Source organism: Agathobaculum hominis (assembly GCF_014288055.1).
Taxonomy (GTDB): Bacteria; Bacillota; Clostridia; order Oscillospirales; family Butyricicoccaceae; genus Agathobaculum; species Agathobaculum hominis.
Window position 1 is genome coordinate 113,358 of sequence record NZ_JACOPK010000007.1, and the last position, 49,104, is coordinate 162,461.

The 49,104-nt window shown below is 53.2% G+C and carries 51 protein-coding genes and 1 tRNA gene (1 of these 52 cut by a window edge); 25 read left to right on the plus strand and 27 right to left on the minus strand.

The window, feature by feature from the left end; all coding sequences use genetic code 11:
* The 3 genes from H8S02_RS08815 to gdhA form a co-directional block, all read right to left on the minus strand.
* Positions 1-930, minus strand: the 5' portion of a protein-coding gene (locus H8S02_RS08815; protein WP_186970215.1) for an ABC transporter ATP-binding protein. It extends 801 nt beyond the left edge of the window; only the first 930 of its 1,731 coding nucleotides appear in the window; the start codon lies at positions 928-930; the stop codon falls past the left edge of the window.
* Complete coding sequence (locus tag H8S02_RS08820; protein ID WP_186970216.1) at positions 924-1,436, minus strand: MarR family winged helix-turn-helix transcriptional regulator; 513 nt, start codon at positions 1,434-1,436, stop codon at positions 924-926. Before H8S02_RS08820 ends, H8S02_RS08815 begins: the two co-directional genes overlap by 7 nt.
* Before the next feature lie 276 nt (positions 1,437-1,712).
* A complete protein-coding gene (gdhA, locus tag H8S02_RS08825; protein WP_186970217.1) occupies positions 1,713-3,056 on the minus strand; it encodes an NADP-specific glutamate dehydrogenase in 1,344 nt (447 codons plus the stop codon).
* A 347-nt stretch (positions 3,057-3,403) separates the two neighbouring features.
* Between gdhA and H8S02_RS08830 the strand changes: the two genes are divergently transcribed.
* A complete protein-coding gene (locus H8S02_RS08830) occupies positions 3,404-3,910 on the plus strand; it encodes an HD domain-containing protein (RefSeq protein ID WP_186970218.1) in 507 nt (168 codons plus the stop codon).
* A gap of 53 nt (positions 3,911-3,963) precedes the next feature.
* Here the strand turns inward: H8S02_RS08830 and H8S02_RS08835 are convergent, their stop codons facing one another.
* Positions 3,964-5,304: a butyryl-CoA:acetate CoA-transferase gene (locus H8S02_RS08835; protein ID WP_186970219.1), complete on the minus strand. Its 1,341-nt coding sequence runs from the start codon at positions 5,302-5,304 to the stop codon at positions 3,964-3,966.
* 298 nt (positions 5,305-5,602) lie between these two features.
* On the opposite strand from H8S02_RS08835, the gene H8S02_RS08840 reads away from it, so the two are divergent.
* The 10 genes from H8S02_RS08840 (at position 5,603) to H8S02_RS08885 (ending at position 16,719) form a co-directional block, all read left to right on the plus strand.
* Complete coding sequence (locus H8S02_RS08840; protein ID WP_186970220.1) at positions 5,603-6,466, plus strand: transporter substrate-binding domain-containing protein; 864 nt, start codon at positions 5,603-5,605, stop codon at positions 6,464-6,466.
* Positions 6,467-6,558: 92 nt separating this feature from the next.
* Positions 6,559-7,197: an amino acid ABC transporter permease gene (locus H8S02_RS08845; protein WP_118685146.1), complete on the plus strand. Its 639-nt coding sequence runs from the start codon at positions 6,559-6,561 to the stop codon at positions 7,195-7,197.
* A 12-nt stretch (positions 7,198-7,209) separates the two neighbouring features.
* A complete protein-coding gene (locus tag H8S02_RS08850; protein WP_207722096.1) occupies positions 7,210-7,998 on the plus strand; it encodes an amino acid ABC transporter ATP-binding protein in 789 nt (262 codons plus the stop codon).
* Positions 7,999-8,406: 408 nt separating this feature from the next.
* Entirely contained in the window at positions 8,407-9,588 is a 1,182-nt protein-coding gene (locus H8S02_RS08855; RefSeq protein WP_243023456.1) for a 4-hydroxybutyrate dehydrogenase, read from the plus strand.
* A 167-nt stretch (positions 9,589-9,755) separates the two neighbouring features.
* Positions 9,756-11,201 (plus strand): 4-hydroxyphenylacetate 3-hydroxylase family protein, encoded by a 1,446-nt coding sequence (locus H8S02_RS08860; RefSeq protein WP_186970221.1) that lies wholly within the window; start codon positions 9,756-9,758, stop codon positions 11,199-11,201.
* An 84-nt stretch (positions 11,202-11,285) separates the two neighbouring features.
* Positions 11,286-11,567, plus strand: a complete 282-nt coding sequence (locus tag H8S02_RS08865; RefSeq protein ID WP_186970222.1) for a hypothetical protein — start codon at positions 11,286-11,288, stop codon at positions 11,565-11,567.
* A gap of 81 nt (positions 11,568-11,648) precedes the next feature.
* On the plus strand, positions 11,649-13,217 hold the full coding sequence (locus H8S02_RS08870) for an acyl CoA:acetate/3-ketoacid CoA transferase (protein ID WP_118685154.1): 1,569 nt from the start codon (positions 11,649-11,651) through the stop codon (positions 13,215-13,217).
* Positions 13,218-13,410: 193 nt separating this feature from the next.
* Positions 13,411-14,601: an acetyl-CoA C-acetyltransferase gene (locus H8S02_RS08875; RefSeq protein WP_186970223.1), complete on the plus strand. Its 1,191-nt coding sequence runs from the start codon at positions 13,411-13,413 to the stop codon at positions 14,599-14,601.
* 314 nt (positions 14,602-14,915) lie between these two features.
* Complete coding sequence (locus H8S02_RS08880; RefSeq protein ID WP_118685156.1) at positions 14,916-15,734, plus strand: enoyl-CoA hydratase-related protein; 819 nt, start codon at positions 14,916-14,918, stop codon at positions 15,732-15,734.
* A gap of 112 nt (positions 15,735-15,846) precedes the next feature.
* Positions 15,847-16,719, plus strand: coding sequence for a 3-hydroxyacyl-CoA dehydrogenase family protein (locus H8S02_RS08885; protein ID WP_186970224.1), 873 nt, complete (start codon positions 15,847-15,849; stop codon positions 16,717-16,719).
* A 191-nt stretch (positions 16,720-16,910) separates the two neighbouring features.
* Here the strand turns inward: H8S02_RS08885 and H8S02_RS08890 are convergent, their stop codons facing one another.
* Both H8S02_RS08890 and H8S02_RS08895 read right to left on the minus strand, forming a co-directional pair.
* Positions 16,911-17,324 carry a nucleoside recognition domain-containing protein gene (locus H8S02_RS08890; RefSeq protein WP_243166470.1) on the minus strand — a complete coding sequence of 138 codons (414 nt, stop codon included), beginning with the start codon at positions 17,322-17,324 and terminating at the stop codon, positions 16,911-16,913.
* A 148-nt stretch (positions 17,325-17,472) separates the two neighbouring features.
* A complete protein-coding gene (locus tag H8S02_RS08895) occupies positions 17,473-18,072 on the minus strand; it encodes a nucleoside recognition domain-containing protein (RefSeq protein WP_186970225.1) in 600 nt (199 codons plus the stop codon).
* A gap of 93 nt (positions 18,073-18,165) precedes the next feature.
* Between H8S02_RS08895 and H8S02_RS08900 the strand changes: the two genes are divergently transcribed.
* On the plus strand, positions 18,166-18,408 hold the full coding sequence (locus H8S02_RS08900; RefSeq protein WP_118685162.1) for an AbrB/MazE/SpoVT family DNA-binding domain-containing protein: 243 nt from the start codon (positions 18,166-18,168) through the stop codon (positions 18,406-18,408).
* 56 nt (positions 18,409-18,464) lie between these two features.
* Here the strand turns inward: H8S02_RS08900 and H8S02_RS08905 are convergent, their stop codons facing one another.
* The 5 genes from H8S02_RS08905 to H8S02_RS08925 form a co-directional block, all read right to left on the minus strand.
* A complete protein-coding gene (locus tag H8S02_RS08905) occupies positions 18,465-18,803 on the minus strand; it encodes a sporulation transcriptional regulator SpoIIID (RefSeq protein WP_207722097.1) in 339 nt (112 codons plus the stop codon).
* Positions 18,804-18,916: 113 nt separating this feature from the next.
* Positions 18,917-19,495, minus strand: a complete 579-nt coding sequence (locus tag H8S02_RS08910) for a TetR/AcrR family transcriptional regulator (protein WP_186970226.1) — start codon at positions 19,493-19,495, stop codon at positions 18,917-18,919.
* Between the two features lie 84 nt (positions 19,496-19,579).
* Positions 19,580-19,837 (minus strand): TIGR03905 family TSCPD domain-containing protein, encoded by a 258-nt coding sequence (locus tag H8S02_RS08915; protein ID WP_118685166.1) that lies wholly within the window; start codon positions 19,835-19,837, stop codon positions 19,580-19,582.
* Positions 19,838-19,857: 20 nt separating this feature from the next.
* Complete coding sequence (locus tag H8S02_RS08920; RefSeq protein WP_186970227.1) at positions 19,858-20,565, minus strand: HAD family hydrolase; 708 nt, start codon at positions 20,563-20,565, stop codon at positions 19,858-19,860.
* A gap of 9 nt (positions 20,566-20,574) precedes the next feature.
* Positions 20,575-21,135, minus strand: a complete 561-nt coding sequence (locus H8S02_RS08925; protein WP_186970228.1) for a TIGR01440 family protein — start codon at positions 21,133-21,135, stop codon at positions 20,575-20,577.
* Positions 21,136-21,379: 244 nt separating this feature from the next.
* On the opposite strand from H8S02_RS08925, the gene H8S02_RS08930 reads away from it, so the two are divergent.
* The gene (locus H8S02_RS08930; RefSeq protein ID WP_118685172.1) at positions 21,380-21,877 is read left to right on the plus strand and encodes a GreA/GreB family elongation factor; all 498 of its coding nucleotides are present in this window, start codon (positions 21,380-21,382) and stop codon (positions 21,875-21,877) included.
* 80 nt (positions 21,878-21,957) lie between these two features.
* On the opposite strand, the gene H8S02_RS08935 is transcribed toward H8S02_RS08930, so the two are convergent.
* Positions 21,958-23,802: a hypothetical protein gene (locus H8S02_RS08935; RefSeq protein WP_186970229.1), complete on the minus strand. Its 1,845-nt coding sequence runs from the start codon at positions 23,800-23,802 to the stop codon at positions 21,958-21,960.
* 148 nt (positions 23,803-23,950) lie between these two features.
* Positions 23,951-24,400: a low molecular weight protein-tyrosine-phosphatase gene (locus H8S02_RS08940; protein WP_186970230.1), complete on the minus strand. Its 450-nt coding sequence runs from the start codon at positions 24,398-24,400 to the stop codon at positions 23,951-23,953.
* Between the two features lie 165 nt (positions 24,401-24,565).
* On the opposite strand from H8S02_RS08940, the gene H8S02_RS08945 reads away from it, so the two are divergent.
* The 5 genes from H8S02_RS08945 to H8S02_RS08965 all read left to right on the plus strand — a co-directional run bounded on the left by H8S02_RS08945 (position 24,566) and on the right by H8S02_RS08965 (position 29,039).
* Positions 24,566-24,745, plus strand: coding sequence for a spore coat associated protein CotJA (locus H8S02_RS08945; RefSeq protein WP_186970231.1), 180 nt, complete (start codon positions 24,566-24,568; stop codon positions 24,743-24,745).
* Complete coding sequence (locus H8S02_RS08950; protein WP_118685182.1) at positions 24,742-24,999, plus strand: spore coat protein CotJB; 258 nt, start codon at positions 24,742-24,744, stop codon at positions 24,997-24,999. The genes H8S02_RS08945 and H8S02_RS08950 overlap by 4 nt, the downstream gene beginning before the upstream one ends.
* On the plus strand, positions 24,999-25,676 hold the full coding sequence (locus tag H8S02_RS08955; protein WP_186970232.1) for a manganese catalase family protein: 678 nt from the start codon (positions 24,999-25,001) through the stop codon (positions 25,674-25,676). Before H8S02_RS08950 ends, H8S02_RS08955 begins: the two co-directional genes overlap by 1 nt.
* Before the next feature lie 354 nt (positions 25,677-26,030).
* A complete protein-coding gene (fabF, locus tag H8S02_RS08960) occupies positions 26,031-27,266 on the plus strand; it encodes a beta-ketoacyl-ACP synthase II (RefSeq protein WP_186970233.1) in 1,236 nt (411 codons plus the stop codon).
* Between the two features lie 141 nt (positions 27,267-27,407).
* On the plus strand, positions 27,408-29,039 hold the full coding sequence (locus tag H8S02_RS08965) for a class I adenylate-forming enzyme family protein (RefSeq protein ID WP_243166471.1): 1,632 nt from the start codon (positions 27,408-27,410) through the stop codon (positions 29,037-29,039).
* 100 nt (positions 29,040-29,139) lie between these two features.
* Here the strand turns inward: H8S02_RS08965 and H8S02_RS08970 are convergent, their stop codons facing one another.
* From H8S02_RS08970 to H8S02_RS08985, 4 genes are read right to left on the minus strand one after another with little or no spacing between them, the layout of a single operon-like run.
* Complete coding sequence (locus tag H8S02_RS08970) at positions 29,140-30,291, minus strand: sodium ion-translocating decarboxylase subunit beta (RefSeq protein WP_186970235.1); 1,152 nt, start codon at positions 30,289-30,291, stop codon at positions 29,140-29,142.
* A gap of 15 nt (positions 30,292-30,306) precedes the next feature.
* The gene (locus H8S02_RS08975; RefSeq protein ID WP_186970236.1) at positions 30,307-30,684 is read right to left on the minus strand and encodes a biotin/lipoyl-containing protein; all 378 of its coding nucleotides are present in this window, start codon (positions 30,682-30,684) and stop codon (positions 30,307-30,309) included.
* Positions 30,685-30,698: 14 nt separating this feature from the next.
* Positions 30,699-31,019, minus strand: a complete 321-nt coding sequence (locus H8S02_RS08980) for an OadG family transporter subunit (RefSeq protein ID WP_207722098.1) — start codon at positions 31,017-31,019, stop codon at positions 30,699-30,701.
* 3 nt (positions 31,020-31,022) lie between these two features.
* Positions 31,023-32,399 carry a pyruvate carboxylase subunit B gene (locus H8S02_RS08985; protein ID WP_186970237.1) on the minus strand — a complete coding sequence of 459 codons (1,377 nt, stop codon included), beginning with the start codon at positions 32,397-32,399 and terminating at the stop codon, positions 31,023-31,025.
* Positions 32,400-33,074: 675 nt separating this feature from the next.
* Here H8S02_RS08985 and H8S02_RS08990 point away from each other — a divergent pair.
* Positions 33,075-33,151 (plus strand) — tRNA-Arg (locus tag H8S02_RS08990).
* Positions 33,152-33,338: 187 nt separating this feature from the next.
* Here the strand turns inward: H8S02_RS08990 and H8S02_RS08995 are convergent.
* The 9 genes from H8S02_RS08995 to H8S02_RS09035 form a co-directional block, all read right to left on the minus strand.
* Positions 33,339-34,682, minus strand: a complete 1,344-nt coding sequence (locus tag H8S02_RS08995) for a site-specific integrase (protein WP_407926400.1) — start codon at positions 34,680-34,682, stop codon at positions 33,339-33,341.
* A 71-nt stretch (positions 34,683-34,753) separates the two neighbouring features.
* The gene (locus H8S02_RS09000; RefSeq protein WP_005541444.1) at positions 34,754-34,960 is read right to left on the minus strand and encodes a helix-turn-helix domain-containing protein; all 207 of its coding nucleotides are present in this window, start codon (positions 34,958-34,960) and stop codon (positions 34,754-34,756) included.
* A 527-nt stretch (positions 34,961-35,487) separates the two neighbouring features.
* Positions 35,488-35,724, minus strand: a complete 237-nt coding sequence (locus H8S02_RS09005; protein WP_117659272.1) for a helix-turn-helix domain-containing protein — start codon at positions 35,722-35,724, stop codon at positions 35,488-35,490.
* Between the two features lie 4 nt (positions 35,725-35,728).
* Positions 35,729-36,163, minus strand: coding sequence for a sigma-70 family RNA polymerase sigma factor (locus H8S02_RS09010; RefSeq protein WP_005541445.1), 435 nt, complete (start codon positions 36,161-36,163; stop codon positions 35,729-35,731).
* 495 nt (positions 36,164-36,658) lie between these two features.
* Entirely contained in the window at positions 36,659-38,467 is a 1,809-nt protein-coding gene (locus H8S02_RS09015; protein WP_186970239.1) for an ABC transporter permease, read from the minus strand.
* Positions 38,464-39,147 carry an ABC transporter ATP-binding protein gene (locus tag H8S02_RS09020; protein ID WP_008705963.1) on the minus strand — a complete coding sequence of 228 codons (684 nt, stop codon included), beginning with the start codon at positions 39,145-39,147 and terminating at the stop codon, positions 38,464-38,466. Before H8S02_RS09020 ends, H8S02_RS09015 begins: the two co-directional genes overlap by 4 nt.
* 112 nt (positions 39,148-39,259) lie before the next feature.
* Positions 39,260-40,297 carry a sensor histidine kinase gene (locus H8S02_RS09025; RefSeq protein ID WP_186970240.1) on the minus strand — a complete coding sequence of 346 codons (1,038 nt, stop codon included), beginning with the start codon at positions 40,295-40,297 and terminating at the stop codon, positions 39,260-39,262.
* Positions 40,298-40,305: 8 nt separating this feature from the next.
* Positions 40,306-40,992, minus strand: a complete 687-nt coding sequence (locus H8S02_RS09030) for a response regulator transcription factor (protein ID WP_008705965.1) — start codon at positions 40,990-40,992, stop codon at positions 40,306-40,308.
* Positions 40,985-41,173, minus strand: coding sequence for a helix-turn-helix domain-containing protein (locus H8S02_RS09035; RefSeq protein ID WP_054705810.1), 189 nt, complete (start codon positions 41,171-41,173; stop codon positions 40,985-40,987). Before H8S02_RS09035 ends, H8S02_RS09030 begins: the two co-directional genes overlap by 8 nt.
* A 141-nt stretch (positions 41,174-41,314) precedes the next feature.
* Between H8S02_RS09035 and H8S02_RS09040 the strand changes: the two genes are divergently transcribed.
* The 6 genes from H8S02_RS09040 to H8S02_RS09065 all read left to right on the plus strand — a co-directional run bounded on the left by H8S02_RS09040 (position 41,315) and on the right by H8S02_RS09065 (position 46,786).
* Positions 41,315-41,683 (plus strand): helix-turn-helix transcriptional regulator, encoded by a 369-nt coding sequence (locus H8S02_RS09040; protein WP_021738115.1) that lies wholly within the window; start codon positions 41,315-41,317, stop codon positions 41,681-41,683.
* A gap of 194 nt (positions 41,684-41,877) precedes the next feature.
* Positions 41,878-42,207: a MobC family plasmid mobilization relaxosome protein gene (locus H8S02_RS09045; protein ID WP_016300376.1), complete on the plus strand. Its 330-nt coding sequence runs from the start codon at positions 41,878-41,880 to the stop codon at positions 42,205-42,207.
* Positions 42,168-43,511 carry a relaxase/mobilization nuclease domain-containing protein gene (locus H8S02_RS09050; protein ID WP_186970241.1) on the plus strand — a complete coding sequence of 448 codons (1,344 nt, stop codon included), beginning with the start codon at positions 42,168-42,170 and terminating at the stop codon, positions 43,509-43,511. The genes H8S02_RS09045 and H8S02_RS09050 overlap by 40 nt, the downstream gene beginning before the upstream one ends.
* A 71-nt stretch (positions 43,512-43,582) precedes the next feature.
* Positions 43,583-43,921: a DUF6050 family protein gene (locus tag H8S02_RS09055; RefSeq protein WP_186970242.1), complete on the plus strand. Its 339-nt coding sequence runs from the start codon at positions 43,583-43,585 to the stop codon at positions 43,919-43,921.
* 121 nt (positions 43,922-44,042) lie between these two features.
* A complete protein-coding gene (locus tag H8S02_RS09060) occupies positions 44,043-45,110 on the plus strand; it encodes a dsDNA nuclease domain-containing protein (protein ID WP_186879216.1) in 1,068 nt (355 codons plus the stop codon).
* Positions 45,107-46,786 (plus strand): hypothetical protein, encoded by a 1,680-nt coding sequence (locus tag H8S02_RS09065; protein ID WP_186970243.1) that lies wholly within the window; start codon positions 45,107-45,109, stop codon positions 46,784-46,786. The genes H8S02_RS09060 and H8S02_RS09065 overlap by 4 nt, the downstream gene beginning before the upstream one ends.
* 361 nt (positions 46,787-47,147) lie before the next feature.
* On the opposite strand, the gene H8S02_RS09070 is transcribed toward H8S02_RS09065, so the two are convergent.
* Positions 47,148-48,974 carry an antirestriction protein ArdA gene (locus H8S02_RS09070; RefSeq protein ID WP_186970244.1) on the minus strand — a complete coding sequence of 609 codons (1,827 nt, stop codon included), beginning with the start codon at positions 48,972-48,974 and terminating at the stop codon, positions 47,148-47,150.
* Positions 48,975-49,104 lie beyond the last annotated feature (130 nt).

Consider the following 49,104-nt stretch of genomic DNA (forward strand, 5'->3'; position numbering starts at 1 on the left):
GAGCTCCGCAACTCGTTCTGCGCTCGCCTTCGCCATCGTGATCATGACGAAAACCATCGCGACCATCATCAGACTCATCAGGATCTGCATGATATAGGAGAACATGCTGGTCAGCTCGCCGGTCGTCATCGAACCGCTCACGATCAGACGCGCGCCGAACCACGAGATGAGCAGCATGCACGCATACATACAGAACTGCATGAGCGGCATATTGCACGCGAGGGTCTTCTGCGCCTTGGAAAACGTGCGGTACAGCAGCTCGGAGACGTTCTCAAACTTCTCGGCCTCGTGATCCTCGCGGACATATGCCTTGACCACGCGGATACCGTGCACGTTTTCCTGTACGACCGTGTTCAGACGGTCATAAATCTTGAACACACGCTCGAATACCGGGCCGACCATCTTCATAAGAATGCCCAGACCGATCGCAAGAACCGGCAGCACGGCAACAAAGATGAGCGCCATGTTTCTGTTGATCTTTGCGGCCATGACGAAAGCAAAGATCAGCATGACCGGGCATCGCACTGCGATGCGCGTGCACATCTGAAATGCGTTCTGCACGTTCGTGACATCCGTCGTCAGACGGGTAACGATAGAGCCGGTGGAGAACTTATCGATGTTGGAGAACGAAAAGTCCTGCACCGCATAGTACATATCGTGTCTGAGATTGCGCGCAAAACCGGTCGAAGCGCGCGCAGCATAGGTGCCGGCCGCCGCGCCGAATACGAGCGCGAGCATCGCACACGCCACGAGGATAAAGCCGTATTTCCCGATGGCGCTCATGTTCTGTGCGTCGATGCCCTTGTCGATGAGCTCCGCCATGACAAATGGAATGAGCACCTCCATGACGACCTCGAGCACAACGAAAAACGGCGTGAGAAGCGCATCCTTTTTGAACTCACGCACGCTTTTCAGCAGCTGTTTTACCATTTTTTCTGTCCCTCCCTGCACAAATTTCCTTGGTACTGCTCCAGATTGGAGCGGATTTTCTCGCTGACGGCAAACCAGTTGTTCAGCTCCTCCTCTGTGATGCCCCGGCGCAGTATCTGCTCCATCTGCACCATGCGCTCGGTGATCCGTTCGTCCATCGCGCGCGCACGGTCGGTCAGCACCAGACGCTTGAGCCGTCCGTCATGCGCGACCGGCTCGCGGCGCAGGATACCGTGCTGCTCCATGAGCTGCAAAATTCCCGTGGCGGTCGAGCGGCGCATCTGGAACGCGCTCTCGATATCCTTCTGAAACAGATCGCCTTCCTTCTCGCGCAGGATCAGATGATGCACGATCATCGCCTGCATGCCGGTCACATTGGCCGAATTGGCACTTTTTTCTGTCATGCACGCCATCTGACGCCGAAGCAGGTTGTGCAGCATACCGATTTCCGCCCCGACGCGGTCATTCGAGTGGCCGCAGCATTCGTTATGGTCACAGCGATACATTGTTAGCCTCCTTACTGTTAGTCTGCTAACATATTATACATCACTCATTCTCAATGTCAACCGACTTCACAGAATATTCACAAAATCGGCTGTAATGCAAAAACGGAGCGCAGCGACATTCAATGGAACGACAAAGGCGCGACCAAAAAGTCAGGACATCCGCCTGACTTTTTACAAGCACAGAGACCCCCCGAGAACCGGAAAGTTCTCGGAGGGTCTCTGTGCAATAGCCCTTGATCCGAAGGGCCTTGACCCTTCAAATCGAAGACGAAAGTCTTAGCAAACGCCCTGTGCGAGCATAGCGTCAGCGATCTTCTCGAAGCCGCCGATGTTAGCGCCCATAACCAGGTTGTCCTTGTGGCCGTACTTCTCAGCTGCGGTGATGCAGGTGTGGAAGATGTTGACCATGATGTCGTGCAGACGCTGGTCAACCTCCTCGAAGGTCCAGCTCAGACGCAGGGAGTTCTGGCTCATTTCCAGACCAGAGGTAGCTACGCCGCCTGCGTTAGCAGCCTTTGCCGGGCCGAAGAATACGCCGGCTGCCTGGAATGCTGCAACAGCCTCCGGAGTAGACGGCATGTTGGCGCCCTCAGCTACAAACTTGCAGCCGTTGGCGATCAGAGCCTTCGCGTTCTCCTCGTTCAGCTCGTTCTGGGTTGCACACGGCAGAGCGATGTCGCACTTGGTGCCCCACGGACGCTGGCCCTCGGTGTAAACGCTGCCCGGTACGCGCTCAGCGTACTCCTTGATGCGGCCGCGCTTTACTTCCTTGATGTCCTTGACAACATCGAGGTTGATGCCGTTCGGATCGTAGATGAAGCCGTTGGAGTCGGACATGGTAACGACCTTGGCGCCCAGCTGGGTAGCCTTCTGGCAGGCATAGATCGCAACGTTGCCGGAACCGGAGATTGCAACGGTCTTGCCCTCGAAGGAAGTACCCTTGTATGCGAGCATTTCCTTCATGTAGTAGCACAGGCCGTAGCCGGTAGCCTCGGTACGAGCCAGAGAACCGCCGTAGGACAGGCCCTTGCCGGTCAGAACGCCGGTGTACTCGTTGCGCAGGCGCTTATACTGGCCGAACATAAAGCCGATCTCACGGCCGCCTACACCGATGTCACCAGCCGGAACGTCGGTGAACTGACCGATGTGCTTGCACAGCTCGGTCATGAAGGACTGGCAGAAACGCATGATCTCAGCATCGGACTTGCCCTTCGGGTCGAAGTCGGAGCCGCCCTTGCCGCCGCCCATCGGGAGGGTGGTCAGGCTGTTCTTGAAGCACTGCTCGAAGCCGAGGAACTTGATAACAGAAGCGTTAACAGAGGGATGCAGACGCAGGCCGCCCTTGTAGGGGCCGATCGCGGAGTTGAACTGAACGCGGAAGCCGCGGTTTACGCGAACCTTGCCCTCATCGTCAACCCACGGAACACGGAACATGAACATGCGCTCCGGCTCTACGATGCGCTCCATGATGCCGTTCTTCTCCAGCTCGGGGCGAGCTTCTACGACCGGCTCCAGGCTCTCGAGGACTTCATAAACTGCCTGCTGAAACTCAGGCTCGTTCGGGTTGCGTTTTTCGACAGTCTCGTAAACGCTCTTCAGATAGGAATTGGTAAGTGCCATTTTGGTTTTCCTCCTTGCATTTCTGCCGCAGTGCCTTTTCATATTATAGGAAAAGTGTTGGATAACTTACATACATGCGGTAGTATGTTTATAGTATATAATATTCCTCGGAAAAGTGCAATAATTTAGCAGGTTAAAATTATACATTTTTTTCATGGAAAAACAGGTCCGGAATTGGTGGTTTTCCTCATAAAATGAAGTCTGGCTTTTCTCGACTTGCAAAATGGCGGTATTTCAGTGAATATCTGGCAGCCGCTCCTGTCCGCAGCGCCAATATATAAAGGTATGCTGCTTGCTGTTTTCCCTGCTATGGTGATATAATCTTTTCAAAAAAGGAGGCTCTTTTTATGATAAATATTTCCGCGCTTGCCGCCGCAGCCGCCCACTACGATGCCGGAGACCCGCGCCGTGTACAGCATTTCATCAAGGTCTACGGCTACTGCCGCCTTCTCGGGCTGAGTGAGGGGCTGGATACACACACGCAGAATATGCTCGAGGCCGCGGCGCTGCTGCACGACATCGGTATCCATGAAGCCGAGCGCCGCCACGGCTCGTCCGCCGGTCCGTATCAGGAGCAGGAGGGGCCTGCGGTCGCCTGTCCGCTGCTCTCTGCGGCAGGCGCAGACGAAAGCGAGATCGAACGCATCTGCTGGCTGATCGCCCATCATCACAGCTGTCAGGCCGGCGAGAACACCGATTTCCGCATTCTGCTCGAGGCGGATTTTCTCGTCAACGCGGACGAGGACAGTCTGCCGCGCGAAAGCATTGCCTCCGCGCGCGAGCGTCTGTTCCGGACGGACAGCGGCAAAAAGCTGCTCGATGATATTTTTCTCTCAGAGCCATACATTATATAAAGACAGAAAGAGCGCGGACACAATGTTCGCGCTCTTTGCGTATCTCTCTGGAATTATCGCTTGTTGGAGCGTCTCCACAGACGCATCTTCTCTGCGTCCTTGATCAGCTGTTCGCGGAAATCCGGGTGCGCAACCGAAATCAGCGCTTCCGCACGCTGCCATGCAGTCAGGCCCTTGAGGTTGACCTTGCCGTACTCGGTTACGAACCAGTGTGCGCACGGACGGGCGTCGGTGACAACCGAACCGGTCTCAAGCGTCGGGCGAATGCGGCTTTCGAGCGTGCCGTCCTTCTTCTTGAAGGTGGACGAGCAGCAGATGAAGCTCTTGCCGCCCTTGGACAGGTATGCGCCGAGCACGAAGTCGAGCTGGCCGCCTGCACCGGAGATCTGCTTGATGCCTGCGGACTCCGCATTCATCTGACCGAACAGGTCAACGTCAACGATGTTGTTGATCGAAATGAAGTTGTCGATCTGCGCGATGGTGCGCGCATCGTTGGTGTAGGAAACCGGAGCGGACATGCACTCGGGGTTGTTGTTCACATAATCATACAGCTTCTGGGTGCCTGCGCCGAACGCGAACACCTGCTTGCCGGTGTCGATGGCCTTTTTCGAGCCGTTGATCTTGCCCGCCTTTGCGATGTCAACAAAAGCGTCAACGTACATCTCGGTGTGGACGCCGAGATCCTTGAGGTCGGACTCTGCGATCATCGCGCCGACGGTGTTCGGCATGCCGCCGATACCCAGCTGGAGGCACGCACCGTTCGGGATCTCCTCAACGATCAGCTTTGCGACCGCTTCATCGACTGCGGTCGGTGCAGCGCCGCCGCCCATCTGCGGCATGGGCTCATCATTCTCGACGATCATATCGACCTCGGAAACATGGATCGCTTCCTCATACAGGCCGAGGCAGCGCGGCATATACTTGTTGACCTCGACGATAACAACATCGGAAGCCTCGCAGACTGCCTTGAGGTGGGACGCCTGCGGACCGAAGCTGAACCAGCCCTGCGCATCCATCGGAGCGACCTGGATCATGGTAACGTTGATGCGGCCGACGTTCTCACGGTACCAGCGCGGCAGCTCGGAGTAGCGCAGCGCGGAGTAGAAGCCGAAGCCCTCCATGCAGGCCTTGCGCTCGATGCCCGACATATGCCAGGAGTTCCAGGTCAGCTTGTCTGCAACATCCGGCACATCGAAAATCGCCGGCCGACGCATGAGCACGCCGCCGCGGAAGTTTACGTTCTCCAGCTCGTCCATGCGTGCGGCGAGCGCCTTGTCGAGCGCGTTCGGCGTGCCGGTGCACCAGCCGTAATCGACCCAGTCTCCGCTCTTGACGACCTTGACGGCCTCCTCGGGCGTCGTCAGCTTGCTTTTATAAAGTGCTGCGAAATCCATTGATATGACCTCCTGATGCGGAGCGTGTTTTCGTTTCGCGCTCCTTGTTTATTCTTTAACAATCGCATACATTATACTATATTCCTCTGTTTCGGTCAAGCAATCCCGGACAATATACCCATCATTTCACCAGAACAGTCCTGTTTTGCCACCGTATCGGTTAAAATATGCACATCACTCCTCCCCTGACGTTTTTTCTGCGCCGTAAAAAAATTTTTTCATTTCCCCTCTTGATTTATCACAGTAAAGTGTTATAATAGTAAACAAGCTAACCACTGAATTTTAGGAGGATATCCCTATGAAAACCAAGAGACTGCTCGCGCTGCTCTCCGCAGGCGCACTGAGTGTATCCATGCTCGCCGGCTGCGGCTCCACCGCGAAGACCGACGACACCGCTTCTGGCAGCGCTGCCGCTGATACGTCCGCTTCCGCAGACAGCGATCTGGAATACGTCAAGAGCCAGGGCAAGCTGGTCGTCGGCATCACCGATTTCGCGCCGATGGATTATAAGGAAGACGGCTCGGACGAGTGGATCGGCTTTGACGCCGACATGGCAAAGGCTTTTGCCGAGAGCATCGGCGTTGAGGCTGAGTTTCTTGAGATCAACTGGAACAACAAGGTCATGGAGCTTGACGGCAAGGGCGTTGACGCTGTATGGAACGGCATGACGCTGACCGACGAGGTCAAGACCTCGATGAACTGCTCCAGCCCGTATGCGACCAACGCACAGGTCGTTGTCGTTCCGTCCGATAAGGCGGACGCTGCCAAGGATCTGGACGGCGTTAAGGGGCTGTCCTTCGCAGTTGAGGCTGGTTCCGCAGGCGCTGCTGCCGCTGATGCGCTCGGTCTGACCGCTACCGAGGTACAGTCTCAGGCAGATGCCCTGATGGAAGTTGCTGCCGGCACCTCTGATGCCTGCGTTATCGACCTGCTGATGGCCGGCGCGATGATCGGCGAGGGCACCAGCTACCCGAACCTCGTTTACACGCTCGACCTCAACGAAGCAAACGGCGACGAGCCGGAAAACTACGTTGTCGGCTTCCGCAAGGACTCCGATCTGACCGCTGCATTCAACGATTTCTACAAGTCCGCTTACGAGGACGGCACGGTTGAAAAGCTCGCAGAGAAGTACGGCGTACAGGAAGCTATCGTCGCTCCGTAATCCTGCAACTAAATAAAAAATCAGCGCAAGGCAGAGGGCATCAATTCGTCTTCTGCCTTTGCATTCAGAGAGGATAAAGAGAAGAACCAACCATGTTTGCTAACGTAACCCTAAGCCTGATGGGCGGCTTCGTTACCACGATACAGCTTTTCTGTCTGACGCTCGTGTTCGCGCTGCCGCTCGGACTCATCATCAGCTTCGGCTCGATGAGCCGCTTCACGCCGCTGCGCGCCCTCGTCAAGACCGTCGTCTGGGCGGTACGCGGCACGCCGCTCATGCTCCAGATCATCGTCATCTTTTACGGCCCCGCGCTGCTGTGGGGCATGCAGGCGCCGCGCTTCGGCGCCGCTCTGCTGTCGTTCGTCATCAACTACGCCTGCTATTTCTCCGAGATTTTCCGCGGCGGCATTCAGGCCATCCCGAACGGTCAGTATGAGGCCGGTCAGGTGCTCGGCATGACCAAGACACAGATCTTCTTCAAGATCACACTGCTTCAGGTCATCAAGCGCATCATCCCGCCGATGGGCAACGAGTTTATCAACCTCGTCAAGGATACCGCGCTCGCGCGCACCATCGCGGTCTATGAGGTGCTGTGGATGGGCGAAAAGTTCATCAAGAGCAAGGGCATCATCTGGCCTCTGTTCTACACCGCGGTCTTTTACCTCGTATTCAACGGCCTTCTCACCCTGCTGTTCGGCTGGATTGAGAAGAAAATGGACTATTTTAAGTAAGGAGGCGCCGAAATGCCTATTCTTGAGGTCAAGAACCTGTATAAAAACTTTGGCTCGACCAAGGTTCTGAAGGATATCAGTTTTTCGCTCGAGCGCGGCAAGGCGCTCGCCATCATCGGCTCGTCCGGTTCGGGCAAAACGACACTCCTGCGCTGTCTGAACTTTCTCGAAACGCCGAACGAGGGCCAGATCATCGTAAACGGCGAGCCGCTGTTCGACGCGGCAGATCATGCCGCCAAGAGCGACGCTGAAATCCGCCGCAGCCGTCTGCACTTCGGCATGGTTTTTCAGTCCTTCAACCTGTTCCCGCAGTACACCGCACTCGAAAACGTCATGCTCGCTCCCCTGCTGCTCGCAAAGGAGCAGCCCGACTATAAGAAGAACAAGCGCGAGATTCACGAGCAGATCGAGCACCGTGCGATTGACTTGCTTACCCGGATGAGCCTCGAGGGCCGCATGAGCCATTATCCGCACCAGCTCTCCGGCGGCCAGCAGCAGCGCGTCGCCATCGCGCGTGCGCTCGCCATGACGCCCGACATCCTGTGCTTTGACGAGCCGACCTCGGCGCTCGACCCCGAGCTGACCGGCGAGGTCCTGCGCGTCATCCGCTCGCTCGCCGACCAGCACACCACCATGATCATCGTTACTCATGAAATGGAGTTCGCGCGCGACGTCGCCGATCACGTTATCTTCATGGACGGCGGCACGATCGCGGAGGAAGGCAGCCCTCAGGATGTGTTCGGAAACCCGAAAAACGAACGAACCCGCGCCTTTCTCTCGCGTTATTCCGCCAATTCATAAAAATTTTTACATTTTTTCGCTCCGCTCTTTTCCTGAAAAACATTCCCATGTGAACGCGCACGCACAGTAAAATGCAGCGAATTCACCAAAGAAACGGAAATACTTGCAAAAACTTTTCGGTAATATTCACTATTACCCCATTTACAAATGCGAAAAAATACGATAAAATAGTCCCGTACTAATAATACGGGACTTTGTCTTGCTTTTTTGTACAAGTTGGCGTGGTTAAATTTTGATGATTTTTTTGTGTGTTTGTGTTGAAGTTCTGGCGCAAATTTGCTACAATAATACTGTACAGGAGCAGGGCTCCCGATACGGCGAGGCACAGAGCAGTATATGCCCCGCATTGACTTATGATAAAAAGCCCGCATGGCCTTTTATAAAATTTTTGATTGGAGATGTTCAACTATGGCTATGGATGCTTTCAGCGCGTCCCTGATGAAGGACAAGAGAGAGATCGTCATCGCCCCGACTATTTACAAGTTTGATACTTTCGATGCATTTGCAGAGGAGTTCCAGCTTGGCGAGCGCGACGTCGTTCTGACCAACGAGTTCATTTACAAGCCGTTCATGGAGAAGCTCGGTCTGAAGAGCAACTTCGTATTCCAGGAGAAGTTCGGCGCAGGCGAGCCGTCTGAGGCTATGATCGAGACCATGTACGAAGCAATTCCGTACGACTCCTACGACCGCGTAATCGCAGTAGGCGGCGGCGCAATCATGGACCTTTGCAAGCTGCTCGGCTGCAAGCGCCCGTCCTCCGTACATGAGCTGTACTTCAAGCGCGAGCCTGTTGTACACGAGAAGGAAGTTATCGCTATCCCGACCACCTGCGGCACCGGTTCCGAGGTCACCAACATTTCCGTTGCTATCGTCAAGGACGAGAAGGACGGCAAGCTGACCGGCGGCGACACCAAGCTGGGTCTGGTTTCCGACGACATCATCCCGAACAAGGTCTGCCTGGTTCCGGATCTGCTCAAGACTCTGCCGTACAAGCCGTTCGCAGCATCCGCTATCGATGCTCTGATCCACGCTACCGAGTCCTTCCTCTCTCCGCATCGCAAGACCGTTACCTCTGAGATGTTCTCCGTAAAGGCTATGGAGATGATCCTCGAGGGCTTCCGCCGCATCGCTCTGGAAGGCCCGGACGCTCGCATCGATTACCTCGGCGAGTTCGTTCACGCTTCCCTGTTCGCAGGCATTGCCTTCCTGAAGGCTGGCTGCGCTACCGTACACGGCATGTCCTTCCCGCTCGGCGGCACCTATCACGTTCCGCACGGCGAGTCCAACTACGCTCTGTTCGGCAAGATCCTCGAGATGTACGACGAGTACGAGCCGGCTGGCGAGCTGGGCAAGTTCAAGGAGATCGTTGCTCGCTGCCTGGGCTGCTCCAAGGACGACGCTCTGCGCACCCTGAACGTAACCCTCGAGAAGGTTCTGCCGCTCAAGCCGCTGCATGAGTACGGCTTCAAGGAAGAGGATGTCAAGGCATTCGCTCTGTCCGTTGATGCTAACCAGCAGCGTCTGATCACCAACTCCTACCGTCCGTGGAGCATCGAGCTCAGCGAGCGCGTTTACAAGGAGTGCTTCTAAGCGAAAGCTTAAAGGCGTAATAAGCGAACTAAACGTCTGATAGGGCGGGGAGCCCCGCCTCCCTGCCCTATTTTCGTTTTTTCGGCCTGTTTTCACAGGCTGCGTTCCTGTCCGGTGCGTCCATAGCGGCTGCACCGAAAACCAAAAAAGAAAGGATACCAAACGCTATGATGACCAAAGAGCAGTATATTGAGTCTCTTCGCAAGCTGCATCTGAACCTTTACATGTTCGGCAAGAAGATCGAGAACCCGGTTGATGACCCGGTTATCCGTCCGTCGCTGAACTCCTTCGCCGCTACCTATGAGCTGGCTGAGGATCCGCAGTATGAAGATCTGATGACCGCTACCTCCCACATCTCCGGCAAGAAGATCAACCGCTTCACCCACATGCATCAGTCTACCGATGACCTGATCAAGAAGGTCAAGATGCAGCGTCTGCTCGGCCAGAAGACCGCAGCATGCTTCCAGCGCTGCGTAGGCATGGACGCTATGAACGCTGTTTTCTCCTCCACCTACGAGATCGACGAGGCATGCGGCACCAAGTACCACGAGAACTTCCTCAAGTTCCTCACCCGCGTACAGGACGAGGACCTTGCTGTTGACGGCGCTATGACCGACGTCAAGGGCGACCGCTCTCTGGCTCCGTCCAAGCAGGCTGATCCGGATCTGTTCCTGCACGTTGTTGAGCGCACTCCGGACGGCGTTTACGTCACCGGCGCTAAGGCTCATCAGACCGGCTTTGTAAACTCTCACGAGGTTCTGGTCATGCCGACCATCTCCATGCGCGAGGGCGACGAGGACTACGCGATCTCCTTCGCAGTACCGACCGATTCTGAGGGCATCACCCTGATCTACGGCCGTCAGTCCTGCGACACCCGCAAGCTCGAGGAGTACAACGACATCGACGTCGGCAACAAAGTATACGGCGGCCACGAGGTCCTCGTAATCTTCGACCGCGTATTCGTTCCGAACGACCGCATCTTCCTCAACGGCGAAGTCAAGTTTGCCGGCATGATCGTAGAGCGCTTCGCAGGCTATCACCGTCAGTCTTACGGCGGCTGCAAGGTCGGCGTAGGCGACGTTCTGATCGGCGCTACCGCACTGGCTGGCGAAATGGCAGGCTCTGCAAAGGCTTCCCACGTCAAGGACAAGCTCATCGAGATGACTCACCTCAACGAGACCCTGTACTGCTGCGGCATTGCATGTTCTTCTCAGGGCACCAAGACCAAGGCAGGCAACTACCTGATCGATCTGCTGCTCGCAAACGTCTGCAAGCAGAACGTTACCCGCTTCCCGTACGAGATCGCTCGTCTGGCACAGGATCTGGCAGGCGGCCTGATGGTTACCCAGCCGTCCGAGGCTGACTACCGCAACCCGGCTCTCAAGCCCTACATCGAGAAGTACCTCAAGGGCGTTGCTTCCGTTCCGACCGAGGACCGTATGCGTCTGCTGCGTCTGATCGAGAACATGACCATGGGTACCGCAGCTGTCGGCTATCTGCCCGAGTCCATGCACGGCGCAGGCTCTCCGCAGGCTCAGCGTATCATGATTGCCCGTCAGTCCAACCTCGAAATGAAGAAGGAACTGGCTAAGAAGATCGCTCGCATCCAGTAATCCAGAGCAATTCACAGGCACTCATGGACCATAAACCGTGAGTGCCTGTATTTGCGATACAGTATGAAAGGGGATAACATACGCATGCTGCACTGCACCGTGAAGTTCTGCGGCGGCTGCAATCCGCGCCACGATCGCGGCGAATGCTACAGCACTGTGCGTTCCGCCCTTTCGGATGCCGCCTCATTCTCCCTCCCGGAGGAGGGCGCGCATTACGACGTGCTGCTTATCATCCGCGGGTGCACCGGCTGCCCCTACCTCTATGAGGAGATCGAAGCCGACCACCGCATTGTTATCACATCGAGAGACGATATGCAGAGCGCGATCGACGAGATCCGCGCTGCCGCGTCGCATTCCGCCGGATAAACGACGGAAACATTGGCCGCAGGAGGTTTTCCTTCCCCCTGCCCCGGCCAGGATTGCATTAACATTTAGGAGGAGATCAACATGAAGAAAGTAAGCATTATCTCCGCAGAGGAGGCCGCTCTCAAGGTTCAGGACGGCGACACCATCGCTACCGGCGGTTTCGTATCCTGCGCATGCCCGGAGACCCTGTCCAAGGCTCTTGAGAAGCGTTTTCTTGAGACCGGTCATCCGAAGGATCTGACCCTGTTCTTCGCAGCAGGTCAGGGCCACCGCGACGGTACCGGCGGCGACCACTACGGTCACGAAGGCATGGTCAAGCGCGTTATCGGCGGTCACTGGGACCGTGCTCCCCGTCTGGGCGAGCTCGCTCTGAACAACAAGATCGAGGCTTACAACCTGCCGCAGGGCGTCATTTCTCATATGTACCGTGATATTGCCGCTCACAACATCGGCACCATCACCCACGTCGGCCTGAAGACCTTTGCTGACCCGCGCAACGGCGGCGGCAAGCTCAACGACGTTACCAAGGAAGACCTCGTAAAGGTTGTCAACATCGAAGGCCAGGAGCGCCTGCTCTACAAGGGCTTCCCGATCAACGTTGTATTCCTGCGCGCTTCCTACTGCGACGAGTACGGCAACTGCACCGTACATCGCGAGATCGGTCCTCTGGACGTAACTGCAATGGCTCAGGCCTGCAAGAACTCCGGCGGCAAGGTAATCGTTCAGGTCGAGAAGATCGTTCAGGGCGGCTCTCTGGATCCGAAGCTCGTTGCTATCCCGGGCATCTACGTTGACTCTGTCGTCGTAGGTACCGAAGAGGAGAACATGCAGTGCCTCGGCATGCCGTATGACGGCGCTCTGACCGGCGAGTTCCGCATTCCGGTCGACGCTATCCCGCCGATCCCGATGGACGCTAAGAAGATCATCGCCCGCCGTGCTGCTATGGAGCTGCCGAAGGACGCTATCGTCAACCTCGGCACCGGCGCACCGGAGAAGATCGCTAACGTTGCAGCTGAGGAAGGCATTTCCGACAACATGACCCTGACCGTTGAGGCAGGTTCTATCGCAGGCGTTCCCTACGGCGGCACTCAGTTCGGCGCTGCTGCAAACGCAATGTGCATCATCCCGCACAACGTACAGTTCGACTTCTATCAGGGCGGCGGCCTTGACGTTGCATTCCTCGGCCTGGCTGAGACTGCTCCGAACGGCGACCTGAACGTTTCCAAGTTCGGCACCCGTCTGGCTGGTGCAGGCGGCTTCATCGACATCACCCAGAACGCAAAGAAGGTCGTATACTGCGGCACCTTTACTGCAAAGGGCCTCAAGACCGAGTGCAAGGACGGCAAGCTGGTCATCACGCAGGAGGGCGCGAAGAAGAAGTTCGTAAAGCAGGTTGAGCATATCACCTTCTCCGGCGACTACGCGAACGAGGTTCATCAGCCGGTTCTGTACATCACCGAGCGCTGCGTATTCGAGCTGCGTCCGGAAGGCATCACCCTGATCGAGATCGCTCCGGGCATCGACCTCCAGACCCAGATCCTCGACCAGATGGAGTTCGAGCCGAAGATCGCTTATCAGGCAGACGGCACCATCAAGCTGATGGACGAGCGCATTTTCCACGAAGAGCTGATGGGTCTGACCATCGAATAACGTCTGTATTTTGTGCATGATATGCAAGCGGCATATATTATTTTCATGCGAATTATATGAATTTAATATTTGCCCTTGCATTCTGCTCAAGAGTTTGATAAAATATTAACGAACTCAGAAATCAATCGAGTTTTCATCACCGTGCGGCGGCATAGTTTTTTCGCCGCATCAGTAGAAAAGGAGAAACAGCTAAATGAACGTTTACATCTGTTCCGCTGCCCGTACTGCAATCGGCACTTACGGCGGCACCCTCCGCGATGTACACTCCTCCGAGCTTGGCACCGCTGCTGCAAAGGCAGCTATCGAGCGTGCAGGCGTTGACAAGGAAGCAATCGACGAGGTTCTGTTCGGTCAGGTACTGCAGGGCGGCGTAGGCCAGAACGTAGCACGTCAGGTTTGCCTGAAGTCCGGTCTGCCGATCACCACCCCGGCTATGACCCTGAACAAGGTTTGCGCTTCCTCCATGCGTGCCATCTCCCTCGGCACCCAGATCATCCGTTCCGGCGAGAACAAGATGATGCTGGTAGGCGGCTGCGAGTCTATGTCCGGTGCTCCGTACATCTCCCGCGATACCCGCTGGGGTGCTCGCATGGGCGACAAGAAGCTGGTCGATATGATGGTATACGACGGCGTATTTGATGTATTCAACCAGTATCACATGGGCATCACCGCTGAAAACGTAGCTGAAAAGTACGGCATCACCCGTCAGATGCAGGACGAGATCGCTCTCGCTTCCCAGCAGAAGGCTGCTGCCGCTATCGCTAGCGGCCGCTTCAAGGACGAGATCGTTCCGATCGAAGTCAAGAAGAAGAAGGAAACCGTTATCTTCGATACCGATGAGCACGTAAAGCCGAACACCACTCTGGAGATCCTCGGCAAGCTGCGCCCGGCATTCAAGAAGGACGGCGGCACCGTAACCGCAGGCAACGCTTCCGGCATCAACGATGCAGGCGCTGCAATGATCATCGCTTCCGAGGAGTTCGTCAAGGCAAACGGTCTCAAGCCGCTGGCTAAGGTTCGTGCCTGGGGCTCTGTAGGCTGCGATCCGTCCATCATGGGCGTAGGCCCGATCGAGTCCACCCGTCAGGCTCTGTCCCGCGCAGGTCTGACCGTTGCTGACCTCGACCTGATCGAGTCCAACGAGGCATTTGCTGCACAGGCTGCTGCTGTTAACCGTGAGCTTGGCTTTGATATGGACAAGGTTAACGTAAACGGCGGCGCAATCGCTCTGGGCCACCCGATCGGCGCAGCAGGCTGCCGCATCACCACCACCCTGATCTACGAAATGATCAAGCGCGACCTGACCATCGGTCTGGCTACCATGTGCATCGGCGGCGGTATGGGCGAAGCTATCATCGTCGAGCGCGACGAGCTCTGCAAGTAAATCTTGCTATAGGGGGCTTCAAAAGCCCCCTATATACCAAAATCAGTTCCGTGGAAACTGATTTTGGATACCCGAACGACGCCGCCCACGGCGGCTGGGTCGGGGTGTGCTCTCATCTTATCGCCGCACTGCGGCGGAATAAGGTTTAGAGGGCTACGGCCAAAACGCAGGTACACGCCCCGCGTTTTTACGAACAGGAACTCGTTCCTGCTCTCATTTGACTCAAACATCCTCCGGATGTTTGTCCGTCTCCGCATGGGGACGATCTCCGAGGGTCAGCCTTGGAGAACATATACTGAAAGGAAGTCTTAAAAATGACTGACGTAGTAATCGAAAAAAAGGGCCATGTTGCCATCGTTAAGATCGAGCATATGAAGGCCATGAACGCTCTGTCCACCGACATGTACGCTCAGCTCGAGGAAGCTTTCGACGAGCTGGCTAAGGATCTGGACAACGTTTACGCTGTCGTTCTGACCGGTTCTTCCACCGTCAACAAGAAGGGCAAGACCGTCAACTCCTTCGTTGCAGGCGCAGACATCTCCGAGATGGCTACCAAGACCTGTGAGGAAGGCAAGCTGTTCGGCAACGAGTCCAACCGCGTCTGCTGGAAGATCGAGAACTTCAAGCGCCCGGTCATCGCTGCAATCAACGGCTTCTGCCTCGGCGGCGGCTGCGAGCTGGCTATGTCCTGCGACATCCGTCTCGCTTCCGAGAACGCAACCTTCGGTCAGCCGGAAGTTGGTCTGGGCATCACCCCGGGCTGCGGCGGCACCCAGCGTCTGGCTCGCCTCGTAGGCGCAGGCAAGGCTAAGGAAATGCTCTACACTGCACGCGGCAACTACTCCGCTCAGGACGCTCTGGACATGGGTCTGGTTAACTACGTATATCCGCTCGAGAACCTGCTCGACGAGGCTGTAAAGCTCGCTGAGGAGATCGCTGCTCAGGCTCCGATCGCTGTTTCTCTGGTCAAGGAAGCTGTCAACGTTGGTCAGCAGACCGACCTGAACTCTGCTCTGAAGTTCGAGGGCAATGTCTTTGCACAGTGCTTCGCTACCGAGGACCAGAAGTACGGCATGGCTTACTTCCTCGACAAGAACCGCGACAAGCCGGCCAAGGAATTCAAGAACAAGTAATTTCCCTTGTGTACATCCGCATGAGGGGAGCTTCACCGCTCCCCTTCTGCATTGATTTCCGAGAAATCACAATCAAAGAACCGATGAGTGAGTAAGAGAGAGGTTTTATAACATGAAAGTATGTGTATTCGGCGCAGGCAATATGGGCGCACGCATTACGGAAGTTTTCCTGAACGCTGGCCATGACGTCACCATGATCGACATTAAGCCGGAGTTCACCGAGCGCGGCAAGACCGTCATCGCTCATGACTACGACTTTCTCGTAAAGAAGGGCAAGATGACCGAGGAGCGCAAGGATGAGCTTCTTGCTGCCCTCAAGACCACGGTAGACCGCAACGCCGCTGCCGACGCTGACTTCGTCATGGAAGTTATTCTGGAGCGCATGGATCTGAAGAAGGATCTGCTCGAGGATCTGGACAAGATCTGCCCGGAGCACACCATCTTCGCTTCCAACACCTCCGCCCTGTCCGTAACCGAAATGGCTGCATGCATTCCGCACCGTTCGGACAAGTTCATCGGCTGCCACTTCTTCAACCCGGCTCAGATCATGAAGCTGGTTGAGGTTACCCGCGCACTTCAGACCTCGGATGAGACCTTCCAGACCGCGTTCGATCTGATGGCTTCTCTGGGCAAGACTCCGATTGCCGTTCACGAGGGTCCGGGTTTCGTTGTTAACCGCATTCTGATCCCGATGATGAACGAGGCTATGGGTATCGTTGCTGACGGTATCGCTTCCCCGGCTGACGTTGATGTTGCTATGCAGCTCGGCGCCGGCATGAAGTCCGGTCCGCTTCACACTGCTGACCTGGTTGGCCACGACGTTAACCTCGCTATCATGGAGACCCTGTACCACGAGACCGGCGACCCGAAGTATCGTCCGCATCCGCTGATGCGCCAGATGGTTCGCGCAGGCTGGCTCGGCGTTAAGACTGGCAAGGGCTTCTTCGAGTACGACGGCCCGTTCGGCAAGGAGATCGTCAAGTAAATACAGTATTTTACTGAATTTTACGTAACAAAAAAGACTGCTTTGCACAATGCACAGCAGTCTTTTTCTTTTGTGATAATATTTTCTCGTGCGTTTTTATCTATTTTGCACAATCAGCCTCATATATCTTTGTTGCAAACGACAAAGTTGCTGAAATCATATGGTTTTTCGACATTAAATGCGTTATAATATTAACAAATTGGGAATAATTTATCAGCGAGCGCTGCGGACATCATAAAAGCTGCCAAATCCGCGCATAATGCTGCCGGAATTGCGTAACGGGTCCTCTTGAGTCCGAGATGTCCGGCATATAGACCGATGGTATAAATGCTTGTTTCCGACGATCCGAGCATGACTGCCGCGACGCGGCCGACATAGCTGTCCGGACCCGCGGTACGGATGAGTTCGCTCCCGAGCGCAAGTCCTCCTCCGCCGCTGATCGGTTTGAGCAGTGCGAGAGGAACGCACTCCTGCGGGATGCCGAGCAGATGGAACAGCGGCGCCAGCCACGCTGACGCAAGATCGATCGCGCCGGAAGCGCGCAGCATATATACCGCCGTCAGCATGCCGATCATCGTCGGCAGAATGCCGACAGCTGTCTGCATTCCTTTTTTTGCCCCTTCTATGAAAACTGGAAATACCGCCGTTCCTCTGTATACAGCGTACATTGCTGTAAAGGCAAGCAGGAACGGTACGACCGCCGCCTGTAGGGTTTGCAAGGCATAACCTTCTTTCTTTAAACCGCAGGCAGCGCTATTTCTGATAATCAGCCTTCTCAGACGGAAAAACTGCACGGCCTGCCCTGCACAGCAGGAGCGCTGTCGCAACCGATACGACGGAGGCACCCCATACCGGCAGCATAATGTCAAACGGTTCCTGCGCCCCGCAGGCTGCCCGCACTGCGGCAACTGTGGACGGCACGAGCTGAATGGAAGCCGAATTGAGCACAATCAGTGTCAATACCGCGTCCGAAGCCGTATCGCTGCCGGACAATTTATGCAGTCGCGACGCGGCACGCAGACCGAGCGGAGTGGCGGCGTTCGACAGGCCCAGCAGATTTGCCGTGACATTCGCGCTCACCGCCTGCATCGCTTCGCTGTCCTCGGAGGCTTTTCCGAACAGCGGACGCAGCACCGGCATCAGGAACCGCGCGATAATATGGGTCAATCCGCTCTGCTGCATCAGTTCCATAATGCCGCTCCAGAAGCACATTAGTCCGGCGATGCCGATCGCAAGCGTTACTGCACCTGCGGCTCCTTCTGTGAGTGCGGCGGATACCTCAGACAGCCGCCCCGTCACTGCTCCGCAGACAAACGCGAGAGCAAGAAATGCGGCCCACAGCACGTTCAGCATACCATGCTGTCCCCCCTTTTCGACGCGAAATCCTTTGACGGATCGTGTATAGATGAAATGGAAAATGAAATGAAATTGAAGGAGTGTTTTAACATGAAATCCACCGGTATTGTCCGTAAGGTTGATGAACTCGGCCGTATCGTTCTTCCGATCGAGCTGCGCCGCACCATGGGAATCGACGTCAAGGACGCACTCGAAATCTACGTCGAGGGCGACACCATCATGCTCAGAAAATATGAGCCGTCCTGCGTATTCTGCGGCAACGCAAAGGATATTATCCACTTTAAGGGTAAGAATGTTTGCAGCACCTGCGCGCGCGAGCTTGGAATGCTCTGATACACATACTTATTCTGTTTATATGGGGTCGTTTCGCTGCGCGGAGCTGCCCCTTTTCAAATCTGCGGAACCGGCTTCCCTTCTGGGCGGCCGGTTTTGTTTTGCGTGTGCGATGCACACGAAGCAGCTGTCTCCCTTTTACGCGCTTCCTCGCGGTATTTATCCCTCGTTGCATTGCCGCCGCGAATATGCCGCTCGCTTTTGTTCCGCAGCAGCACCGCCTGCACCTCGGCGTACAGGACGGCATTCTGCCGCTTGAGGCGCGTGGTAATATCCTTATGTACCGTCGATTTCGATACGCCGAATCGCGCAGCGGCCTGACGCACCGTCGCGCCGCTGTCGACCATATAATGTGCGAGTGCTATCGTTCTTTCCTCGGGTAAGCCTTTCACCATCGTCCCCCCTCATCACTGCCACTTTATGAGGCGGTGACGCCGGTTAGAACTCCCCTGTGCACAGAAAAAACCCGGAGTACAGGCCATTTTCGTGCCCGTACTCCGGGTTTCTGTTACTCGACGCGAAGTGCGTGTATCCCCTTTGTGTGATAATCGAGCAGGCGGTTCATGCACACGCGCACCTCACGCGGTCTTACGCGGTTTTTAAGGATCTGGATGATGCCTCCCACGAGATTATCCGCCATGATCTGCGCGAGCAGCAGCGCGTTCTCCTCGTCCGCAAGCAGCGGTTCGATCTGTTCCGCGATGAGCGCGACCATCGTCGGACGCAGATGCTCGTAGCGCGTGCCCTTGCCCTGCTCCATGATGAGCAGCAGGCCGTATTTTTCGGCGAGCAGGAGACTGAGGATTTCCTCCTGCAGCAGGAGCTGGAACTCGCGCGAGTCCGCGATATTGGAAAAGCGGCCGCTGCGCGAGCGCAGAATCAGATTTTTCAGTCCTTCCGCTGCGCTATCTGTCAGTTCGTAGAACAGCTCCTCCTTGTTTTTGAAGTAGTGGTACAGGTTTCCCTTGCTGATATTCACCTTGTCCGCGATCATCTGCATCGAGGTGCGGTCATAGCCGCGCTGCAAAAACAGATGCTCGGACTCTAGGAGAATCCTGTGCCGCAGCTCATCCTTCAGTACCTGCATGTTCTTCACCCGTTCATTCTGAAAATTCAGCCGAAAAAGGAACGGTCTCTCATGCTGAAACCGTTCCTTCGCTCGTTTTACGGCTTATTTTGCGCTCTCAAGCGCCTGTCGAACGCCCTGCGCGAGCTGATCCGAGCAGCTCGTACCGCGTCCGTTGCAGGAAATACCGCGGAAATAGCCCTCGATCTGATCGACCGTCATGCCCTCGACAACGCGGCTGATGGCCTGAAGATTGCCGTTGCAGCCGCCCGTAAAGCTGACGTTGTGCACGGTATCACCCTCCAGATCGAACGAAATACGCATCGGGCAAACCCCATGCGGCTTGTAATCAAAATGCTGCATCCTGTTCCTGTCCTCCTAAGTTAAAAAAGCGTGCGGATGTGGTCCGCGGCCTCGAGGAAATCGTGCGCCTCGAAGCAGCTTACCTCGCTCTCGGGGCGTTCTTTGTGCGTCCAGTTGAGCCAGATACCGGAAATACCGGCCTCATGCGCGCCGCAGACATCGTGTGTGAAGTTGTCGCCCACCATGAGCGCTTCGTCCGGCTGCACGCCGCATTTGCGCATGGCGAGATCAAAGATCGTGCGGTGCGGCTTGTCAATGCCGGCCTCCTCGCTCGTTACAAGATAGTCAATGCGCTCGGAAAGGCCGAGACGCATGAGCTTTTCCATCTGAATATCCGCAAGCATATTGGTGACGACGGCAATCCTGATGCCATGCGCGTGAAGCTCGTCCATAAACTCAGGAGCACCCGGACGCACAGTCATTTTCGCGAACACAGCATCCCAGTAGACGGCAGCTGCTTTTCGGGCATGCGGAACGGCATTCAGACCCATGTTTTCCAGCGCACGCTGCGCAAACAGCACGCGGTCGTGAATTGGCGGCATATCCGGCTGCTCGGCAGCGAGCTGCTTTCTTGCGGTCAGAAACGCGGCGTCGAAGCCGTGTCCGGCCTCGCCAAAGGTCTCCTGCGCCCACTTTTCCATGCACTCATAGGCGTAGCGGTCACCGGCCTGGAAGCTCGTATAGAGCGTATCGTCCAGATCAAAAAATACTGCTTTCAGCTTGCTCACACACGCACCTCACTTGAGCTCGTCGTTATAGACGGCACGGCTGCCGCCGACGAACTTGGGTCTGCGGCGTGCGCAGACGAGCGGCGCTTCCCCGATCTTCTTCGTCTCGATGCGCAGCGGTACGACGACCGGCTTGATGTGCATGCCGATCAGCGTATTGCCGACATCCATGCCTGCGGACGCGGACTGCTTGACGCTCTCGACGGCCACCGGTTCCTCAAAGCGCTTGTATGCGGTCGTGCCGAACGAGCCGCCCGCCTTGGGCTGCGGGATGACATTGACCTCATCAAGGCCAAACTTCTCTGCCGCTGCGCGCTCAACGATGAGCGCACGGTTCAGGTGCTCGCAGCACTGCGCCGCGAGGAACAGACCGTGCTTCTCGATCACGCTGTAAATGCCCTCGAACACAGCCTCAGCGACCTCAACGCTCGAATGCGTACCGATCTTTTCGCCGCAGACCTCGCTCGACGAGCAGCCGACAACGAACAGATCACCTACGCGCAGCTTTGCCGCCGCGCAAACCTCCTCAGCTGCTCTGGCAGCCTGTTCTCTGATCTCAGAAAGTTCCATAGTTATTCTCCTTTACCGGCGGAATACCGCCGTGAGTTCTATTTGCGGCCGGGAGCACGCTTTCTGTGACCGGTCGCCGCCTGTTTATCCTATTATACTACATTTTCCGCGTCTTGTTAAGCACCCTGCGTTTTTTTCATAAATTCTCTCCGTTCTCCCTTGCAAAACCGCGCGGCGCGGCCTATAATCTTTTGTAAGAGAACAGTTCTGCGGCAGCGAGCCGCATGGAAAGGAAGAAAACGTTATGCATGACGATCTGACGGCGCAGGATATTGCGATGATGCAGAAAGAGCTTGACCACCGCAAGCTGGAGCTGATGCCCGAGCTGATCGAGGAGGTCAAGCGAACCCGCGCGTTCGGTGATCTGAGCGAAAATTTTGAATACAAGGCCGCAAAACAGGCACAGAACCGCAACCGCAGCCGTATCCGCTATCTGGAACGCATGATCAAGTCGGCGCATGTGATCGAGGATAAGGCCGGTGCGGACGAGGTCGGTCTGTTCGACAAGGTCGAGCTGCTGTTCGAGGACGACGAGGACACCGAGACCGTGCAGGTCGTTACAACTGTGCGGTGCGATCCGCTGAGCGGCCGCATCAGCTGCAAGGCGCCGCTCGGCAAGGCGCTGCTCGGCCGCAAGGCCGGCGATGAGGTGAGCGTCACCACCGAGGAGGGCGGCAGCTACACAGTCAGGATCAAATCGATCACCAAGGAAGAGGACAACGGCGACGGTCCGATTTTGTAAGCAGTCTGCCGATTTTTCCGCGAAAAAGAGGGGATAAGATGCCAGTGGCGTGTCTTATCCCCTCTTCCCTTTTCTTTCGCCTATCGAATGCTGACCGCCTTCAGATGCCGCGGCAGCGAGCCGACCACGACAAGCCTGTTCTCTTCGTCGAGAACGAAGTAAATGCGCAGCAGATTTTCCGGATCGTTTCCTACCTTCAAATGCTGATCGAGCGCCGTTTCGCGCTTTTTACCCTGCGCATTGGTAAAATACTTGATCTTGTACTGCGCCGGCGTGAACTGAATGGTCATATCGCCGATCGAAGAGACCTCGAACGGACGGCCGTACTTGCGCGAACAGCTGTCGAGCACCGCGTGCCACGGCAGACGCTCAAACCGGCTCGACCAGTAGTCCGTCGCGAGAAAATCCAGTGCGTCGCAGATAAGCGGCAGACTGATCTCCCGTGCGCTCTTCTCCTCGAGCATCGCGGCCGCTTTGGGCACAAGAACCACACGGCCGGCAAACTGCCGCTGCACCCAGTCGGCAATCTTCGCGTGCTCGCTCGGGCGATCCATACAGCGCCGCAGATAGGCGACCTCCTCCCGGTCCTGAATGGTCTTATGGCGCAGTTTTTCGTCTGCCTCCGCGACCCTGCGCATCAGCTCATCCTTTTCATTTTCCAGCCGCAGACGGTACTGTTTTGCGCGGTCAAGCTGCTCTGTCAGGCGTATTTTCTCGTCCTCCAGTGCAGAAATTCTGCTCTTATATGCAGCTGCATCCTGTTCGAGCCTGTGTCTGAATCTCTCTTCCGCCGCTTCGCTGAGCCGCAGCGCATTCTGTGCCGCTGCCCGCTCGCGTGCCTTTGCCTGCACGACAAACAGGCAGGGAGACAGCGTAATATCACGGCCGCGGGCGTGATTTTTTCCACGTTCCATGAGCGCGGCAAGCAGCTTTTCGCGCGAAGCCGTGCTCGGCGGATATGGGAAACGCTCGCTCGAGCCGCCAAGGCTCTCGCTCTCCCAGTAAAGCGTTTCGCCTGCCTCAAGCGTCTTGTCCGTGACAGACGGAAGGCGTCTGCGTATCTCGTCCGTCAGCAGAAACGTCCGGTAATACGCCAGTCCGCTTTTCGCAAACGAGGCAAGATCAAACGCCGGGTCGACCGGCTGCTTCAACTCGGAGAGCGTCATGCGTTTCGGCAGGTCAGGCAGCTTGACCGGGAAAGGACTGATGCCGATGCGCAGGTCGGGCGGAACGTCGTGCGGCGCGATGTCGAGCGGCGTGATCTCCCGTTCCTCGAGCGTCTGCGTGAACAGGATGAGCGGCATATGGCTTGCCGGATTTTTCTGCAGCGATGCAAGCTGACGCAGCTGCTCCATGGTCTCGACGCGCGTAACCGATGGAGTGAGCGGCGCGATCTGGCGCAGACCAAAGCGCGGATTGTCCGCGAGCAGGCGGATAAACGCCGGACGATAGACCTCGCACAGCTCTTCTGTGTCCTCGGGATCGGAGATCATCGTGCGGAAGCCGCAGTGCAGCTCTCCGTTTGAAATGGTAAACGCAATATTGCTTTCAATAACGCGACCGGGCACAGCCTGACGGCGCTGCTCCGGGTTGCCGGGATCCGAGCCGAGGTCAGGCTCGACGATCTGCATCGTCCATGCTCCCTGCTCCGGCAGCGAAACAATGTCGATGACATAGCCTTGATTTATGTATAATGAGCGCAGATTTTCCCATGAAAAGTCTGCATACCGCTCGGGCTGCGGCGCTGTGAGCGTCTCGGGAGCATCCGGACCAAGTCGGTGCCGCAGCCAGTCGAGTATGGTCAGCACACCGATTTTGAGGCCGTCCTCCGGCGTCGTTTTGCGCGCCGCCATAACGGCATGCAGCTGATAGGTCGGGTACAGCCGGTTTTTCATCAAGCGCACCGTGCGGTAGTCGGCTGGCATAGGCTCGTCCTCCTTCATTCCTGCATGGAATTTGTGATGGTTACAGTATACATCAAAAACGCGCACAACGCAAACGATGTTTTGCCGTTTTGAGTGCTTTCATTGAGCTTTTTCGACAAAATTCAGCAGTTTTATTTGTGACAAATACTCATCTCAGTTCATCGAGCAGCGCACGGCAGCCCTCCTCGATATCGCGCCATGTGGTTTCAAATTCTCCGGTGTACCACGGGTCGGCTACATCTCCCGGGCGGCATGTGTGGTCAAGCAGACGCGACATTTTGCCGTCGGGATCGCCGCCGCAGATGCGACGCATTCGCGTAATGTTAGAGCTATCCATGCCGATCAGCAGATCGTATTTTTCGTAATCCTGCGCGGACATCTGCCGTGCCGCGTGTCCCTCGCATCGGATGCCGTGTGCAGCCAGAATCCGGCGCGCTGGCGGATAGACCGGATTGCCAAGCTCCTCCCGGCTCACCGCCGCCGATGAAACGGCAATCTCCCTTTCTCTGCCCGTCCGCTCGAGCATGTCCCGCAGAATAAACTCCGCCATAGGACTGCGACATATGTTGCCGTGGCAGATAAACAATATTTTTATCATAGTGTTCCCCTTCCAGCATTTCATTTTCTTCTATTATAGCATACTTTCCCGCGGATGGTGTTATGACGACACACCATCCGCGGCCCTCGGCATAGAATGCACTGGGAGCAAAGAGCGGCGGTACCGTCGTTTTTTCTTCCAAATCAATCGAAACGAGGAGAAATCATGGACCAGAACCAACCGCAGGCGGTACTCGAAATACCGATCCGTCTGCTTGCCCCGGCGATGGCGTTCGTTCCTGAGCAGCCGTTTGGAACGCCTTATGAACCGGCGCTTGCCTTCAGCCGGGGAACGATTTTCCCCGCTCTCGACCTCCCCTTCGTCGGAGAGGAGGCCGTACAGTGAGTGAACGAGAAAAACTGCTCGGCCGTGTACGGATGTACGACTTTGCTCTTGTCGAAGTCATCGAATATCTCGACTGTCATCCGCACAATGAAGCCGCTCTGAAATACTACCGTGAAATGCGCGCTGCCTTCGACAAGGCATCCAGTGAATACGAGGATGCCTTCGGTCCGCTGACCGCGCGCGAGGTCGATGTGCGCGGCGGTCATTGGAACTGGATCGATGATCCGTGGCCGTGGGAAGGAGCGGATAACTGATGTGGTCTTACGATAAACGCCTGCAATTCCCGGTAAAAATCAAAAACCCTGATCCTCAGCTCGCAAAAATCGTCATTTCGCAGCTTGGCGGGCCGGACGGTGAGCTCGGCGCCTCGATGCGCTACCTCAACCAGCGCTACGCCATGCCATATAAGGAATGCAAGGGAATCCTTACCGATATTGGTACCGAAGAACTTGCACACATGGAGATGATCTCCAGCATTCTTTATCAGCTCACCCGTAATCTTACGCCGGAACAAATCCGCGAGGGCGGCTTCGATGCCTACTTTGTCGATCATACAACCGGTATTTATCCTCAGTCTGCCGCCGGTATCCCGTGGTCGGCCGCAACCTTCCAGTCCAAGGGCGACCCCATCACCGATTTGTTCGAAGATATGGCCGCGGAACAGAAGGCGCGCTCGACCTACGACAATCTGCTTCGTCTGATCGACGACCCGGATGTGCGCGAACCGCTCAAGTTCCTGCGCGAACGCGAAGTCGTGCATTTTCAGCGCTTCGGCGACGCACTTTCCGTCGTCCAGTCCAACCTTGACGCAAAAAATTACTACGCCTGGAATCCGGCGTTCGATGTGCGGCCGCGCGAACGAAGCGCTCCCGCTCCCTCCCGTCCGTACCCCATGCAGAACCGCAACGGCATAACTGCGCCGCGCGAATAAGCCGCTTCTCCCCGAACCGGTGCAGCTTTGCCTGCTGCCGGCCCGGGGAGTTTTTCTTCTGCCGGTTTCCGGGGAAATTTTCCATCTGATGCCGTTTATACTTCGTAAATTTTATATACTTTTCTGTCTCTCCTGTTTGTTTTTGCACATTTTTTGCACAATTTGACGAGCAATGTCTCTTTTCTTTTCAAGCGTTTTCTGGTATAATTATTTCATATGAGCATGGGCATATTTCTCGTGTGCACATATTCCGCCGCCGAAGAATACGGTGCGCGGCCACAGTATATATTCCGCCGTGCGTGGAGAAACTTAGAGAATACGGCGGCGCATTACGATAATAAATGGGGAACAGTCATGAAAGAGAACAATTTGGTCATCACCGGCATGGGCGCCGTGACGCCGGTCGGCATCGGCGTCAGCGAATACTGGAACGCGCTCAAGGAAGGAACGTGCGGTGTGGGCAAAATCACGCGCTTTGATGCAGGTGAAATGCCCGTGCAGATCGCGGCGGAGCTCAAGGATTTCGATCCGACCGCCTATATGCCTAAGACGCTCGCGCGCACGATGGACCCGTTCATGCAGTTCGCCTTTATCGCCGCCGAGCAGGCAATCGCGGACAGCGGTCTGTGCATCGAGAGCGAGTCCGACCGCGTCGGCATCGTCATGGGTACCGCGATGGACGGCGTTACCACCGTTGCACAGACGCAGGCTGCCTTCGATGAGGGCAAGCGCGTCGGTCCGCGCTTCGTTCCGATGACCATCGGCAACATTGCTGCCGCGCAGATCGCTATCGCGCACGGCATTCACGGTCCCAGCCTGACGCTCAACACGGCCTGCTCCGCAGGCGGTGACGCGATCATGACCGCGACCATGCTGCTGAACTCCGGCGAGGCGGATGCTGTGCTCGCCGTTGGCGGCGAGAGCATCCTCTGCCCTATCGTTGTGTCCGGTCTCGCGCAGGCCAAGGCGCTTTCGCGCCGCAACGATGATCCCGAGCACGCCTGCCGTCCGTTTGATGCGGACCGCGACGGCTTTGTCATCGGTGAGGGCGGCGGCGCGCTCCTGATTGAAACCGAGGAGCACGCGGTAAAGCGCGGCGCGACCATCTACGCCCGCCTTGCAGGCTGGGCGAACACCTCGGACGCACACCATGTCACTGCTCCCTGCCCGGACGGTGAGGGCGCAGCGCGCTGCATGAAGCTCGCGCTTGCGCGCGCCGGAATGCAGCCGTCCGACATCGGCTACATCAATGCGCACGGCACCTCGACGCCGCTCGGCGACAAGGCGGAAACGCTTGCTGTCAAGTCTGTGTTCGGCGGCCGCGAATGTGCGCCTCCGATGTCCTCGACCAAGTCCGCAACCGGTCATCTTATGGGTGCGGGCGGTCTGACCGAGGTCATCGCGTGCATCATGGCACTCCGCGAGGGCGTTCTTCCGCCGACGCTTCACCTCAACACCCCCGACCCGGACTGTGATCTTGACTATGTGCCGAATACTGCTCGAAAGGCCGATATTTCCGCGGCAATGAGCAATTCTCTCGGCTTTGGCGGCCAGAATTCCAGTATCATCGTAGCAAAATACGAATTATAACCGAACGGGCGGCCGATTTTTTTTCGCGCCGCCTGTTGCATTTTGCCGAAAATGTGTTATTATATTTACACGATATAGTTTTACACTCTACATCATGTATTCAAATTTACGATTTATCTTTATGAAATGAGGCGACCCCATTTGAGTTATACCTATGACGTTACCATGTTCCGCGATACATTCGAAAGCCGTTTTACCTATCTGAACGGTTTTCTGCGCAATGTTTCGCGTTTCGGAGACCGTCCCGCCGTATTTGATCCGCATTCTGACCGCCGCTGGACCTACCGCGAGCTGAACTGCGAGGTCAACCGTCTTGCTCACGCGCTCCGCGCGGACGGCGTTGGCAAAAACGATGTGGTCATGTTTGCTCTGCTCAACTCTCCCGAGTTTGTCTTTTTCTACCTTGCCGCGCACAAAATCGGCGCGATCGCCTGCCCGGTGAATTACCGTCAGGGCTCCGGCGAAATTGCGCTCGTCATCGACGACAGCACGCCGAAGGTGTTCGTATACGACGCAGAATTTGGCGAGCTTTCGAGCCGGGCGCTCGAGATGTGTGAGAACAGGCCGGCCGTTGAGCTGGTTGTCGGCGCAGATGAGGATGCTGTCCTCCCCGCCGGACGCAGGCGCTACGAGGATTATGTTTTCGAGCGTCCGGAGACCGATCCCCCGATCGATTTCGCGCCGCACATCTACGATGAAACGACCCGTCTGTATACCTCCGGCACGACCAACCGCCCCAAGGGCGTGCCGATCAACAACATCAACGAGGTGCTGTCCGCACACGATGTCATGATGCACTTCCCTCTCAGCCCGGTCGACCGCACGATGAACATGACCCCGTGGTTCCACCGCGGCGGTATTCACTCCGGCGGCCCCTGCCCGACGCTGTACGCCGGCGGCGAGGTCGTTATCCTGCGTGATTTTGCGCCGCGCACCTGTCTGGAATATGCAGAAAAATACGCGATTTCTTTCCTGATCGGTGTGCCGACCATTATTGCGATGCTCGCGCGCACGCAGGAGCGCTCCCCGGCCGATCTGTCTGCTCTGCGCGGCATCGTCACCATGGGTGCGCCGTTCGAGAAAAGCGCGTGCGAGAAATACATGAAGCTGCTGACGCCCAACATTTTCAACGGCTACGGCACGACCGAGACGTTCTGGAATACATTCCTGCGTCCCTTTGACCTGCCCGACAACGCAGGCTCTGCCGGACGCTCGTGCACGGACGATGAGGTTCGTCTTGTTGCCCTGCGGCCGAACGGCGAGCGCTCCGAGCCGGATGAGACCGTGCCGCGCGACAGCGAGACCCCGGGCGAGATCATCATCTCCTCCCCTGCCAAGAGCGCTTTCTGCTACTTCAACAACGAGGAAATGACCGAAAAGAAGTTCTACAAGGGCTGGCTCTATACCGGCGACGTCGGCACATGGGACGAGAACGAGTTTGTGACCGTTTCCGGCCGCCGCGACGACATGATCGTTTCGGCCGGCGAAAATATTTATCCGGCGCAGATCGAGGCCGTGCTCAATGAGCATCCCAAGGTTGCGGAAAGCGCCGTCATCGGCATACCGGACAAGCTGCGCGGCGAGGTCGTCGCGGCGTATGTCGTGGCAAAGGATCCGTCGCTCACAGTCGAGGAGCTCAAGGATTACTGCACGCACAGTCCGATGCTCTCCTCGTACAAGTGGCCGCGCGCCTATCATATCGTGGACGAGCTGCCGCATACGGCAACCGGCAAGCTGATGCACTACAAGCTGAGAAGCTACGCGAAAAATTAAAAATGCCCCTCTCGAGGGCGCGTCAACCCTGAAATGAGGGCAAAAAGAGGCAGGATCACCGAAGTGATCCCGCCTCTTTCGTTTTGCCTTAGACTGCATTTTACGCGCCGAACACCTTGAGCATAAAGCCTGCGGCTACCGCAGAGCCGATAACGCCTGCGACATTCGGGCCCATAGCGTGCATGAGCAGGAAGTTTACCGGATTGGCCTTCTGACCCTCGACCTGCGAAACGCGCGCCGCCATCGGGACAGCGGAGACGCCTGCCGAGCCGATCAGCGGATTGACCTTGCCGCCGGTGAGCTTGCACATGATCTTTCCGAAAACCAGACCGCCCACCGTCGAGAAAATAAACGCGAGAAGGCCGAGAATGATGATCTTAATGGTATCCCAGGTCAGGAAGGTCGAGGCGATCGCCTTGCAGCCGACCGACAGACCGAGGAAAATAGTAACGATGTTGCACAGCGCGTTCTGCGCGGTGTCGGACAGGCGGTCGGTCAGACCGCATTCGCGCAGCAGATTGCCGAGCATGAGCATGCCGATCAGCGGCGCAGTGTCCGGAATGAGCAGGATGACGACAGTCGCGACCGCGATCGGGAAGATGATCTTCTCGGTCTTGGAGACCGGACGAAGCTGCTCCATCTTGATCTCGCGCTCCTTCCGAGTCGTCAGCAGACGCATGATCGGCGGCTGGATGAGCGGAATGAGCGCCATGTAGGAATATGCCGCAATAGCGATCGCCGGAAGATAATCCGCTGCAAGACGGGATGCGACAAGGATGGAGGTCGGGCCGTCTGCGCCGCCGATGATGGCGATGGCTGCGGCTACTGCGGACGGGAAGCCGAGTGCCAGCGCGAGCAGGAACGCCGAGAAAATGCCGAGCTGTGCCGCTGCACCGAGCAGCAGCGAGGACGGACGGGCGATCAGCGGACCGAAATCAGTCATCGCGCCGATGCCGAGAAAGATGATGGACGGATAGATCGCGTGCTGTACGCCCTGATAGAAGACCCAGAGCATGCCAGGGCTCGAGCCGTCGACCGGCGCGTTCAGCAGACCGGTGAGCGGAAAGTTGGCGAGCAGCATGCCGAATGCGATCGGAATGAGCAGCAGCGGCTCAAATCTTTTGCCGATGCCGAGATACAGCAGCACGAACGAAATCAGGATCATGATCAGGCTGCGCGGATCTTCGAGAAACGCCGCGAAGCCGGAATCTGCCAGAATGCTGCCGAGCGCACTGAAAAACGAAAATTGCATATCGAGCGCCTCCCGTTACATCGTGCAGAGCGGTGCGCCGGTAGCGACGCTTGCGCCCTTCTGCACGCAGATCGAGCCGATCGTGCCGGCGCGGGGCGCACAGATCTCATTCTCCATTTTCATCGCCTCGAGGATGAACAGGACGTCGCCTGCATTTACCTGCTGGCCGGCGGTGCAGCGGATGTCGAGGATAGTACCCGGCATCGGAGCCGCAACCGTCTCACCGCCTGCCGGAGCTGCGGCCGGGGCCGGAGCCGGTGCGGCAGCCGGAGCCGGCGCCGGTGCTGCCTTGGGTGCGGAAGCGGGCGCTGCGCCGACCGGCGTGCCCGTGACCGTGCCGCGTTCTACGATGACTTCATATTGCTTGCCGTTGAGCGATACCATATATTTCATTGTCGTTTTCCCCCTTAAACTGCCTTGATGGACTTAAATACAAGCTCGTCGAGCGGAATGCCGGTCTCGTGGCTGACGATAGCCATGACGCAGGCGGTCTGCGTCTCGTCGATGCCCTCGAGGACAACGACTGCCGGTGCCGCCGGAACAGGCGCCGGTGCCGGTGCAGCCGCCGGAGCCGAGGCCGCTTCACTGCCCTTCCCCGCGATCGCGCCGACCGCACGGGAAACAATGACGATGATGCCCCAGAGCACCGCGAGCATGAGAAAAACGATAAAGAAGCCGGAAACCGCGATCATGAGCGCGTCTAAAATTCCGAGAGGATCGTGTACCATGGATCAGTTTACCTCCTTAAAGGAATAGCTTGCCGTAAAGGTCTGCTCGCGACGCGCAAGGAACTGCTCGCTCTGCTGCGGGAAAGCGATGTACGAGAGCACATCCTCCTCGCTGCGGGCATGCTGACCGAGATGTTCGCGCGCCGCCGGAAATTCGGGCTCGAGCGTATCTGCATAGCGGCCGGTCATCGGCTTATCGTCACCGAGCACCTTTTTCGCAAGCTCCTCATCGATCTTTCCGGGTGCGCGGCCGTACTCGCCATGGATATAGCTCTTGATCTCCTTGCCGATCGACTTGTATCGTCCGCCCAGCAGAACATTCACGGTTGCCTGTACGCCGACCATCTGCGACAGCGGCGTAACGAGCGGCGGGTAGCCGAGGTCTGCACGCACGCGCGGCGTTTCCTCGAGCACCTGATCGAGCTTGTCGATGGCGTTCTGTGCCTTGAGCTGAGCGACAAGGTTGGAGAGCATGCCGCCCGGGATCTGATAAACGAGCGCATCGGTCTTGGTCGAGAGCACATAGGGGTCGAACAGGCCGTTTTCGGTGAATTTATTTTTGATCGGAACGAAATAATCGTTGATCTCCTTGAGCTCCTTCGTATCCACGCCGCAGTCGTAACCCATCTGCGTGAGCGCGTACACGAGCGACTCGGTCGCAGGCTGACTCGTACCGCCCGAAAAGGCCGAGGTCGCGCAGTCAATGCCTGCGGCGCCGGCCTCCGCCGCCTTGAGATAGGTCATATAGCCGAGTCCGGTCGTCGCGTGTGTATGAACGTAGATCGGAATGCTGATATTCTCCTTGAGAGCGGAGACAAGGTCGAAGCACTCCTTCGGACTCATAATACCGGCCATATCCTTGATGCAGAGCGAGTGACAGCCCATCTGCTCGATCTGTTTGCCAAGGGAGACAAACATCTCGAGGTTATGGATCGGACTGAGCGTATAGCAGATACAGCCCTGTGCATGACCGCCGGCCTTGATGCACTCGTCCACCGCAGTCTCGATGTTGCGCAGGTCGTTGAGCGCGTCGAAGATACGGATGATATCCATGCCGTTCTCGATACTCTTGCGCACGAAGCGGCGCACAGTATCATCCGAATAATGATGGTAGCCGAGCAGATTCTGACCGCGCAGCAGCATTTGCAGCTTGGTATTTTTCATGTGTGATTTGATGTTGCGGAGCCGCTCCCACGGATCCTCGTTCAGATATCGCAGACAACTGTCAAATGTCGCGCCGCCCCAGCATTCAATGGAGTGGTAGCCTGCCTTATCCATGTCATCAAGAATACCCTGAAAGTCGGAAAACGGCATACGGGTCGCGATCAGCGACTGCTGCGCATCGCGCAGCACGGTCTCGGTGATGTGTATTTGTTTCACATTTTGCCCCTCCTTCGGCAGCAGAGCAGGCCGGGCGCAATAAATGCGCTCCCTGTTCCCACTTTTCTGCATAAATGTATCATATCACGTTCGGAGAGTGCGTGCAATGCTTTTTCACACTGAAGTGCGTTCTGTTTTTCAAAATCATGCGAAATCTTCAAAATTACATTTCTTTGTTTAAAACTGTGGTTTTTTTGATTGACTTTCTGTTTTATATATTGTATATTATATATGTTGTCTGAATTTTTAAGATTCCAGATTCGTATATAGCTTTGCCGCCGCACCCCCGGGCTGAGGGAACATCGTGTCTCCTAAGCATGTGTTTTATCACAGAGAATTTTCTCTTGTCGCGGGCCGTTGTTAGATAAAGATACGAATAGATTTTGGAGTTTACTCATTCCGGACCGCGAAAAAACGTGAAATATGACGCGCAACAAAATCGCCCTTTAAGCACTGTATTTCACGCAAATCACACCATTTTTAATACCTGTCTCAGTAGCTCAGTTGGATAGAGCACATGCCTCCTAAGCGGCAGATGGTTCGATTCCTTCGAGCCTTGAAAATTGCATAAAACTTATAAATGTCTCAGTAGCTCAGCTGGATAGAGCACACGCCTCCTAAGCGGCAGATTGTTCGATTCCTTCGAGCAGTGAAAATTGCATAAATCTTAAAAATGTCTCAGTAGCTCAGCTGGATAGAGCACACGCCTCCTAAGCGTGGGGTCGGAGGTTCAAATCCTCTCTGGGACGCCAGAAAGCACCGCTGCAAGCCTTTTTTCGGGGTTTGCAGCGTTTTTTTGTTCCTCCTTCTCCCGGTAATTTCACTTCCGTTACCGGGAGATTTTTATACGCCGCATGATGTATATTTGCTAATTGGACTCGAACGCTTTTCAGAAATTTGCTAAGAAAATTCTGCGGTTTGCTAATTCGATTTTTCGGATCACTTTGCCGGGGCTTGCGCTGCTATCAGGGCTGCGAGCGCACTTGCCAGCTCCGGCGACTTCTGAAGCTGCTCCACAAGGCTTTCAAGGTCCAGGGTCGCAGGTTCCGATTTTGCCGGTTCTTCCGGCGGACGGACGTTGCGAAGATCAGGCTTGGCATAGAAGGCTGTCTCGAATTTCTGAGCATTGACCTTTCTATCCTCGTCCAGAATGTGAGCATAGATACTGGTTATCATGTCGATCTCGGCATGGCCTGTATCGCCCTGGGTGGCTTTCAGATCGCCGTGGTTCAGTTTCAGCTTGTAGGTGGTACTGGAATGACGGAGAGAATGAAAGACCACCTTCGGCAGCCCTGCGTCCTCACGGAGCTTTGCAAACTCTTTGAGGATGATCCGATCCTCGCAGGGGCGGCCATTGGGAAGTGCTACAACCAGATTGAAGTCCTGATACTCGTCACCCAGGAAGCCTTTCAGCTCGTCCTGGGACTTCTTCCATTCCCGCAGGATGTAAGCCAGCGTTTTCGGCAGCCACACCTTACGGATGCTGGAATCGGTTTTCGGCTTTTTCAGAATAATTCTTGTGCTGGTGTTCGGCATGAGCGGAGTGAAGATGTAATAGATATCCTTCTCACCCAGCGTTTCAATCGCCCGTTTGGAAGCCCTCGTCAGCTCCTTGTCGATGTAGACATAGGCATTATCCGCCGCAATATCTTCATCGGAAATATGGACGTTCTCCCAGGTCAGCCCCAGGATTTCACCCATACGCAGAGAGCAGGCAAAGGAAAGGTTCATTGCCACATAGAGCTTGCTGTCTGTGCATTTGTCCAGGGCAAGGCGGATCATATCCGCTGTCCAGATATCCCGTTTCGCATACTCCGTTTTCGGGAGGATCACATTGTCAAAGGGATTTCTTGCAATGATTTCCCATCGTACCGCCTGCTTAAAAGCACACCGCAGGAGCTTGATGATCTTTTCAATGGTCTTGTCGCTGACATAGGTGGTAACGGCCTTTCGGGTCTTGGTAGACACCGACTTGGTTTTCTGCAAGGTCTGGATATAACCGTCAACCGCACGGGGAGTAACCGCCTGTACCTCCATATCTCCAATAATCGGATTGATATAGTTCGCAATCAGCGCCGTTTGGCTGTCATACATAGACACGCCCCATTTCTTTTCTCCGTAAAGAGATACGAAGTCATAAAGGAACTCGGTAATCGTCTGATTGCTTGGCGGTAGAAAAGTTCCCGTGTGCTGCTGATTTTCGATTTCCGCCTTGCGCTTTAAGGCCTCTTTGTGGGTATGCCAAGTTTCCCACTTCTGTTTGGTTTCTCCGTTTTCGTCCACATAGTTGTAAACAACGGAATAGTTTTTCTTTCGCTTGATTATAGATGCCATATCGTTCTTCCTTTCTTGGATCACAGGTCGAGGGAGTCAAGCCACTCGTCAAATGACCGCTTGGAAATGCGTATGGCGTTACCAATTCGCACGATTTTGAAGTGCCCTTCTTTTACAAGGATATATGCGGAAGTTCTTCCGATGCCCAGAATTTGAGCAATATCGTCAACCGTATATGTCCTTCTTTCAGGGGTTTCTTTCTTCGTGCCGTTCCATGTTTGAGACATGAGAACCCCCTTTCAGTTATGAAAAGGAACAGCACGAATATGTGTGGGTAATATAACTTCCACCATTATTTTACCGTGCTGCTCCGTGTTTGTCTGCTGCTAATTGAAAAGTTTACGATCTATCCATAAACTTTCAAAAAAGAAAAGTAGGCTTACGGACGGCTGCTGGCACAGCTCCACGGGAGTCTAACCCCGGCCCATGCTGATGGGTGCGGCGCACAATGCTTTGTGGGCGTTCAATGCGCGAGTATCTTTGACCCTGCCCGTGTGTCATCGCCCGCAAGCAGCCACGCTTGCTTTGCGGTCTGGTGCTGTTCGCTCGCCCGTTACAGTGGTCCCGTCCTGCGGACTTGAAACGAGGTCATGGCGCACCGGCCGTATGGCTCGGCACAAACAGGAATGTATCCGTTTGCCTTATACTGCGGCGCTGGCCTCCCAGCGGGCTTTCTTTGTCAAGGTGCTGCCTCCGGTCACGAAAGAGAGAAACAGGGAAAGGGTAAGCTGTTTCCGCTTTCAGACCGGGCTTGTCAGCTCATGCTGACAATGGAATGAATGAGCTTGATCTCCAATCGGCGCTTCATGTACTCGTCCACCCGAACATGGGGCTGGCCGTCAGGCTCGTAAAGCGTCCGGGTGCAGAGCTTATTGATATAGCCCTCATAATACCGGAGTACCTGATCCACAGCCTGAGAGTCCCCGTCACGGGCGGCGTCAATCACCGAAAGAGGAAGAAGCTCCTTGCCCTTGTAAGTGGGTTTCTTCATACCTTCAACCTCCCTTCGGCATGAGTGCGGCCAACTTGATCCGCAGCTCGGTCAATGATTTTGCCCTTCGCCGTTGAACGGCACTGCGAGACATTCCAACAAGGCGGCCAACCTCCTGATCCGGCAGGTCCAGAACAAAATGCAGGATCAAAATACTCTGCTCCTGAACAGACAAACCGGCGAAGGCATCAGCCACAAGCTCGTTTTCAATATGCAGGTCATACCCATGGGACGAGAATGTAAATCTGTCACTGGGGTAATGATCTACAACGCAGAGCTTGTCCATCTCCATCTGCGGAAGGTCGCTGAATGACAGTTCCCTGTCACGGCGCCTCTGCATTTCCCGAAGGTAGTCGATTGCCTCATGGTACAGTACCAGCTTGCAGTAAGCATCGAACTGGCACCGCTCGCCATAGTCATTGCGGGGGATCATATCCATCTTTTCACCCCCTTTCCTGGGGGAATGAGGTGGGTTTCTCCCTTTCCGCTAACAAGGCGAACGCAAAGCCGCTCGCTACCCGCTAAAAGCCTCCTTTTTGAAAATTTATCAAAAAATTTTTTCGAGGCGGGCTTGTCCTCGGAAAACAGCAAAAAGCGCCCAGCAAGTCGCAACGGACCTGCAGGGCGCGGAAATGTTTTATAAAGAAGATTGCTTACATGGTATAATTCATATCCAAAGCCGGACGACTCCGATGGAGGGGCTACGCTTTTTTTAACTGGTGCAGATCATGGATACTGCGAAAAAGAGAAAAGGACACGGCAAAATAACCTCCAATCGGCTACCGTGTCCCTGCAAGTCGTCATTGGTTTGTGTAGACGCAAAGAAACGGCGGCTCTGAAAATCAAAGCCGCCGTTTCATAGGCGCGTGAAAATGTGTCTGCTGTACGACGGCTTTTTTTCTTTTGCCGTCGTCCGGCAGATTAACATATGAAACTATAATTCATTTATGGTTGCAGTAATCGACATATTGCGAATTCGTTTTGCCGGAGCATATACAGCTGCGATTGCCGCAATCGAGACAAACAGAAGAATAACGCCCAAAGAGGTAATTGGGAACTGCCACACAGCAGATGGAAAATGCCCTGCAATAAGGAAATCATACAGCGATTTGCTAAGCGGCAAGCCAATAGCGCAACCAACAACGCACCCCAAAACAGCATAGGTGAATGCTTCACAAGCAATCATTTTCGTCATTTGCCGTTCATCCATTCCTACTGCCCGCATAGCTCCATATTGCTTCATTCTGGCAGACACACTCATGGAAATGCTATTGACAATGTTCATTACCGTTACCAGTGCAATAATTGCCAAAAACGCATAAACACAGAAAACAAAAGCCATATAAGTTCCCGTAGTGCGCTCGTCGCGTTTATCTCGAAAGCTATATGTTTGATCTACGGAATTCTGGATTGCCTGAACATTTTCGTCCGTAACATCTCCCGTTGTTTGTATCAGCACAAGAGAATAACCTTCCTCTCCTGTCAAACGGACAAATGTTTCATCAGAGGTAATCAATGTGAGCTTTCCATTTGTCAATCCATTCTCACTAAATGGGTCGTTTTTTAACAGTCCGGCTATGGTAAGGGTTTCATCCCCAATCTGAACAGTGTCACCGATTTTCCATGTGCTGTCCTGATCGGATGTTGCCAAAACAAAATTGCTGTCCCCAAAAACTTTGGACAGATCACTCCCCCTTTTCAAAGCACTGTCTTTTTTCAGACATTGTAAATCAAAATCGTCATAAGAAATCAAATCGACTGTGCCAGAAAAGTTGGTATCGTCGTTTAGTTTGGCAGAAACATCAAATACACTACGACGCCCGTAAACTTCCTTCACTCCATCCATTTCGCGGATGGTTGTAAGCAGTTCCCAAGGAATCGCATTACCGTCAGCACTTGCAATATCTATATCTGATGTGGCAGCCGACTGAGGAATCAGGTAATCCACAAAATCGACCATAATAGAAAAGCTCAAAAACAGGATGATGCTAAGTGCAAAAGAACCTGTCATCAGGAATAAATTTTTCTTCCCGGAGATTGCATGGCTGACACCAAGAAGGGATTCAATTTTTCCGAAGCCTACATACGGCGAATGGCGCATTGTTTTTTCGTGGCCTGCATTTCCAGACACCGCTGTGATAGGAGATACCTTTGCAGCATGTTTTGCCGGAGCATTTGCGGCAATCAGTACAGTAATCAGTCCCACAAAGATACCGCAAGCAATGCCAAAAATACTAATGCCAAAGAGAGGAATATCAGAAAATTCTTCTTTGACTACAAAACGCAGTACCGCGCAAAGTCCCCATGTAGTAACAACCCCTAAAACAAGACCGATAGGGATAGCTGTTTTGCACCAGTTCAATGCCTCTAAACGGACAAAGCGGATGGTCTGCTGCTTACTCATACCAATGCAGCGCATCATTCCGAAAAATTGGATTCTCTGTGCAACGCTGCTGTTCATGCTGCTGGAAATCATCAAAACGCCTGCAATCAAAATCAGCAGGAACAGAACAACCGCAACAGAAAGAAGGGTTTGCCCCATGGAACTGCCGAGCAAGTCTCCAATAGAGAAACTTCCATGCTTACCAACCAATCGGGCCTGTTCCATCCGAAAACCCATTTCTGTCATACTGAATACTGCTGTTACCATAAACACAGCAAATACAATGCAAAGCAGCGTCATACGATTTTGTCGGCGGTGAACTTTAGCGGAGATGGGAATAAGACTAAGATAGCTTTTCATTCACGGCACCTCCCAAAATCAGTCAAAGTACCATCCGATACCTGTAATACCCTGTCTGCCGTTTGCGCAATACTGCGGTTGTGGGTAATCATAATGATGGTCTGCTCGTATTTTTTTGATGTTTCTTTGAGCAATGCTATGACCTCACTGCTGTTTTGTGAGTCCAAATTTCCTGTTGGCTCGTCTGCCAGAATCAGAGAAGGACGGGTAATCAATGCGCGGCCAATCGCCACTCTCTGCTGTTGACCGCCGGAAAGCTGACTGGGTAAATGATTACGACGATCTTTCAAATTCAAAACCGTCAGCAGTTCCTCCAAATATCTCTTATCCGGCTTTTGATAATCCAACAACAGCGGAAAAATAATATTTTGTTCCACCGTCAACTCCGGGATAAGGTTAAACGCCTGAAAGATAAAGCCGATATTCCTCCGGCGGAAAACGGTCAGCTTTCGATCGTTCATGGCAAAAATGTCCTTGCCGTCAATAAGAACCTTGCCAGATGTTGGCGTGTCCAAAGCACCGATCATATTCAGCAGTGTACTTTTACCAGAACCGGATTCCCCGACGATTGCCACATACTCGCCCTTTGGAACAGAAAAGCTGACATCCTTTAATGCCTTGACAGCGGTTTCTCCGTTGCCATAGGTCTTACTGATATTTTTGACTTCTAATAAGTTCATAGTGTAAACACCTCTTTCTGAATGATTTTGCGATATAGGCAGGCTGTCTTTGTTTGTCCTGCCTATGTGTGAGAGAATAGCACCTGAATCTTACTGTAAGCCTACAGCCAGCCTACAATTTTGTAGGAATCAGAAAATTCATTGTGAAAGTTGTCCCGATACCTAATTCGCTGTCAACCTCAATGGTGCCGTTATGTGCTTCAATGATTGCCTTTGCCAAAGGTAATCCCAGTCCAATCCCTTGCTTGTCCTTAGAAAAACGACTGCGATAAAACCGCTTGAAGATGTGATGTATATCCTCTGGGTGGATGCCGCATCCATTATCCGTTATCACAATTTGGACACCAGACGGCAACTCCTTCCACGCAACACGAATTGTTGCACCACTTTCTGTATGGTCAAACGCATTTTTCACAATATTGTCGATTGCCTCATTCAACCAATCACGATCACAAAAAAGAGAAAGATGATCCGAGCCAGACAGAATGATTTCTTTCTTTTCCTGTCTGGCTCTATATGCAAAATGCAGTTCAATATCCCGCATCATATCTGCAACATTTTCTGCGTTCTTTTCCAAGACAATGGCTCCGGCATCCAATCTTGTAATCTTGAGCAGACTTTGCACCAGTGTTTCGATACGGTCAAGTTCCTGCTCAGACAAACCCGCAAATTCTTTCACGGAGGACACTTCTATATCCTCGTCTTGAAGGAGTCCGTTATAAATATTGAGTGCTGCCAGCGGTGTTTTCAGTTGGTGTGAAATGTCGGAGATTGTATTTTTCAAAAACTCTTTCTCTCGTAACTCGTTATCTGCATGGGCATTTAACACTGCCGCCAAAGAATTGATGGAATGAAACAGTCGGTACAATTCGCCCTCATTGTCACATTCAATACGGGCATTGCGATCACCATCAAGGTACGCATTGATTTGTAATATCGCCTGCTCCATGATCTGATTTTGCCGATTAAAATATACAAAGCAGACTGCCCATACAGCACCGCCAGCCAATAGAAAAAGGATTAGCAATAACAGAGAAAGCCGGCGATATGACAGCCATAGAAAAACCTCGGCTAAGAGAAATGTAACCCCCCAAACCAGTGAAAGTGAAAGAAATAGATTTTTGATTTCTTTATTTGCCAGTATCTTCATGCTGCACCTCACCCGATAATATTCCATTTATATCCCATACCTCGAACAGTCAGGAGCATTTGTGGTTCACTTGGATTATCCTCGATCTTCATACGAAGCCGACGCATATAGACCGTAAGGGTACTACTGTCGATATAATTCCCGTCGCAATCCCATAGCTTATCTAAAATTTGTCCCTTTGTCAGCACCATGCTTGGGTTTCTCATAAACAAGCACAGTAGCTTGTATTCCGCGGCAGTCAAATCCAACAGCTCCCCATTTTTGAAAACCTGTCCTTGCAGCAAAAGAACTTTGATGCCATTCGACTGCAATTCTGTGTCTGCTGCTTGAAAAGAATTTGCACGTCGAAGTAAGGCGTTAATCCTTGAAACGAGAACTCCCAGTTTGAACGGTTTTGTGATATAGTCATCACCTCCAATATCCAGCCCCATAATAATACTTGTTTCCTCATCCGAAGCCGTCAGAAAAATAATTGGCACCTTTGATGTAAGTCGAACTCTTTTGCAAAATTCAAAGCCAGACCCATCTGGCAGAGATACGTCCAACACCAACAAATCATATTTTCCGTCTGTCCACAATTCCTCCGCTTCTTTGAGCGTTCTGGCGATATTTAATTCAAATCCCTGCTTTTTGAAAGCAAAAGAAAGCCCGTTAATCAGGCTTAGATCATCTTCAAGAAGTAATATATTACTCATACTTTTCTGCCTTTCCTTGTTTTGTTCGACCATCAATCGGCTTTTCCGCCGCTTTAGGGATCAGCCAAACCCCAGCCATCTTCACAGCGCCGGGGATACGCCCTCCGGAACATAAATAATTTACCTGGCGAGGCGTAACATTCCACTTCTTGCTTGCCTCTTTTAATGTCATGTAGTCCATTTTGCACCTCCCCAAATATTATATTTCGTCTGCACGAAGAATACAAGGATGTAAATGTGAATTATAAAATGTAGATAGAACGGATATCACATCATTCCATGTACAAACTATGAAATATAGAATGTATATGGGTGATGTTGAATGGCAAAAGTGAAAGACTGCCCTGGCTTTGAAACCTTCGGTGCAGATGTAAAAGAAGCACGGAAGGCGAAGAACCTTGCACGAAAAGATTTAGCCGAAAAGGTGAATATTGATACCAGGTATCTTGCCAACATTGAAAACGAGGGCACGATCCCCAGCCTGCCGGTCATCATACAGCTTGTAAAAATCTGCGGCCTGCCGATGGAGAGATATTTCAATCCAGAGGTCATGCGAGAGGAAAGCGAGCTGCGCCAGCGGGTCGGACAGAAGTTAAAGCTCTGCCCGGAACAGTATTTGCCTATCGTGGAGGGTGCCATTGACGGGGCCTTAAAAATTGAAAAGCCGAATGAAGAAACGGAGGGTGTCTGAACATCCTCTGTTTTTCTTATTTTGCGGGCATTTTGAGGTTTCCGAAACGCTTTATAAGTAGGGATAAGATACGGTAGCAAGCACAGCAAGCGAGTACCCGCTTACGAATTTTGAGATTTTCAGGTCCCTTGCCCGAAAATCCAAAATTGCTTGTTGGGATAATCCCAAACCCTTATGAAGAACGGAGGCGGCGCATGGCAAACCGAAAGCGGAATATCCAAATGAAATTCTATGTCACGGAGGACGAAAAACGGCTCATAGATGAGAAAATGAGCCAGCTACCCACACGCAGATATGGCGCATACCTCCGAAAGATGGCGATTGACGGATATATCATCTATACGGACACCGCAGATATCAAGGCATTTACCAAAGAGCTTTCTGCCATCGGCCGGAACATCAACCAGATCGCCAAGCGGATCAACGCCGGAGGTCCTGCGTATCAGGCCGACATGGACGAGATACGGGAAAGGCTGGACGAGATATGGCAGTTACAAAGACACATCCTATCAAATCAACGCTGAAAGCAGCCATTGACTATATCTGCAACCCGGAAAAGACGGACGGAAAGCTGCTTGTTTCTTCCTATGGCTGTGCCGCCGAAACTGCGGATATCGAATTTTCCTGGACCCGCTGCCATGCCATCGACAAGGGCACGAACCTGGGCCGTCACCTGATCCAAGCCTTTCAGCCTGGAGAGGTCACGCCGGAACAGGCACATGAAATCGGCATGGAGCTTGCAAAAGAAATCCTGGGCGGCAAGTATGAGTTTGTACTTACCACTCATATAGACAAAGATCATGTTCATAATCACCTGATTTTCAATGCGGTCAGCTTTGCGGATCACAAGCACTATCATTCCAACAAGCGAAGCTATCACGATATCCGCCGTACCTCCGACCGGCTTTGCAAGGAACACGGTCTGTCTGTCATCATCCCAGGGCAAGACAAGGGCAAGAGCTATATTGAACATCAGGCCGCGCAGAACGGCACCAGCTATAAGGAAAAGTTGAAAGCTGCCATTGACCGACTCCTGCCAGCCTGTTCCAACCTGGAAGAACTGCTTCGTCGCCTGCAGAGAGAAGGCTATGAGATCAAGCGGGGCAAATATATCTCCGCCAGAGCGCCGGATCAGGAACGATTCACCCGTCTGAAAACCCTGGGTGTGGACTACACCGAAGAAGCCCTTGCCGCCCGGATTGCCGGACGTTCCAGACCTTCCCGCCAGCCGAAACCGCAGAACGGAAAGATCAGCCTGCTCATTGATATCCAGAATAACATCAAGGCACAGCAGAGCGCAGGCTTCACCCATTGGGCGAAGCTGAACAATCTGAAACAGGCCGCCAAGACCATGAATTTCCTGACGGAACACGGGATAAGCAGTTATGGAGAACTGGAAAGCAAATTGACCGCAGTATCCGCACGCAGGGATACCGCTCATGCAGAGATCAAGCGGATAGAAAGCAGAAGTGCCGAACTTGCCCTTGTGATGAAGCATGCCGGAACTTACCGTCAGCTAAAGCCGCTTTATGAAAGATACCGTAAATCGAATGATAAAGAAAAGTTTCTGCGGGGGCATGAGAGCGAGATCATCCTTTTTGAAGCGGCCGCCAGAGAATTGAAACGGCTGGGGGCTGTACCGCTGCCGACAACAGAAAGCATGAAAACGGAGCTTGCCAATCTCAGCGCAGAAAAGGAACGGCTCCTTGCTGAATACAAAGCCGCAAGAACCGAAGCCCAGGAATACGATACTGTTAAACAAAATGTAGATGCACTGCTGACCGTTCCAAAGGAACAGGAACAACAGCGGCGGCATGAACTTGAATAATTTTCTCTGAAAGACGCTGGGCACAGCTCCCGGCATCCTGTATAATGGAACTGCGGAAGGAGGTTTTACCGATGACAAGAAGCGAAGCAATCAAAGCATTTTTCTTCAAAAGTGTACTGCCCGTGACCGTGGCGCTGATTCTGTATTGTATCTTCAAATCCGCCTGCATGAAGAGCGGAGAGCTTGACTATGTATGGCTCTGGATACTCTGCGGGCTACCGTTTGGACTCCATCGGATGTGCCTCTGGATCGTGCCTGGCGGCGGCTCCCTGGGGGGAGGAATCGCCCTGTTTGCGTTGAACTTTATTATCGGCGGCGTGATCGGTGGTTTCATTCTGGCATGGCGGCTGATCGTGGCAGTGTGGTATGTGCCGCTGACGGTGTGGAGGTTGATAGGCAAGAGTAAATAACATATCTTCCGATTCAATTTGATTTGTATAAAACGGTGATTTTCCCTTGAGTAGTAGTTGTGCAAATGGTATAATTAACAAAAATACTCCTGCGAATCTATCTACGAGGGAAGGGTTGCATATGTCATTGGGTGATCTTATTTCTAGTTGCCACAAGGAAATTGCTGGATCACGCACAAAAAATCGCTTAACTATCCAAATAAGCTATGCAATCCAGTTAATCATGGATTTTTACTCCACAGATTTTCTTGTAATGATGGATTACATAGAGGATGTCTCTGTCATTAGTGACCCTGATAATCCTTCGGCCATTCATTTGTATCAGATTAAGACTAAATCTACGGACAGACAGTATCTTTTGTCTGCTGTAATTAAAGATGAATGGTTTCAAAAACTGTATCGCAATGCACTAAAGTATAGCGGCTATGTTGATAGCGCATCATTAGTGTGCAATACAGATATAGTCGTATCCGGCACCGAGGTATTCCCTAATGAAAGAACAGGATTAGACGATAAAGCGATTGAAGAAAACATCAAGAAAATTCGTAAAGCTATTGCTAAAGACCAGAATGTAAACGAAGCAGACATTGATTTGTCAAAGTTTTTCTTTGTTCGTTCTTTACTCTCAACGAAAAACCACAAAGCAGAAGTTGAACACGAATTTCAGGATTTCTTACTTGGGCAGGATGCTAATTTACAAGTTGCGACAGCAAAATCAATTTTTACAGTTTTATACGACGAACTCGATAAACGATTTAACGAGGAAATAAATGAGGATTGTACAGATGTACAAGAAATTATGAGCAAGAAAGGGCTTGACGGCAGAACTATTAAAGAAATCATATCCTGCGGATTGGCAATTCAAATTCCGGCCCCAGAGAAGCTATTCTCTGACTTCAATGTTGCATCCATATCAGCGCGTCGCCGATATAGCTCAAAGTATCAACAGATTAAGATGGATATGTATTCCAACATTTCCGCATTCGTGGCCCTTAAAAAAACATTGTTAGAATTTATAGAATCCGAAAATCAAAATGGTATAGATGATATGGTTGGATTATTTAATGCTGTCTATGCTAAAGCCAGTGATTGTGATTTTGTTCCAACCTGCTACCAAGATGAGTACTACCTAAAAACGCTCATAATGATCTTGATATATAAGTATTGCTATGGAGGTGTGGGTACATGAATTTGGTGGTATCTTCCATCACAATGGTTGACCTTACAAATAAGGAAGCTAAGCGAATTTCCTTTTCGCCTAAAAAGAACTTACTTACCAGTACACGCAACCACTTAGGCAAATCCGTAATAATGAAATCCATATATTATACACTCGGCGCAGAAGTGTATTATCCAAACCCAATTAAGAGGCTAAATTTACTTACCTATATTGATTTTTCACTTAATGCACATCTATATCGAGTTGCACGGCTCAAGAACACTTTTGTATTATACTGTGATGGAGTGTTTGACGGGTGCTACCAATCAGTCGGAGACTTTGAAGAAAGGCTTTGCGAGATATTTGACCTAGAGATAGATCTTGTATCTAAGGACCGTGATGGAACAATAATAAAGTGTCCTCCGGCATTTTATTATATGCCCTATTATGTGGATCAAGAGAATGGCTGGGCAGTGAACTCTTCTTCGTTTGACAAAATGGCTCAGTTTGATTTACCACAAAGAAAGAACAGCTATTTTTTCCACTTGGGTGTCCTTGATAATAGCTACGTTGAAATATCAAAGCGCTGCAAGGCGAACAAAAAACGGATTGATGAACTTGCAAAGGAAATCGATAAGTATCGAATGGTAATAGAAACACTGCAAGCTGGGCTCAATGCGATTCAAATGTCCTTTGATACAGCCTCCTTGGAGCGGGCCATATCTTCCAGGCAACAAGAGATAAAGAGAATACTTGAAGAGTTAACTCAAACTCGATCAGCCTTACTAAAGGCTGAAGATGACTTGATTCAGCTAACGCATGAAAAGGAGCTACTCTCCAAATATATTAAGAAAAAAGTCCCGAACGAGGATTTTGTAAGTGGAGAAACGATTGAATGCCCTCGCTGCGGCATGGTGTTTGAACAGGTTCTGACGCAAAGGCTTGAAAAAATTTATTTACGTGAATCGCTGCTGGAGGACTATACGGTAGCTGCCGAGGGGCAGAAACGCTTAGAAAAGCAGATTGTAAAATTAAAGAGAAAATTTGAGGCTAAACAGCAGGGACTAAAAGATTTTGAAAAAGAACTGACAGCCGATAGAGAAGCTTATAATACTTATGTTAAATCAAAGGCTACAAACCAGCTTCTAAAAGAATACGGGGATCAAATTAGTTACAATTCCTCGGAAATTGACCGACTACGTAAAGATAGTGCAGAAATCAATCAGCGACTATCAGTTTATACGCAGGAGAGAGAGCAAGTCAACACAGTATATCAAGGAAATCTAACGCGCCTTCTTGCTGGACTTGATATTCCTTCGGATCAAGTCGAGACAGAAAGTGAACCTGGTACACATCTTAGTGCAAGTGGAGCATATGGTCCTCGGTGCAAAATTGCACAAATGCTCGCATTTGTCGAAACACAACATTCGACAGCTCCTGATTTGATAACATTCCCGATGGTCATTGATTCCCCGAATGTTTTGGAGCAGGATGATGAGCATTTGGAATCTATTATCCGTACTTTGCTCACATGGGACAAAACCAGTAACCAGATTATAGTTGCGTCTATCCAGGGAAGAAATATGGCTTCGACTATTGATGATGTAAAAATTATTACATTAGATAACCCTCAAAATCATTTGTTTGATTCAGCTGAATATGCAGAGTATGAAGCAGAGATAGCCGAGATTTTTACGCAGTTCTAAGCAAAAAGAAAAGCGGGAGTACAGCCGATCGGACGAACCGAAAAGCTGTACTCCCGTTTTGCGTAACAGAAAGTGTTTGAAATCAAGCCTTTTTCTTCATGTGCCAGCAAGCAGCCCGACATATGAAAAATCATAAAGGCTCCCTTTGAAAATACGGGTACAGGGAATTATTCTGCGGTTTTTCCACCCTTATCTTCACAGATTTTAGACCGTTTGGAACTGTAATGCGGACAAGCGACCAGACACGCCCGGAAACTCTGCTTGCAGCCGTGAACACATTTTTTGCAGATATGGTTATACTGCCGCCTGCCGTTCTCGCCCAGGAAGAACGCCAATTCCAGCCGCCATTTCTTGCTTCGGCTCATAGGCAATCATGCTCCGGCACATCACGGCCGGGCTTCTTGCCCTCCGGGGGCTTGTGCTCGGCACACTCCCGTTTTGCGTCCTCCAACCGCTCACGGATGGAAGGCTTCTCCGTCGTTGTCCGTTCTGCGTACTCCTGGGCTTTTTCCAATTCCTCACCGCGTCTGCCGTTGTTGATAACGCCGTCGATCATGCCGTAGTCATCCTCCATCGTCATTTCAGCGGTGCGGAGAGGATTGTCCTTTTCCGGCTGCTCCGCTGCCACGGCAAAGGCCCGTGTGCCGTTTCCCATGATAAGATACTTTCCATCATCGGAAATATGGTGGACACCGTAACCGGCCGCCTCCATCTGTTCCCGGCTCATAGCCGTCACCTGAAAGCTGCCCCTGGGCGTCCGGATGCGCTCGCCGGTTTCAAAACGGTCTGGCAGATAAGCGAGGTCTTGTTTCTCTGCGGGAACAGGGAGAACAACGATATTGCCATTGATCTGCATAAATCGTTCCGGTGTTTTGAACTGTTCCGTGTATTTCTGGATCAGTTCCGGGGACAGGGACGCAAAATCTTCCTCACCAAGTCCAACCACCAGGAAAGTTCCTGCTACAATATCATAAATTTCTCCGTTTTCATCCCGCAGTCCACGATTCAGTTCAAGCCCTATGAGCTTTCCTTCATCATTGCAAACCAGCGCCACCGGGTCAGAATAGGGATAAGTTGCGCCAATGTCTCCGTCGACCTCCGCCTGCAGGGAATGAAGATCGGGGTCGATCTCCTTCACATAGGGTTCCTTCATAGGCTCCACTACAAGCACAGTCATCTTTTCCGAGGCAGCCCTCTCCGCAGCGGACAGCATTTCATCCGCATGGGACTTCTCCGGGTCCTCCAAAGCGGCCTTGACCTCCGCCGGATCAAAATCAAGAAATTCTTCATAGCCCGTGGCATCCTTGAACTTTTCAATCTCTGAAGGAAGATAGTCCTCCTGCGTCTGCCCCAGCGCCGCCAGCTTTTCATCCAGCGCAGAAATGCGTCCCGCCATCAGGTTTTCGTAAAGTTCTTCCTTTGCGGCGTGTGCCTCCGGGTGCTCCGCCGCATACTGCGGATCGTTCTGACGGAAAAACTCGTCCATGTCAAAGGCGATATCCATGGCCCACTCGGATTTTTCTTCTTCGGAAAGATCGTCCTGGAAGGTCATCACCCGGTATTCATCGGGGATGCTGCCGCGCTCGCCGTCGTAATACTCATGGAAACTGTCACCCGTATCACGCACATAGCCCTGATCGGTGAAAGTGCCGTTTTCCTCCAACGCCACATCCCGTCCATAGGCTTCATAGTCGATATAGTTCTGCAGGTGGGCGGGAACTTTTGAAACCTCCAGTTCTTCGAGATAATAACGCCCCAGATCGTCATAATCCTCGATATTGGGGTAAATCTCATAACAATCCAGATTCTCGGTGAGGTTGATGATCTCCTGCAGGCTGCTGGTATAGTCTCCGATCTCCATAGCGGCCTGGAACTTCGCATAGTCGCTCTGATCCATTTCATCCAGCTTCGACGCCAGATAATTCAGCTCGTCCAGATTCTCATATTCACCCAGCTTACTGTAAAGACCGTCCACATAGCAGTCATAGTCCGTGATGAACCATTCCTCATAGGGCTGGCCGAAGTCATCCTTCTGGCCGATCCCGATCCGCTTAAACACTTCCTTCAATTCCTCGGCGGTGGTGGGAAACTTCACCCACTCGCCCACAAGCTCGCCCTCATTGTACTTCCCAAGATTGGTGATAAAGACGGCAAAGGGATAATCCTTGTCGTGATCGTAATATGGCATATCAGCACCTCCTCGTATAATAAGTTAAAAGTAAATAGTTTCAGGTATCAGCAGGCTTTGAGGTGCCCGTGATACAATAGCTGTAGGACAGCAGGGTCAAGTTCTTGGACCTCCAGTTGAGCCGCAAGGC

Excerpts from the sequence above, each read along its gene's own strand:
- H8S02_RS08875 (WP_186970223.1), top strand. The coding sequence starts at position 13,411 with ATGAACGTTTACATCTGTTCCGCTGCCCGTACTGCAATCGGCACTTAC.
- H8S02_RS09030 (WP_008705965.1), bottom strand. The coding sequence starts at position 40,992 with ATGAGTAATATATTACTTCTTGAAGATGATCTAAGCCTGATTAACGGG.
- H8S02_RS08870 (WP_118685154.1), top strand. The coding sequence starts at position 11,649 with ATGAAGAAAGTAAGCATTATCTCCGCAGAGGAGGCCGCTCTCAAGGTT.
- H8S02_RS09065 (WP_186970243.1), top strand. The coding sequence starts at position 45,107 with ATGAATTTGGTGGTATCTTCCATCACAATGGTTGACCTTACAAATAAG.
- H8S02_RS08865 (WP_186970222.1), top strand. The coding sequence starts at position 11,286 with ATGCTGCACTGCACCGTGAAGTTCTGCGGCGGCTGCAATCCGCGCCAC.
- fabF (WP_186970233.1), top strand. The coding sequence starts at position 26,031 with ATGAAAGAGAACAATTTGGTCATCACCGGCATGGGCGCCGTGACGCCG.
- H8S02_RS08980 (WP_207722098.1), bottom strand. The coding sequence starts at position 31,019 with ATGGTACACGATCCTCTCGGAATTTTAGACGCGCTCATGATCGCGGTT.
- H8S02_RS08850 (WP_207722096.1), top strand. The coding sequence starts at position 7,210 with ATGCCTATTCTTGAGGTCAAGAACCTGTATAAAAACTTTGGCTCGACC.
- H8S02_RS08945 (WP_186970231.1), top strand. The coding sequence starts at position 24,566 with ATGGACCAGAACCAACCGCAGGCGGTACTCGAAATACCGATCCGTCTG.
- H8S02_RS08955 (WP_186970232.1), top strand. The coding sequence starts at position 24,999 with ATGTGGTCTTACGATAAACGCCTGCAATTCCCGGTAAAAATCAAAAAC.
- H8S02_RS09070 (WP_186970244.1), bottom strand. The coding sequence starts at position 48,974 with ATGCCATATTACGATCACGACAAGGATTATCCCTTTGCCGTCTTTATC.
- H8S02_RS09040 (WP_021738115.1), top strand. The coding sequence starts at position 41,315 with ATGGCAAAAGTGAAAGACTGCCCTGGCTTTGAAACCTTCGGTGCAGAT.
- H8S02_RS08925 (WP_186970228.1), bottom strand. The coding sequence starts at position 21,135 with ATGGAACTTTCTGAGATCAGAGAACAGGCTGCCAGAGCAGCTGAGGAG.
- H8S02_RS08970 (WP_186970235.1), bottom strand. The coding sequence starts at position 30,291 with ATGCAATTTTCGTTTTTCAGTGCGCTCGGCAGCATTCTGGCAGATTCC.
- H8S02_RS09045 (WP_016300376.1), top strand. The coding sequence starts at position 41,878 with ATGGCAAACCGAAAGCGGAATATCCAAATGAAATTCTATGTCACGGAG.
- H8S02_RS08885 (WP_186970224.1), top strand. The coding sequence starts at position 15,847 with ATGAAAGTATGTGTATTCGGCGCAGGCAATATGGGCGCACGCATTACG.
- H8S02_RS08935 (WP_186970229.1), bottom strand. The coding sequence starts at position 23,802 with ATGCCAGCCGACTACCGCACGGTGCGCTTGATGAAAAACCGGCTGTAC.
- H8S02_RS09010 (WP_005541445.1), bottom strand. The coding sequence starts at position 36,163 with ATGGATATGATCCCCCGCAATGACTATGGCGAGCGGTGCCAGTTCGAT.
- H8S02_RS08855 (WP_243023456.1), top strand. The coding sequence starts at position 8,407 with ATGGCTATGGATGCTTTCAGCGCGTCCCTGATGAAGGACAAGAGAGAG.
- H8S02_RS08900 (WP_118685162.1), top strand. The coding sequence starts at position 18,166 with ATGAAATCCACCGGTATTGTCCGTAAGGTTGATGAACTCGGCCGTATC.
- H8S02_RS09025 (WP_186970240.1), bottom strand. The coding sequence starts at position 40,297 with ATGAAGATACTGGCAAATAAAGAAATCAAAAATCTATTTCTTTCACTT.
- H8S02_RS08835 (WP_186970219.1), bottom strand. The coding sequence starts at position 5,304 with ATGGATTTCGCAGCACTTTATAAAAGCAAGCTGACGACGCCCGAGGAG.
- H8S02_RS09050 (WP_186970241.1), top strand. The coding sequence starts at position 42,168 with ATGGCAGTTACAAAGACACATCCTATCAAATCAACGCTGAAAGCAGCC.
- H8S02_RS09015 (WP_186970239.1), bottom strand. The coding sequence starts at position 38,467 with ATGAAAAGCTATCTTAGTCTTATTCCCATCTCCGCTAAAGTTCACCGC.
- H8S02_RS09055 (WP_186970242.1), top strand. The coding sequence starts at position 43,583 with ATGACAAGAAGCGAAGCAATCAAAGCATTTTTCTTCAAAAGTGTACTG.
- H8S02_RS08910 (WP_186970226.1), bottom strand. The coding sequence starts at position 19,495 with ATGCAGGTACTGAAGGATGAGCTGCGGCACAGGATTCTCCTAGAGTCC.
- H8S02_RS09035 (WP_054705810.1), bottom strand. The coding sequence starts at position 41,173 with ATGGACTACATGACATTAAAAGAGGCAAGCAAGAAGTGGAATGTTACG.
- H8S02_RS08830 (WP_186970218.1), top strand. The coding sequence starts at position 3,404 with ATGATAAATATTTCCGCGCTTGCCGCCGCAGCCGCCCACTACGATGCC.
- H8S02_RS08905 (WP_207722097.1), bottom strand. The coding sequence starts at position 18,803 with ATGGTGAAAGGCTTACCCGAGGAAAGAACGATAGCACTCGCACATTAT.
- H8S02_RS09005 (WP_117659272.1), bottom strand. The coding sequence starts at position 35,724 with ATGAAGAAACCCACTTACAAGGGCAAGGAGCTTCTTCCTCTTTCGGTG.
- H8S02_RS08915 (WP_118685166.1), bottom strand. The coding sequence starts at position 19,837 with ATGCAGCATTTTGATTACAAGCCGCATGGGGTTTGCCCGATGCGTATT.
- gdhA (WP_186970217.1), bottom strand. The coding sequence starts at position 3,056 with ATGGCACTTACCAATTCCTATCTGAAGAGCGTTTACGAGACTGTCGAA.
- H8S02_RS08940 (WP_186970230.1), bottom strand. The coding sequence starts at position 24,400 with ATGATAAAAATATTGTTTATCTGCCACGGCAACATATGTCGCAGTCCT.
- H8S02_RS08820 (WP_186970216.1), bottom strand. The coding sequence starts at position 1,436 with ATGTATCGCTGTGACCATAACGAATGCTGCGGCCACTCGAATGACCGC.
- H8S02_RS08890 (WP_243166470.1), bottom strand. The coding sequence starts at position 17,324 with ATGCAGACAGCTGTCGGCATTCTGCCGACGATGATCGGCATGCTGACG.
- H8S02_RS08975 (WP_186970236.1), bottom strand. The coding sequence starts at position 30,684 with ATGAAATATATGGTATCGCTCAACGGCAAGCAATATGAAGTCATCGTA.
- H8S02_RS08845 (WP_118685146.1), top strand. The coding sequence starts at position 6,559 with ATGTTTGCTAACGTAACCCTAAGCCTGATGGGCGGCTTCGTTACCACG.
- H8S02_RS09000 (WP_005541444.1), bottom strand. The coding sequence starts at position 34,960 with ATGTCTCAAACATGGAACGGCACGAAGAAAGAAACCCCTGAAAGAAGG.
- H8S02_RS08895 (WP_186970225.1), bottom strand. The coding sequence starts at position 18,072 with ATGCTGAACGTGCTGTGGGCCGCATTTCTTGCTCTCGCGTTTGTCTGC.
- H8S02_RS08930 (WP_118685172.1), top strand. The coding sequence starts at position 21,380 with ATGCATGACGATCTGACGGCGCAGGATATTGCGATGATGCAGAAAGAG.
- H8S02_RS08840 (WP_186970220.1), top strand. The coding sequence starts at position 5,603 with ATGAAAACCAAGAGACTGCTCGCGCTGCTCTCCGCAGGCGCACTGAGT.
- H8S02_RS09060 (WP_186879216.1), top strand. The coding sequence starts at position 44,043 with ATGTCATTGGGTGATCTTATTTCTAGTTGCCACAAGGAAATTGCTGGA.
- H8S02_RS08860 (WP_186970221.1), top strand. The coding sequence starts at position 9,756 with ATGATGACCAAAGAGCAGTATATTGAGTCTCTTCGCAAGCTGCATCTG.
- H8S02_RS09020 (WP_008705963.1), bottom strand. The coding sequence starts at position 39,147 with ATGAACTTATTAGAAGTCAAAAATATCAGTAAGACCTATGGCAACGGA.
- H8S02_RS08880 (WP_118685156.1), top strand. The coding sequence starts at position 14,916 with ATGACTGACGTAGTAATCGAAAAAAAGGGCCATGTTGCCATCGTTAAG.